Annotated in this window: 53 protein-coding genes (1 of these 53 cut by a window edge); 13 read left to right on the forward strand and 40 right to left on the reverse strand. The window is 72.3% G+C overall.

What is annotated here, in order from left to right; translation table 11 throughout:
• The first annotated feature begins 133 nt into the window (after positions 1-133).
• Positions 134-1459 carry a UDP-glucose dehydrogenase family protein gene (locus ACZ3UD_RS16565; RefSeq protein ID WP_396249445.1) on the forward strand — a complete coding sequence of 442 codons (1326 nt, stop codon included), beginning with the start codon at positions 134-136 and terminating at the stop codon, positions 1457-1459.
• A 20-nt stretch (positions 1460-1479) separates the two neighbouring features.
• Complete coding sequence (locus ACZ3UD_RS16570) at positions 1480-1809, forward strand: MazG-like family protein (protein ID WP_465587201.1); 330 nt, start codon at positions 1480-1482, stop codon at positions 1807-1809.
• 310 nt (positions 1810-2119) lie between these two features.
• On the opposite strand, the gene ACZ3UD_RS16575 is transcribed toward ACZ3UD_RS16570, so the two are convergent.
• On the reverse strand, positions 2120-4975 hold the full coding sequence (locus tag ACZ3UD_RS16575) for a DEAD/DEAH box helicase (RefSeq protein WP_465587514.1): 2856 nt from the start codon (positions 4973-4975) through the stop codon (positions 2120-2122).
• Between the two features lie 242 nt (positions 4976-5217).
• Here ACZ3UD_RS16575 and ACZ3UD_RS16580 point away from each other — a divergent pair, with 242 nt between their 5' ends.
• Positions 5218-5592: a hypothetical protein gene (locus ACZ3UD_RS16580; RefSeq protein ID WP_465587203.1), complete on the forward strand. Its 375-nt coding sequence runs from the start codon at positions 5218-5220 to the stop codon at positions 5590-5592.
• Between the two features lie 29 nt (positions 5593-5621).
• Positions 5622-6035 carry an ArsR/SmtB family transcription factor gene (locus tag ACZ3UD_RS16585; protein ID WP_465587206.1) on the forward strand — a complete coding sequence of 138 codons (414 nt, stop codon included), beginning with the start codon at positions 5622-5624 and terminating at the stop codon, positions 6033-6035.
• Here the strand turns inward: ACZ3UD_RS16585 and ACZ3UD_RS16590 are convergent.
• A complete protein-coding gene (locus ACZ3UD_RS16590; RefSeq protein WP_465587209.1) occupies positions 6025-7197 on the reverse strand; it encodes an aminotransferase class V-fold PLP-dependent enzyme in 1173 nt (390 codons plus the stop codon). The genes ACZ3UD_RS16585 and ACZ3UD_RS16590 overlap by 11 nt on opposite strands.
• An 83-nt stretch (positions 7198-7280) precedes the next feature.
• On the opposite strand from ACZ3UD_RS16590, the gene ACZ3UD_RS16595 reads away from it, so the two are divergent.
• Complete coding sequence (locus tag ACZ3UD_RS16595) at positions 7281-9347, forward strand: S9 family peptidase (protein ID WP_465587212.1); 2067 nt, start codon at positions 7281-7283, stop codon at positions 9345-9347.
• A gap of 85 nt (positions 9348-9432) precedes the next feature.
• Complete coding sequence (locus ACZ3UD_RS16600) at positions 9433-9810, forward strand: YrdB family protein (protein WP_465587214.1); 378 nt, start codon at positions 9433-9435, stop codon at positions 9808-9810.
• 125 nt (positions 9811-9935) lie between these two features.
• On the opposite strand, the gene ACZ3UD_RS16605 is transcribed toward ACZ3UD_RS16600, so the two are convergent.
• The 5 genes from ACZ3UD_RS16605 to ACZ3UD_RS16625 are packed head-to-tail and all read right to left on the reverse strand — an operon-like array spanning position 9936 to position 15625.
• Entirely contained in the window at positions 9936-10958 is a 1023-nt protein-coding gene (locus ACZ3UD_RS16605; protein WP_465587518.1) for an ABC transporter ATP-binding protein, read from the reverse strand.
• A complete protein-coding gene (locus ACZ3UD_RS16610) occupies positions 10922-11917 on the reverse strand; it encodes an ABC transporter ATP-binding protein (RefSeq protein ID WP_465587217.1) in 996 nt (331 codons plus the stop codon). Before ACZ3UD_RS16610 ends, ACZ3UD_RS16605 begins: the two co-directional genes overlap by 37 nt.
• Complete coding sequence (locus tag ACZ3UD_RS16615; RefSeq protein ID WP_465587221.1) at positions 11917-12903, reverse strand: ABC transporter permease; 987 nt, start codon at positions 12901-12903, stop codon at positions 11917-11919. The genes ACZ3UD_RS16610 and ACZ3UD_RS16615 overlap by 1 nt, the downstream gene beginning before the upstream one ends.
• Complete coding sequence (locus ACZ3UD_RS16620; RefSeq protein WP_465587224.1) at positions 12900-13859, reverse strand: ABC transporter permease; 960 nt, start codon at positions 13857-13859, stop codon at positions 12900-12902. Before ACZ3UD_RS16620 ends, ACZ3UD_RS16615 begins: the two co-directional genes overlap by 4 nt.
• Positions 13860-13870: 11 nt before the next feature.
• Positions 13871-15625 carry an ABC transporter substrate-binding protein gene (locus ACZ3UD_RS16625; RefSeq protein ID WP_465587227.1) on the reverse strand — a complete coding sequence of 585 codons (1755 nt, stop codon included), beginning with the start codon at positions 15623-15625 and terminating at the stop codon, positions 13871-13873.
• 154 nt (positions 15626-15779) lie between these two features.
• Between ACZ3UD_RS16625 and ACZ3UD_RS16630 the strand changes: the two genes are divergently transcribed.
• Complete coding sequence (locus ACZ3UD_RS16630) at positions 15780-17231, forward strand: aminopeptidase P family protein (RefSeq protein ID WP_465587229.1); 1452 nt, start codon at positions 15780-15782, stop codon at positions 17229-17231.
• Positions 17232-17332: 101 nt separating this feature from the next.
• On the opposite strand, the gene ACZ3UD_RS16635 is transcribed toward ACZ3UD_RS16630, so the two are convergent.
• From ACZ3UD_RS16635 to ACZ3UD_RS16645, 3 genes are read right to left on the reverse strand one after another with little or no spacing between them, the layout of a single operon-like run.
• Positions 17333-18355, reverse strand: coding sequence for a nitronate monooxygenase (locus ACZ3UD_RS16635; RefSeq protein WP_465587232.1), 1023 nt, complete (start codon positions 18353-18355; stop codon positions 17333-17335).
• A gap of 49 nt (positions 18356-18404) precedes the next feature.
• Positions 18405-19031, reverse strand: coding sequence for a response regulator transcription factor (locus ACZ3UD_RS16640; RefSeq protein WP_465587235.1), 627 nt, complete (start codon positions 19029-19031; stop codon positions 18405-18407).
• Positions 19028-20233, reverse strand: coding sequence for a sensor histidine kinase (locus ACZ3UD_RS16645; protein ID WP_465587237.1), 1206 nt, complete (start codon positions 20231-20233; stop codon positions 19028-19030). The genes ACZ3UD_RS16640 and ACZ3UD_RS16645 overlap by 4 nt, the downstream gene beginning before the upstream one ends.
• 164 nt (positions 20234-20397) lie before the next feature.
• Here ACZ3UD_RS16645 and ACZ3UD_RS16650 point away from each other — a divergent pair, with 164 nt between their 5' ends.
• Both ACZ3UD_RS16650 and ACZ3UD_RS16655 read left to right on the forward strand, forming a co-directional pair.
• Complete coding sequence (locus ACZ3UD_RS16650) at positions 20398-21474, forward strand: ABC transporter permease (RefSeq protein WP_465587240.1); 1077 nt, start codon at positions 20398-20400, stop codon at positions 21472-21474.
• A complete protein-coding gene (locus tag ACZ3UD_RS16655) occupies positions 21471-22151 on the forward strand; it encodes an ABC transporter ATP-binding protein (RefSeq protein ID WP_465587243.1) in 681 nt (226 codons plus the stop codon). Before ACZ3UD_RS16650 ends, ACZ3UD_RS16655 begins: the two co-directional genes overlap by 4 nt.
• Before the next feature lie 208 nt (positions 22152-22359).
• Here the strand turns inward: ACZ3UD_RS16655 and ACZ3UD_RS16660 are convergent, their stop codons facing one another.
• A complete protein-coding gene (locus ACZ3UD_RS16660; RefSeq protein ID WP_465587245.1) occupies positions 22360-23070 on the reverse strand; it encodes a GntR family transcriptional regulator in 711 nt (236 codons plus the stop codon).
• Between the two features lie 162 nt (positions 23071-23232).
• On the reverse strand, positions 23233-24150 hold the full coding sequence (locus ACZ3UD_RS16665) for an NAD(P)-dependent oxidoreductase (protein ID WP_465587248.1): 918 nt from the start codon (positions 24148-24150) through the stop codon (positions 23233-23235).
• Positions 24151-24255: 105 nt separating this feature from the next.
• On the opposite strand from ACZ3UD_RS16665, the gene ACZ3UD_RS16670 reads away from it, so the two are divergent.
• The gene (locus tag ACZ3UD_RS16670; protein WP_465587251.1) at positions 24256-24846 is read left to right on the forward strand and encodes a TetR/AcrR family transcriptional regulator; all 591 of its coding nucleotides are present in this window, start codon (positions 24256-24258) and stop codon (positions 24844-24846) included.
• Between the two features lie 75 nt (positions 24847-24921).
• Here the strand turns inward: ACZ3UD_RS16670 and ACZ3UD_RS16675 are convergent, their stop codons facing one another.
• From ACZ3UD_RS16675 to arc, 23 genes are all read right to left on the reverse strand, one after another.
• Positions 24922-25812: an ornithine cyclodeaminase family protein gene (locus ACZ3UD_RS16675; RefSeq protein ID WP_465587521.1), complete on the reverse strand. Its 891-nt coding sequence runs from the start codon at positions 25810-25812 to the stop codon at positions 24922-24924.
• A gap of 92 nt (positions 25813-25904) precedes the next feature.
• On the reverse strand, positions 25905-26951 hold the full coding sequence (locus tag ACZ3UD_RS16680) for a proline racemase family protein (protein WP_465587254.1): 1047 nt from the start codon (positions 26949-26951) through the stop codon (positions 25905-25907).
• A 35-nt stretch (positions 26952-26986) separates the two neighbouring features.
• Positions 26987-28342, reverse strand: coding sequence for an aldehyde dehydrogenase family protein (locus tag ACZ3UD_RS16685; RefSeq protein ID WP_465587257.1), 1356 nt, complete (start codon positions 28340-28342; stop codon positions 26987-26989).
• Positions 28343-28379: 37 nt separating this feature from the next.
• Complete coding sequence (locus ACZ3UD_RS16690) at positions 28380-29384, reverse strand: proline racemase family protein (protein ID WP_465587260.1); 1005 nt, start codon at positions 29382-29384, stop codon at positions 28380-28382.
• A gap of 71 nt (positions 29385-29455) precedes the next feature.
• Positions 29456-30319 (reverse strand): dihydrodipicolinate synthase family protein, encoded by an 864-nt coding sequence (locus tag ACZ3UD_RS16695; RefSeq protein ID WP_387622910.1) that lies wholly within the window; start codon positions 30317-30319, stop codon positions 29456-29458.
• A gap of 143 nt (positions 30320-30462) precedes the next feature.
• Positions 30463-31947: an FAD/NAD(P)-dependent oxidoreductase gene (locus tag ACZ3UD_RS16700; protein ID WP_465587263.1), complete on the reverse strand. Its 1485-nt coding sequence runs from the start codon at positions 31945-31947 to the stop codon at positions 30463-30465.
• Positions 31928-32251 carry a (2Fe-2S)-binding protein gene (locus ACZ3UD_RS16705; protein WP_465587266.1) on the reverse strand — a complete coding sequence of 108 codons (324 nt, stop codon included), beginning with the start codon at positions 32249-32251 and terminating at the stop codon, positions 31928-31930. Before ACZ3UD_RS16705 ends, ACZ3UD_RS16700 begins: the two co-directional genes overlap by 20 nt.
• Positions 32248-33429: an NAD(P)/FAD-dependent oxidoreductase gene (locus tag ACZ3UD_RS16710; RefSeq protein WP_465587269.1), complete on the reverse strand. Its 1182-nt coding sequence runs from the start codon at positions 33427-33429 to the stop codon at positions 32248-32250. Before ACZ3UD_RS16710 ends, ACZ3UD_RS16705 begins: the two co-directional genes overlap by 4 nt.
• A gap of 119 nt (positions 33430-33548) precedes the next feature.
• Positions 33549-34442: a twin-arginine translocase subunit TatC gene (gene tatC, locus ACZ3UD_RS16715; RefSeq protein ID WP_465587525.1), complete on the reverse strand. Its 894-nt coding sequence runs from the start codon at positions 34440-34442 to the stop codon at positions 33549-33551.
• A gap of 181 nt (positions 34443-34623) precedes the next feature.
• Complete coding sequence (tatA, locus tag ACZ3UD_RS16720) at positions 34624-34929, reverse strand: Sec-independent protein translocase subunit TatA (protein WP_465587272.1); 306 nt, start codon at positions 34927-34929, stop codon at positions 34624-34626.
• 207 nt (positions 34930-35136) lie between these two features.
• Positions 35137-35313, reverse strand: a complete 177-nt coding sequence (locus tag ACZ3UD_RS16725; RefSeq protein ID WP_465587275.1) for a hypothetical protein — start codon at positions 35311-35313, stop codon at positions 35137-35139.
• 27 nt (positions 35314-35340) lie between these two features.
• Positions 35341-35571, reverse strand: a complete 231-nt coding sequence (locus ACZ3UD_RS16730) for a hypothetical protein (RefSeq protein ID WP_465587278.1) — start codon at positions 35569-35571, stop codon at positions 35341-35343.
• Positions 35572-35574: 3 nt separating this feature from the next.
• Complete coding sequence (locus ACZ3UD_RS16735; RefSeq protein ID WP_316520336.1) at positions 35575-36531, reverse strand: helix-turn-helix transcriptional regulator; 957 nt, start codon at positions 36529-36531, stop codon at positions 35575-35577.
• A complete protein-coding gene (locus ACZ3UD_RS16740; RefSeq protein ID WP_465587282.1) occupies positions 36528-37508 on the reverse strand; it encodes a helix-turn-helix transcriptional regulator in 981 nt (326 codons plus the stop codon). Before ACZ3UD_RS16740 ends, ACZ3UD_RS16735 begins: the two co-directional genes overlap by 4 nt.
• A gap of 199 nt (positions 37509-37707) precedes the next feature.
• Positions 37708-38091, reverse strand: a complete 384-nt coding sequence (locus tag ACZ3UD_RS16745; RefSeq protein WP_465587285.1) for an FKBP-type peptidyl-prolyl cis-trans isomerase — start codon at positions 38089-38091, stop codon at positions 37708-37710.
• 174 nt (positions 38092-38265) lie between these two features.
• Positions 38266-39582, reverse strand: a complete 1317-nt coding sequence (locus tag ACZ3UD_RS16750; RefSeq protein ID WP_465587288.1) for an FKBP-type peptidyl-prolyl cis-trans isomerase — start codon at positions 39580-39582, stop codon at positions 38266-38268.
• A 216-nt stretch (positions 39583-39798) separates the two neighbouring features.
• The gene (locus ACZ3UD_RS16755) at positions 39799-40788 is read right to left on the reverse strand and encodes an FKBP-type peptidyl-prolyl cis-trans isomerase (protein ID WP_465587291.1); all 990 of its coding nucleotides are present in this window, start codon (positions 40786-40788) and stop codon (positions 39799-39801) included.
• 138 nt (positions 40789-40926) lie between these two features.
• Positions 40927-42288, reverse strand: coding sequence for a Pup--protein ligase (gene pafA / locus ACZ3UD_RS16760; RefSeq protein WP_465587294.1), 1362 nt, complete (start codon positions 42286-42288; stop codon positions 40927-40929).
• A 303-nt stretch (positions 42289-42591) separates the two neighbouring features.
• On the reverse strand, positions 42592-43353 hold the full coding sequence (gene prcA / locus ACZ3UD_RS16765) for a proteasome subunit alpha (protein ID WP_465587297.1): 762 nt from the start codon (positions 43351-43353) through the stop codon (positions 42592-42594).
• Between the two features lie 31 nt (positions 43354-43384).
• Positions 43385-44227, reverse strand: a complete 843-nt coding sequence (gene prcB / locus ACZ3UD_RS16770; protein ID WP_465587300.1) for a proteasome subunit beta — start codon at positions 44225-44227, stop codon at positions 43385-43387.
• A gap of 161 nt (positions 44228-44388) precedes the next feature.
• The gene (locus ACZ3UD_RS16775; protein ID WP_031069167.1) at positions 44389-44607 is read right to left on the reverse strand and encodes a ubiquitin-like protein Pup; all 219 of its coding nucleotides are present in this window, start codon (positions 44605-44607) and stop codon (positions 44389-44391) included.
• A 183-nt stretch (positions 44608-44790) separates the two neighbouring features.
• The gene (gene dop, locus ACZ3UD_RS16780; RefSeq protein WP_465587304.1) at positions 44791-46302 is read right to left on the reverse strand and encodes a depupylase/deamidase Dop; all 1512 of its coding nucleotides are present in this window, start codon (positions 46300-46302) and stop codon (positions 44791-44793) included.
• Between the two features lie 228 nt (positions 46303-46530).
• Positions 46531-48297 carry a proteasome ATPase gene (arc, locus tag ACZ3UD_RS16785; RefSeq protein WP_465587307.1) on the reverse strand — a complete coding sequence of 589 codons (1767 nt, stop codon included), beginning with the start codon at positions 48295-48297 and terminating at the stop codon, positions 46531-46533.
• Positions 48298-48582: 285 nt separating this feature from the next.
• Between arc and ACZ3UD_RS16790 the strand changes: the two genes are divergently transcribed.
• On the forward strand, positions 48583-48885 hold the full coding sequence (locus ACZ3UD_RS16790) for a ferredoxin (RefSeq protein WP_465587310.1): 303 nt from the start codon (positions 48583-48585) through the stop codon (positions 48883-48885).
• Between the two features lie 65 nt (positions 48886-48950).
• Here the strand turns inward: ACZ3UD_RS16790 and ACZ3UD_RS16795 are convergent, their stop codons facing one another.
• The 3 genes from ACZ3UD_RS16795 to ACZ3UD_RS16805 all read right to left on the reverse strand — a co-directional run bounded on the left by ACZ3UD_RS16795 (position 48951) and on the right by ACZ3UD_RS16805 (position 52181).
• The gene (locus ACZ3UD_RS16795; protein ID WP_465587313.1) at positions 48951-49613 is read right to left on the reverse strand and encodes a hypothetical protein; all 663 of its coding nucleotides are present in this window, start codon (positions 49611-49613) and stop codon (positions 48951-48953) included.
• 335 nt (positions 49614-49948) lie between these two features.
• Positions 49949-50908: a tRNA (adenine-N1)-methyltransferase gene (locus ACZ3UD_RS16800; RefSeq protein WP_465587316.1), complete on the reverse strand. Its 960-nt coding sequence runs from the start codon at positions 50906-50908 to the stop codon at positions 49949-49951.
• A gap of 61 nt (positions 50909-50969) precedes the next feature.
• Positions 50970-52181 (reverse strand): site-2 protease family protein, encoded by a 1212-nt coding sequence (locus ACZ3UD_RS16805; RefSeq protein WP_465587319.1) that lies wholly within the window; start codon positions 52179-52181, stop codon positions 50970-50972.
• 190 nt (positions 52182-52371) lie between these two features.
• Here ACZ3UD_RS16805 and ACZ3UD_RS16810 point away from each other — a divergent pair, with 190 nt between their 5' ends.
• Together ACZ3UD_RS16810 and ACZ3UD_RS16815 are read left to right on the forward strand one after the other, a co-directional pair.
• Positions 52372-53280, forward strand: a complete 909-nt coding sequence (locus ACZ3UD_RS16810; RefSeq protein WP_465587322.1) for a RecB family exonuclease — start codon at positions 52372-52374, stop codon at positions 53278-53280.
• Positions 53280-53951, forward strand: a complete 672-nt coding sequence (locus ACZ3UD_RS16815) for a response regulator (protein WP_465587325.1) — start codon at positions 53280-53282, stop codon at positions 53949-53951. Before ACZ3UD_RS16810 ends, ACZ3UD_RS16815 begins: the two co-directional genes overlap by 1 nt.
• Positions 53952-54058: 107 nt before the next feature.
• Here the strand turns inward: ACZ3UD_RS16815 and ACZ3UD_RS16820 are convergent, their stop codons facing one another.
• Together ACZ3UD_RS16820 and ACZ3UD_RS16825 are read right to left on the reverse strand one after the other, a co-directional pair.
• Positions 54059-55675, reverse strand: coding sequence for an ABC transporter substrate-binding protein (locus ACZ3UD_RS16820; RefSeq protein ID WP_465587329.1), 1617 nt, complete (start codon positions 55673-55675; stop codon positions 54059-54061).
• Between the two features lie 261 nt (positions 55676-55936).
• On the reverse strand, positions 55937-56121 hold the final stretch of the coding sequence (locus ACZ3UD_RS16825; RefSeq protein WP_465587332.1) for an HAD family hydrolase. The gene runs 520 nt beyond the window's last position; 185 of the gene's 705 nt are visible here — the last part of the coding sequence; its start codon lies off the right edge, out of view; the stop codon is at positions 55937-55939.

The raw sequence follows: 56121 nt of genomic DNA on the forward strand, positions 1-56121 counted from the left end.
ACTCGTTCTCCTCACCAGCCTGTGCTCCGCCGGCGTCCTCCCCGGCCACCTCCCCCCGCGGGGGCGGGGTGCGGGCGGGGGGCGCCCCCGGGGGGGCCCCCCCCCCCACCACTCCACCTCGACAAGGACCGTTATGCGCGTCTCCGTGATCGGCTGCGGCCACCTCGGCATCCCCCACGCCGCCGGGATGGCCCACCTCGGCCACGAGGTCTTGGGCGTCGACGTCGACGCCGCCAAGATCGATCAGCTCAACCAGGGCCACGCCCCGATCTTCGAGGCCGGGCTGCCTGAACTGCTCGCCAAGCACACCGCCTCCGGGCAGCTTCGGTTCACGACCAGCATCACGGAGGCCGCCGCGTTCGCCGACGTGCACTTTCTCGCGGTCGGAACCCCGATCGACGCCGACGGCCGATCGTACGACCCCGGGCAGGTCTTCGGAGCCGCCCGCGCCCTCGCGCCGCACCTGACGCGGCCGTGCACGATCATCGGGAAGTCGACCGTCACCGTCGGCACGACCGCCCACCTGACCCGCCTTGTGCAGCGCCTCGCCCCCGCCGGTGAAGCCGTTCAGGTCGTCTGGAACCCGGAGTTCCTGCGCGAAGGGCACGCCGTCGACGACACCCTGCGCCCGGACCGCCTCGTGGCCGGCGTCACCGGCCCCGGTGCCGAAGCCGTCGTGCGCGAGGTGTTCGCCCCGATCCTTGCCGACGGCTGCCCGTTGTTCGTCACCACCCCGGAGACGGCCGAGCTGATCAAGGGCGCCGCGAACACCTTCCTCGGTCTCAAGGTCTCGTTCATCAACGCCGTGGCCAACATGTGCACGGCCGCCGGCGCGGACGTGATCACCCTGGTTCAGGCCCTCGGCATGGACCCCCGCATCGGCGCCGGCGGCATGCAGCCGGGCATCGGCTACGGCGGCGGATGTCTACCGAAGGACGTACGCGCGTTCACCGCCTCCGCTGCCCACCTCGGCGCCGACGATGCCGCCGAGCTGCTGCGCGCGGCCGAGCGCATCAACGAGAACCGGCCGCGCGCCGCCGCCGACCTGATCGAAGCCTGCCTGACAAGGCCCGTGAACGGCTCCCAGATCGCCATGTGGGGCGCTTCCTTCAAGGCCGGCACCAACGACGTCCGGGAGTCCCCGGCCCTCGCTCTGGCGTCGCTGCTGCACACCCGAGGCGCGCAGGTCACGGTGCACGACCCGCACGCGAACGCTACGGCGATCGTTCGGCACCCCGAACTCGATTACGCCGACACCATCGCCGGCGCATGTCGGCAGGCGGACGCTGTCGTGATCGGAACGGAATGGCCGCAGTTCCGCGACGCCGACCCCGCCGAGCTCCGGCCTCTGGTGAACAACCCCCTGGTCATCGACCTGCGAAACGTTCTGGACGCCGCCCTGTGGCGTGCCAGCGGATGGTCCGTCCACCAGCTCGGCCGGCCCCAACCCACCAGGTGAAACCAGAAAGGGACACCACGATGGATGACCTCTTCGACGCGATCGAGAACCTGTCAGCCGTGTGCCGCGCCGCTGGCGCCGGCCTGCCGCCGGAGGAGTTGAAAGCCCTACAGGTCGGCAAGGTCGGCGAGGAAGCGGGTGAGGCCATGCACGCCCTGCATGGCCTCAAGGGACTCGCCACCTGCACCAACGACCACACCTGGGCCGAAGTGCAGAACGACCTCACCGGCGCCGTTATCGCCGCCATGATCGCCATGCACTACATCGACCCCTGCGGCTGGCGCGAGACCTTCGCCGAGGTCTTCCACCACCGGACCCGTCGGGGTCGCGAGGCGGCATCCGCCGCGTGACCCTGTCGCCCAGAGCGTCTGGGACAGGCGACCTGGAGACGAAGCCGTCGCTGCGCCTCTGCCCCCTGCCAACGGCAGGGGGCAGAGGCCCTTCATCTTCTTCTACGCAGGAAGTCACCCTGGCCGACTCCCTGTGCCGCTCCGGTCGCCGCTCCGGCGGGAGCCGAAGCGGCACAGGGAGTGGGGGGTGGGGGGTGGAAGCCGCCCAGACCGCAGGCCCGGGCGGCTTCCACCCGCCTTCATCGCTAGAAAGTCGCCGGGCACGCGGAAAGGCCCGATGTCGAACATGCGGGCCCCATCGCGTATCCGGCTAGCCCACCGAGGAGTAGGCGATGATGCCGCGGCGCAGGCCGTCGACGGCCTTGCGGGCGGTCTTGCGGAGTTCGGCGTCCTCGCCGGCCGCGTCCTGGATCTGGCCGAGGACGTCGATCAGCTGCTTGGTCCAGCGGACGAAGTCGCCGGCCGGCATGTCGGCGTCGCGCAGGACCTGGTCGAGGTTGTGGCCGAGCGCCCAGCGGTAGGCGGCCCAGGCGAAGCCGAGGTCGGGTTCGCGCTGGCCGACGCCCTCGGCGGTGTTGATCCGGTGCTGCTCCTCCAGGGCGTCCAGGTGGCCCCAGATCCGGACCATCTTGCCGAGCGCCTCCTTGGCCGCGCCCTCCGGCACCCGGGGGGCGCCGGCGTCGTCGGACTGGCGCGCCTCGTACACCAACGCCGAGGCGCAGGCGGCGAGTTCGGCGGCGGCCAGGCCGCTCCAGACGCCCTCGCGGATGCACTCGGAGGCGAGCAGGTCGAGTTCGCCGTAGAGCCGGCCGAGCCGCTTGCCGTCGTCGGTGACGGTGTCGCCCCTCAGGTAGCCGAGGTCGGTGAGCAGCCCGCAGACCCGGTCAAAGGTGCGGGCGATGGTGTGGGTGCGGGAGCGCATCCGGCGTTCCAGCAGCTCGGTGTCGCGGTGCAGCCGGTGGTAGCGCTCGGCCCAGCGGGCGTGGTCCTCGCGGTCGGAGCAGCCGTGGCAGGGGTGCTGGCGCAGTTCGGCGCGCAGCCGGGTGATCTCCGGGTCGTCGGCGGCGGCCGCGCGGCCGCGCCGGAACCGCTCGGGCTCCAGGTGGCCGGCCTTGGTGCGCAGCGCGGAGGCGAGATCGCGCCGGGACTGCGGGCTGCGCGGGTTGAAGGACTTGGGGATGCGCAGGCGCTCGATCGCGACGACCGGGTGCGGGAAGTCGATCATCGCGAGCCGCTTGACCTGCCGTTCGGCGGTGAGCACCACCGGGCGCGGGCCGTCCTGGAAGTCGGGGTGGCGCGGGCCGCCCCGGCCGGAGCGGTTGACCGGCGGCAGGCCCGGGTCGAGGACCAGGGCGAGGCCGGCGAACTTGCCGGTGGGCACGTGGATGACGTCGCCCGGCTTGAGCTGCTCGATGGACTCGATGGCGGCCGCGCGGCGCTGGCTGGTGCCCTCGCGGGCCAGCTCGTTCTCGCGGTCCTTGAGTCGGCGGCGCAGCTCCATGTACTCGTCGTAGTCGCCGAGGTGGCAGGTCATCGACTCGCGGTAGCCCTCCAGGCCCTCCTCGTTGCGCTGCACCTGGCGGGCGATGCCGACCACCGAGCGGTCGGCCTGGAACTGGGCGAAGGAGGTCTCCAGCAGTTCACGGGAGCGGTGCCGGCCGAACTGGGAGACCAGGTTGACGGCCATGTTGTAGCTCGGCCGGAACGAGGACTTGAGCGGGTAGGTGCGGGTGCCCGCCAGCCCGGCCAGCGCCTCCGGGTCGAGGCCGCGCTGCCAGAGCACCACGGCGTGGCCCTCGATGTCGATGCCGCGCCGCCCGGCCCGGCCGGTGAGCTGGGTGTACTCGCCGGGGGTGATGTCGGCGTGGGTCTCGCCGTTCCACTTGACGAGCTTCTCCATGACCACCGAGCGGGCGGGCATGTTGATGCCGAGCGCCAGGGTCTCGGTCGCGAAGACGGCCTTGACCAGTCCCTTCACGAAGAGCTCCTCGACGACCTCCTTGAACCGGGGCAGCATCCCGGCGTGGTGGGCCGCGATGCCGCGCTCCAGGCCGTCCAGCCACTCGAAGTAGCCGAGCACGTGCAGGTCCTCGTCGGGGATGTCGGCGCAGCGCTCCTCGACGATGGCGCGGACCTGGGCGCGTTCGGAGTCCTTGTTGAGCCGCAGCCCGGAGCTGAGGCACTGCTGGACGGCGGCCTCGCAGCCTGCCCGGCTGAAGATGAAGGTGATCGCGGGCAGCAAGCCCTCGGCGTCGAGCCGGTCGATGACGTCGACCCGGCCCGGGGTCCAGACCCGGCCGGGACGGCCGTTGGGCATCGAGCGGCCCCGGCCGCGGCCGAAGCGGTCACGCGGGTTGCGGTCCAGTTCGGAGCGGGCGAGCCGGACCAGCTCGGGGTTGACGGCCTTGCCGGGGTTCTTCAGGTTGTTCTTGGGACGGCCGTCCCGGTCCGGGTTGGCGAACAGGTCGTACATCCGGTTGCCGGCCATCACGTGCTGCCACAGCGGCACCGGGCGGGTCTCGGAGACGATCACCTTGGTGCCGCCGCGGACGGTGTCCAGCCAGTCGCCGAACTCCTCGGCGTTGGAGACGGTCGCGGAGAGCGAGACGAGGGTGACCGACTCGGGGAGGTGGATGATGACCTCCTCCCAGACGGCGCCGCGGAAGCGGTCGGCGAGGTAGTGCACCTCGTCCATGACGACGTAGCCGAGGCCGTCGAGGGTGCTGGAGCCCGCGTAGAGCATGTTGCGCAGCACCTCGGTGGTCATGACCACCACGGGGGCGTCGCCGTTGACGCTGTTGTCGCCGGTGAGCAGGCCGACCTTGGCCGCGCCGTAGCGCTTGACCAGGTCGCCGTACTTCTGGTTGGACAGCGCCTTGATCGGCGTGGTGTAGAAGCACTTGCGGCCCGACTGGAGGGCCAGGTGCACGGCGAACTCGCCGACGATGGTCTTCCCGGAGCCGGTGGGGGCGGCGACCAGGACGCCCGACCCGGCCTCCAGCGTCTCGCAGGCCTCCAGCTGGAAGTCGTCCAGCGGGAAGTCGTACAGCTGCTGGAAGCCGTACAGGGCGGTGGCCTGCTCCTGGGCCCGGCGACGGCTGGCCGCGTACGCCTCGGCGGGGCTGAGCTCCTGGACTTCCTGGGGCTCTGGATCGGGGGTGTTCATCGCCGTCCGGGTGTGATTGGTGTGATCTCGCATCTCAGCGAGAGGTTACCCGGGAGGAGTGACATCGATAGCACCGTTTTCCGCGCCAGGAGATCACTCCTCTCTCAGATCCATAGTTGCAAATGTCTTCAAGTGATCCGGATATGGCCAGGTTCGAATGTCTCCGGTCATTCCCGGTGGAGTCCGGCGGTTGCTCCCTACCTTCGTCGTCACAGCCACCAACTCACGGGAGGACAGCCACGATGGCGAACCTGGAGACGTCCCTCAAAGAGGCCATGGGGATCGACGGCGCGATCGGCGTCGCCCTGGTCGACTACGGCAGCGGCATGGCCCTCGGCAGCCTCGGCGACGGCGGCGAGCTGGACCTCAACGTCGCCGCGGCCGGGAACACCGACGTGGTCCGCGCCAAGATGCGGGCCATGGAGATGCTCAACCTCCACGACAACGAGATCGAGGACATCCTGATCACGCTGACCCACCAGTACCACATGGTCCGGCCGATCACGACGCCCAGCGGCCGAGGCCTGTTCCTCTTCCTGGCACTCAACCGCAGCCGCTCCAACCTCGCGATGGCCCGCCACCAGCTCAAGCGGATCGAACTCTCGCTGGAGATCTGAGCCCGCCGACGCCAGGGAAGGGGGGCCTCGTGACGGTAGCGCTCTACCAGGCCAAGGCCGAGTTCTTCCGAATGCTCGGCCATCCCGTCCGAATCCGGGTGCTGGAGCTGCTCCAGGACGGACCGACGCCCGTCCGCGGCCTGCTCGCCGAGCTGGAGGTCGAGCCCTCCAGCCTGTCGCAGCAGCTCGCGGTGCTGCGCCGGTCGGGCATCGTCACCGCCACCCGGGAGGGCGGCACGGTGGTCTACGCGCTGGCCGGCGGCGATGTCGCCGACCTGCTGCGAGCAGCCCGGCGGATCCTCACCGGGCTGCTCGCCGACCGGAACATGCTGCTCGCCGAGCTGAGGGCGGCGGGCGACCAGCCGTTCCCCGGGACGGGCCGGGACAGCCCGCCGTTCCCCGAGGCGGACGGCCGCGCCGCGCCCCGACCGGCTACTCCTTGAGCAGCTCCGCCAGCCCGTCCGCGAGCCGCTCGTACTCCGCCGCCCGGTTGTACAGCTGGGCGCTGATCCGCAGCAGCCCGCCACCGCTCCACGGGCGGACCGCGATCCGGGTGCCGAGCCGCCGCCACACCTCGGCCATCAGCGGCCTCACGTCCTCCTCCGCCTCGACCCAGCCGACCGGCAGCCGGACGGTGCGCATCCACACCCCGGGCGTCGCGGGCAGCGGCCGCAGGCCCGCCCGCTCGACCAGCACCCGCTGCCCGTAGGCGGCGAGCGCGGTGTTGTGCGCGGCCACCGCCCGCGGGCCGAGGTCGCGCAGCAGCTCGAAGCCGGCCGGGGCGGCCAGCCAGGCCGTGTAGTCGCAGGTGCCGCGCCACTCGACGTTCCACGGGAAGCCCCGGTCGTGCTCCCAGGAGAAGGTGAGCGGCCGCACCCGTTCCGTCCACTCGGGGCGGACGGCCAGCACGCCGGTGGCGCGCGGGGCGAAGGCCCACTTGTGCAGGTTGCCGAACCAGAAGTCGGCGTTCGGGTCGACCGGGGCGGGCAGCATGCCGGGCGCGTGGGCGCCGTCCACCACGGTGGTCACGCCGCGGTCGCGCAGTTCGGCGAGCAGGGCCGGACCGGCCGCCAGGCGGGCGGTGGGCGAGGTGATCTGGTCCAGGACGGCGACGGTGGTGCGCTCGTCGACGGCGGCGAGGACCGCCTCCCGTACGGCCCGCTCGTCCGGGGCGTCCAGGGGAAGCTCGACCACCACCACCTCGGCCCCGGTCTCGGCGGCCCGGCGGAGGGCGGCCCGGGTGACCACGCCGTAGCCGTGGTCGGTGACCAGGATCCGGTCGCCGGGGGCGAAGACGATGCTGTCCAGGGCGATCGCGACCGCCTCGGTGACATTGGAGACCAGGGCGAGCCGGTCCGGATCGGTGGCCAGTTCGGCGGCGATCCGGGCCCGGGCCGCGCCGATCCGGGCCGGCAGGTCGGCGAAGAAGCCGTCCGGGTCGAGTTCGTGCTCGGTTCTCAGCTCCTCCTGCACCCGCCGCACCGGGACGGGCACGGTGCCGTACGACCCGTGGTTCAGGTGCGCGGCGCCCGGCGACACGGTGAACAGGCGGTCGGCGGCGGGCAGTGGGGCCGGGGGCTCGGCGGTGCTCAGGTCGTCGACCACGGCGGTCCTCCCATGCGTGATGTGTGACATTTCACATGACAGACTACTGTTCGGGGCACGCACCGCACGACCACCATCGGGCCGTGACCATCACCGACGCCTTCCTTTCCCTCAGCGCCCGTACCGGTCGGTTCACCTACGGCGCCCCGCGCGCGTACACCGTCGCCGAGGACGGCACCCGGCTGCTGCTGCTCCGCTCGACCGGTTCCGAGGACCCGGTCGACCGCCTCCACCTGCTCGACGTCACCACCGGCGAGGAGCGCCTGGTAGCCGACCCGGCCGCGCTGCTGCCAGGGCGCACCGGCCACCGCGACGAACTTCCCGCCGTCGAGCGGCGGTTGCGCGAGCGCACCCGGCTGGTCGCCGCCGGCATCGGCGGCTGCGCGGCCACCGCCGATCTGGCGATCGCCGTCTTCGTCCTCGACGGCCGGCTCTTCCGCACCGACACCGCGGCCGGCACCAGCGATGAACTCCCGGTCGCCGGGCCCGCGTTCGATCCCCGTCCGGACGCCACCGGCCAGCGCGTCGCCTACGTCGCCGACGACGCCCTGTACGTCACACCGGGGTTGACGCCGCTCTCCCCCGCCGACGGTGCCCGCTGGGGCGTGGCCGAGTTCGCCGCCGCCGAGGAGCTCGGCCGCCCCCGGGGCCACTGGTGGCGCCCGGACGGCGGCGCGCTGCTGGCCGCCCGGGTGGACGAATCCGCCCTCCCCCGGCGGTACTTCGCCGACCCGGCCCGCCCCGGCGAGCCCGCCGAGGACTTCGCCTACCCGCAGGCCGGCGGGCCCAACGCGGACGTTCAGCTCTGGGTGCTCGGCCTGGACGGCAGCCGGGTACAACTACGTTGGGAGGAGGCCGAGTTCCCGTACCTCCGCGACGCCTCCTGGGCCTCGACCGGCGAGGTGCTGTTCACCGTGGCCGACCGGCCGCAGCAGCGCGTCCTGCTGCTCAGCGCCGACCCGGCCACCGGCGAGACCCGCGAACTCTCCCGCACCACCGACGAGTTCTGGGTAGACGACCTGCCCGGCACCCCCGCCCGGCTGCCCGACGGCCGGTTGCTCACCGCCCACGACACCCCGCAGGCCCGCGGCCTCGCCCTGGACAGCAAGCCACTGGACACCGCCGGGCTGCAGATCCGCCGGGTGGTCGGGCCGTACGGTGGCCGGCTGCTCTGCGAGACCGGCCAGGGCGACCCGGCCGACCAGTACGTCCACCTGGTCGACCCGGACGGCGGCGCGCCCGAACTCCTCAGCCCCGGACCGGGCGTGCACTCCGCGCTCGCCGCCGCCGACACCCTGCTGCTCACCTCCGCCACCGCCGAGGCAGTCACCCGCCGAGTGCTGTACCGAGGCCGCGAGGTCCAGCTCACCGATCTGAGCGCCGCCCTCCCGTACACCGTCCGCCCACAACTCGCCCGGGTCACCGAACGCGCCCTGCCCACCGCCGTGGTGTTCCCGCGCGGGCACGTCCCCGGCCGCCGGCTGCCCGTCCTGCTGGACGTGTACGGCGGGCCCGGCTTCCAGGCCGTGGCCGCCGAGCCGCGCCGCTGGCAGCTCCGCCAGTGGTGGGCCGACCAGGGCTTCGCCGTGGTCACCACCGACAACCGCGGCACCCCGTTCGTCTCCCCCGACTTCACCCGGGCGATCTTCCGCCGCTTCTCCCGAGTCTGCTTGGACGACCAGGTCGACGCCCTGCACGCGCTCGCCGCGCACCACCCCGACCTCGACCTCGGTCGGGTCGGTGTGCGCGGCTGGTCGTACGGCGGCTACCTCGCCGCGCTCGCCGTGCTGCGCCGCCCGGACGTCTTCCACGCCGCCTGCGCGGGCGCCCCGCCCACCGACTTCCGGCTGTACGACACCGCGTACACCGAGCGCTACCTCGGCCTGCCGCAGGACAACCCCGCAGGCTACGCCGACGACTGCCTGCTCACCGACGCACCCGGCCTGACCAGGCCGCTGCTGCTGATCCACGGGCTGGCCGACGACAACGTCCACCCCGCGCACACCCTGCTGCTCTCCCAGGCGCTCACCCGGGCCGGGCGCCCGCACAGCGTGCTGCCGCTGCCGGGCGTCACCCACATGACCCCGGGCGGGTTGAACGAGCAGCTCGCGACGGCCGAACTCGCCTTCCTGCGAGCGTCTTTGGCGTGATCCATTGAGTCCGATCCGGCCGGACTGGGACACTCCGCACAACCGCCACCCGCCCGGGCGGCTCGGCGAGACGGGGAGAGCTCGGATGAGGATCGAAAGACCCGGCCCGGTCGGCCGGCGACAGTGGACCCCGCTGACGGCCACCAACGCGGGACTCGCCTTCGGACTGGAGCTCGCCATGCTGGCAGCGCTCTGCTACTGGGGCTTCAAGACCGGCTCCAACCTGGCCACCCGGCTGCTGCTGGGACTCGGTGCGCCGGCTCTGGCGGCCACCGTCTGGGGGCTGTTCCTGGCGGCGGGCGGGCCGAAGTTCCGCCCCCCGCTGGGCATGGCGATCGTGCTCAAGGTGCTGGTCCTGGAAACGGCGGCGCTGGCGCTGCACACCTCCGGCCGGAGCACCCTGGCGGTGGTCTACGCGGTGCTGGTGGTGGTCAGCGTGGCCTTGGAGTACACCGCGAACTGACGTCATCGGCGTACGGAACGGCCCCGGCCCCCCGACGAAAAGGGATCCGCAGAGCGGTGGAACCCGGTCGGACGCGGCCCTCGTGAGGTTCCCCGCCGCGCCCGACCGGGGGTCTGTGGCGGCCCTCAGGCCTCCGGGAAGTGGCAGGCCGCCTCGCGCAGGCCCGTTCCGACCACCCGCAGCAGCGGCCGCTCCGTCCGGCACACTTCCTGCGCCTTCGGGCAGCGCGGGTGGAAACCGCACCCGGCCGGCGGGTTGGCCGGGCTCGGCGGGTCGCCCAGCAGCACGATCCGCTCCCGGGCCCGCTCGGCGGCCGGGTCCGGCAGCGGTACGGCGGACAGCAGCGCCCGGGTGTACGGGTGCGCCGGGTTGCCGTACACCTCGGCCTTGTCGCCGATCTCGACGATCCGGCCCAGGTACATCACCGCGACCCGGTCACAGACCCGCTTGACCACCGAGAGGTCGTGCGCGATGAACACGTACGCCAGGCCCAGCTCGCGCTGCAACTGCTCCATCAGGTTGACCACTTGGGCCTGGATGGAGACGTCCAGCGCGGACACCGGCTCGTCGGCGATCACCAGCTTCGGCGAGGTGGCCAGCGAGCGGGCGATGCCGATGCGCTGCGCCTGGCCGCCGGAGAACTCGTGCGGGTAGCGGTCCAGGTGCTCGGGGATCAGCCCGACCAGCTCGATCAGCTCGGCTGCCCGCTTGCGCGCCTCGGCCGCGCCCGTGCCCTGGACCAGGAGCGGTTCGGAGATGATCCGGGCGACCGTCTGGCGGGGGTTGAGCGAGGAGTACGGGTCCTGGAAGACCATCTGCAAGTGCCGTCGGTGCGGCCGCAGTTGGGCCTGAGAGAGGCCGCCGATCCCGATGCCGTCGAGGGTGACGGTGCCCGAGGTCGGGTCGAGCAGCCGGACGATCATCCGCCCGGTGGTGGACTTTCCGCAGCCGGACTCGCCGACCAGGCCGAGCGTCTCACCCGCGCCGAGGTCGAAGCTGACCCCGTCCACGGCCCGGATCGGTGCCCCGGCCCGCCCGGTTCGGCCGCGCCGCCCGGGGAAGGTCTTCACCAAGTCCCGTACGGACAGCAGTGGTTGGTCGGTCACAACGGTCACAGCGCTCCCTCCGGCACCAGCGGCAGGTGGCAGGCGGCCTGGTGGCTGGGGGCGAGCGGGCCGAGTATCGGGCGCTCGGCCAGGCAGCGGGCGTGCTCCTCGACGGACGCGGCGGTGGTGCGGGCGCAGCGCGGGGCGAAGGAGCAGCCGGGGGCGGGGGCGATCAGCGACGGCGGGCTGCCGGGGATGGCCCGCAGCGGGGCGTCGTCGGTGTCGTCCAGGCGAGGCAGCGAGTCCAGCAGACCGCGGGTGTACGGGTGCGCGGGCTGCGCGAACAGCCGTTCCACCGGAGCCTGTTCGGCCGCCCGGCCGCCGTACATGACCAGCACCTCATGGGCGACCCGGGCGACCACGCCGAGATCGTGGGTGATCATCACGACGCCGAGGCCGCGTTCCTGCTGGATCCGGGCGATCAGGTCGAGGATCTGCGCCTGGACGGTGACGTCCAGGGCGGTGGTGGGCTCGTCGGCGATCAGCAGCTCGGGTTCGCAGGCGAGCGCCATGGCGATCATGACGCGCTGGCGCATGCCGCCGGAGAACTGGTGCGGGTACTCGTCCACCCGGCGGGCCGGCTCCGGGATGCCGACCTCGGCCAGCATCTCGACGGCCCTGGCCCGTCCGGCCTTTCGGCTCGCCTTGAAGTGCACCCGGTAGTGCTCGGCGATCTGCTCGCCGACGGTGTAGAAGGGGTGCAGGCTGGACAGCGGGTCCTGGAAGATCATCGCGATCCGCCGGCCCCGGACGGCGCCCAACTCCCGCTCCCCCAGCCCGTTCAGCTCCTGCCCGCCGAGCCGGATCGAGCCGGTGACGGCGGCGCCGCGGTGCAGGCCCATGACGGCGAGCGATGTGACGGACTTGCCGCTGCCGGACTCGCCGACCAGGCCGAGGGTGCGCCCGGCCTCGACGGTGAAGGAGATGCCGTCGACGGCCCGGACGGTGCCGCGCGGGGTGTCGAAACGGACCCCGAGGTCCTCGACTTCCAGGAGAGTCATCAGTACCTCACTCTTGGGTCGACGTACGCGTAGAGCAGGTCGACCAGCAGGTTCGCGGCGACGATGAAGGCGGCCGCGAGCAGGGTGACGCCGAGGATCACGGGCTGGTCGGAGCGGACCAGCGCGTCGTAGAAGAGCCGTCCCACCCCGGGCAGTCCGAAGATCGACTCGGTGATGACGGCCCCGGCCAGCAGCCCGCCGAGGTCCATCCCGAGGATGGTCAGGATCGGTGTCATCCCGGAGCGCAGCCCGTGCTTGACGGCGACGGTCGTGGCGGGCAGGCCCTTGGCCCGGGCGGTGCGGATGTACGGCTCGGCCATCGCCTCGATCATCGAGTTGCGGCTCTGCCGGGCGTACATGGCCGCGTACAGCAGGGCCAGGGCGATCCACGGCAGCAGCAGGTTGGAGGCCCACTCGACGGGGTTGTCGGTGAACGCGTGGTAGGCCGGGTAGGGCAGCAGCCCGGCCGTCCTGACGACGCCCCAGATCAGCATGATCGAGGTGAAGTAGACCGGCAGCGAGGCGGCGCCGACCGAGAGCACCATCAGCGCCTTGTCGGTCGCCGAGCCCTTGCGCAGCGCCGAGGTGACGCCCGCGCCCAGGCCGAGGACCAGCCAGAGCACGGCCGCGCCGACGGCCAATGAGACGGAGACCGGCAGCCGGTCGGTGAGCAGGTTCCAGACCGGCAGCGAGTACTCGTAGGAGTAGCCGAGGCAGGGGAAGCCGCAGTGGGTGGCGCTGGGCCCGCTGCCGTAGTCGCGCCCGGCGAAGATGCCGCCCACGTACGTGGCGAACTGCTCCCAGACCGGTTTGTCGAGCCCCATCGCGGCCTTGACCTCGGCGATCCGCTCGGGACTGCAGGTCTTGCCGCAGGCGGCCACCGCCGGGTCGGAGGGCAGCAGGTAGAAGATGGTGAAGGTGATCGCGCAGATCGCCAGCAGGATGCCGAGCGCGCCCAGCAGCCGGCGGCCGAGGTAGAGGATCACGACCGGCCTCCCCGCGGGTCGAGGATGTCGCGCAGCGCGTCGCCGAGCAGGGTGAAGGCGAGCACGGCGAGGAACAGGAAGGCCGTCGGGATCAGGAAGTACGTCGGGTCGGTCTCGTAGAAGCTGATGCTCTCGGCGATCATCTGGCCCCAGGAGGGGGTCGGCGGGCGCACGCCCACACCGAGGTAGCTGAGCGCGGCCTCGGTGGCGATCATGCCGGGGACCAGCAGCGTGGTGTAGGCGATGATCGGGCCGGAGACGTTGGGCAGGATCTCGCGGGTGAGGATGCGCCAGGAGCGGGCACCGCCGACCTTGGCGGCCTCCACGTACTCGCGGTGCTTGAGCGAGAGGGTCTGCCCCCGCACCACCCGGGCGATGCCGGGCCAGGTGAACATCCCGATCACCAGGGTGATCAGCAGGACCCGGTTGACGTCCTTGGCCACCGACATCATCGAGATCATGAAGATCAGCGACGGGAAGGACATGGTGAGGTCCATCAGCCGGGACAGCACGGTGTCGGTCCGCCCGCCGAAGTAGCCGGCCGCGATGCCGACCAGGGTGCCGGTCACCACGACCACGGCGGTGGCGGTGAAGGCGATCAGCAGCGAGACCTGCCCGCCGTGCAGCACCCGGGCGAACAGGTCGCGCCCGGTGGCGGGTTCGACGCCCAGCCAGTGCCGGGTGCCGATCCCGCCGAAGTCACCGATCGGCAGTCCGCCCAGGTACGGGTCCACGGCACGCTTGTCGAACTCCTCGGGGCTCCAGCCGCCGAGCGCGCTCAGCGGCCCGGCCAGCGCGACGAGCAGGACCAGCAGGGCGACGACGACCAGGCCGAAGCGGGCCGATCCCTTGGCCCAGAGCTGGTCCCAGACCAGCCGCCAGGGCCCGCGGCCGGAACGTTTCATCGGGCCCGGCCCGACCGTGTCGGCCGCGGCCGTTTCGATGGTGGTACTCATCGGACGGTCCCTCAGCCCTGGCTCTTGGCGGGGTCCTTGAGGCCGATCGTGGCGAAGTCCCACTGACCGGTCCACACCGGGTGGCCGAAGGCCCCGGCCACGTTCGTCCCGGCCAGCAGCGGGCGGCGCTGCCACAGCATCGGCACGGTGGGCGCCTTCTTCATCAGGTCCTCGTTGAGCTGCACCCAGGCCTTGTTGGCCTCGGTGACGTCGGTCATCGCGTTGATCTGGTCCATCCGGTCCTCGGTGGCCTGGTCGCGGAACTGCTCGACGTTGCCCTGGTTGCCCTTCTCCTTGATGGTGCGGCCGTCGAAGACCAGCGGCAGGAAGGTGGCACCGGAGGGGTAGTCCGGACACCAGCCGAGGATGGCGAGGTCGGGGGCGTTCTTGGTGTCACCGATGGTGTCGTAGTAGACGGACGGGTCGGCGGTGGTGATGGTGACCTGGATGCCGACCTTCGCCAGCGACTGCTGCAGGGCCTCGGCCCGGGTCTTGTCACCGGAGGAGACGGTCAGCGAGACCTTGAGGTCGGTCTTGCCGGCGTCCTTGAGCAGCTGCTTGGCCTTCTCCGGGTCACCGGTGGCCGGGATCTTCAGCGGGTCCAGCCTGGTTCCGCCGGACAGCGCGGGCGGCAGGTAGGAGGTGGCCACGTCCCCCATCGCCGGACCGCCGTTCGCGGTCACCTGGGCGTCCCGGTCCACCGCGTACATCAGCGCCTCGCGGACCTTGGGGTCGTCGAACGGCGCCTTGGAGGTGTTGGGGTACAGCATGTCGGTGCAGCCCTGCTGCTCGGCGATCAGCCGGGACTTCACATCCGCCTTGGGCAGCACCTTGGCGACCGACTCGGGCCGCAGGTTCATCCATTCGACCGCGGAGGCGTCCGCGCCCTCGCTGGCGATGATCCGGTCGTCCACCTGGCCGCCCTTGAGGCCCTCGGTGACCACGATCCGGTCCGGGTAGGCCTTGCGGACCGGGTCGGTGGACTGGTCCCAGTTGGTGTTGCGGACCAGGACCAGCTGCTTGCCGCGGTCGTAGGTCTCGATCTTGTACGGGCCGGAGGAGAACGGCCGCAGGTCGTACTGGGTGCCCTTGTCCTGGGACTGCGGGACGGGGGCGAAGGTCGGCAGGGTCGCGGTGTACGAGAACTCGGCGACCGGGCGCTTGAGGTGGAAGACGATCGTCCTGTCGTCGGGGGTCTCGATGCTGGCCAGGTGCTCGCCGTTCAGCGGGCCCTTGTAGTTCTCGCCGCCGGCCAGGTACTGCTGGGCGTAGTCGGGGCCGCCGGTGAGGTCCGGCGCGAAGGAGCGCTCGACGTTGTACTTGACGTCGGCGGACTTGATCGGCGTGCCGTCCTCGTACTTGACGCCGTCCTTGAGGGTGAACGTCCAGGTCTTGCCGCCGTCCGAGGACTTGCCGAGGTCGGTGGCGAGGTCGGGGACGATCTCGCTGCCCGCCGCGCCGGGCTCGGCCTTGAAGGTGACCAGGGTGCGGTAGAGCAGCCGGATGCCGAAGTCCATGTTCGGCATGGTCCAGTTGCGGGCCGGGTCGAGGTGGGCGAAGTCCTGGTTGGACAGCACGGTCAGGGTGCCGCCCTTGACCGGGGTGCCGCCGACGATCGTCCCGGACGAGGCTCCGGGGGCTCTGGTGCTGCCGGCCGCGGCACCGTCGCCGCCGCTGTCGCTCTTGTCGTTCTTGCAGGCCCCGAGGCCGAGGGTGAGGGTCGCCGCGAGGGCCGCCGCGAGGAGGGCATGGGTGCGCCTGGTCATGTGCAACTCCGCTGTGGGGGGCCTGCTCTGGCCGCTCCGCTGTGTGACCCGTAACATAGTAATGTGAAATTGCACTCCACAAGAGGTGGCGCCGGCCGTTACCCAGCTGTGTCCGTGCGCTCTCACCTCCCCAGCCCCGCCTAGGAGTTCACCGGTGACCAACCCTCAGACCGGCCTCAACACCGGTAGCCACGACCTCCCGGTCTCCCCCGACCTGGACGCCTTCATGGGCGTTCGCTGGACCCCCACCCCGCTCCCCGCCGACCAGCGCGTCCCCGGCTACGACCGCTTTCCCGGCCGCCGGGCCCGGCTCTCCGCCGCCTTCCCCGGCGAGCGGCTGATCGTCCCCGCCGGACGCCTCAAGGTCCGCTGCAACGACCTGGATCACCGCTTCCGCCCACACAGCGCGTACGTCTGGCTCACCGGACTCACCGGCGAGGACCAGGCCGACCACGTCCTCGTTCTCGAACCGGCCGGCCCCGAGGGCCACGAACCGGTGCTCTACCTACGCCCGCGCTCCCCGCGCAGCGGCGGCGAGTTCTACCGCGACCGCCGCTACGGCGAGTTCTGGGTCGGCCGCCGGCCGGACCTCGCCGAAGCCGCCCGACTCACCGGGCTGCGCACCGAACACCTCGACGACCTCGGCAAGTTGCTCACCGGACCACAGCCGCCCACCCGGGTACTGGCCGGCACCGACGCCCTCGTCGACTCCGCCACCGGGCGCCCCCGCGCGGACCTGCGCGACGGCGAACTCGCCGCCGTCCTCGCCGAGTTGCGACTGATCAAGGACAGGTGGGAAATCGGACAGCTGCAACTCGCCGTCGACCACACCGTCACCGGCTTCGAGGACGTCGTCCGCGCCCTGCCCACCGCGCTGCGCCACCACCGCGGCGAACGCTGGATCGAGGGCGTCTTCGACCTGCGCGCCCGCGCCGAGGGCAACGGCACCAGCTACACCACCATCGCCGCCTCCGGCGCCCACGCCTGCGTTCTGCACTGGATCCGCAACGACGGCGCCCTCGACCCGAACTCCCTGCTCCTGCTGGACGCCGGCGTCGAGACCGACACCCTCTACGCCGCCGACATCACCCGCACCGTCCCCCTCAGCGGCGCCTTCACCCCGATCCAGCGCCAGGCCTACGACCTCGTCCTCGCCGCCCAGAGCGCCGGCATCGCCGCCCTGCGCCCCGGCGCCCGCTTCCGCGACTTCCACCAGGCCGCCATGCGCGTCATCGCCGAAGGCCTCGCCGACTGGGGCGTCCTCCGCGTCCCCGCCGACCAGGCCCTCGCCGAGGACAACGGCCTCCACCGCCGCTACACCCTCTGCGGCAGCGGCCACATGCTCGGCCTCGACTACCACGACTGCTCCCAGGCCCGCGCCGACCGCTACCTCGACGCCACCCTGGAGGAGGGCATGGTCCTCACCGTCGAACCCGGCCTCTACCTCCAGCCGGACGACGAAACCCTCCCCCTGGAACTGCGCGGCATGGGCATCCGCATCGAGGACGACCTGGTCATCACCGCCGACGGCGCCCACCTGATGTCCGCCGCCCTGCCTCGGACGGCCGGCGACATCGAATCCTGGATGGCGGATCTGTTGAATTGACCGTGAGGGCAGGGGGATCAGGCAACCTTGATCGTTCGCTCCCCCTGCCGAACGGTGACCTCGACCACTCCTCAACCGGCGCCAGAAGTGTGCCGGGCGCACTACCCCCGCGCGTCCCGCCACAGCTCCGCGACGATCCGCTCCGCCGGGCCCGTGCGCGCCAGCCGGTGGGCGGTGCCCGCCCAGAGGTGCATGGCGTCCGTGTCCCCGCGGCGGGTGGCGGCCGCACGCAGCGGGGCGGTGAGGTGGTGGACCTCAGGGTAGGCGGGCGGGGCGTACGGGCCGTGGCGGTCGATGAAGGCGTTGCGCAGGCCGCGGGCCGGGCGGCCGGTGAAGGCGCGGGTGACGACGGTCTCCGGCAGTTCGGCGAGAGCGGCCCGGTGGGCGGCCGAGGCGCCGGACTCGTCGGAACGCAGCAGCGCCGTCCCCAACTGCACCGCGACCGCCCCGGCCCGCAGCGCCGCCGCGATCGCCGGGCCGTCGCCCAGCCCGCCGGCGGCGATCAGCGGCATGGCGGTCACCGCCCGTACGGCGGGCAGCAGTTGCAGCAGCGGCGCCTCCCCCGGCAGGTCCGCGACCCGGTGGGTGGCGCGGTGCCCGCCGGCCTCCGGGCCCTGCACGCACAGCGCGTCCATCCCGACCGCCTCCGCCGCCCGCGCCTCCTCCGGCGTGGTGACGGTGCCGACCTGCAGCGTCCCCGCCGCCCGCAGCGCCGCCGCCTCCGCGGCCGTCGGCAGCCCGAAGGTGTACGAGACCACCGGCACCGGGTCCGCGAGCAGCGCCGCGAGCTTGGCCTCCCAGTCGTCCCGGTCCGGCCCGATCTCCTCCGGCAGCGCCACCCCCCACCGCTCGGCCTCCGGACGCAGCCTCTCCCGGTAGGCGGCGACCGCCGCCGGATCCCCGGGCGGGGCCGGGACGAAGAGGTTCACCCCGTACGGCCGGTCGGTCGACTTCCGTACGGCGGCGATCTGTTCGGCCATTACCTCGGCGCTCTGGTAGCCCGCGGCCAGGAACCCGAGCCCACCGGCCCGGTTCACCGCCGCCACCAGCTCGGGCGTCGAGGCCCCGCCCGCCATCGGGGAGCCGATCACCGGCACGGCAAGCTCGTCGAGACGGACGGTCATCGGGGCGCTCCTCACACTGCTACGGGCACGGACTGTTCCCACGCTACGCTCAGCGGATCAGCCCCCGCCCCCGTGCCTCCCGCACCGCCGCCGTGCGCGAGTCGACCCCCAACTTGGTGTAGATGTGCACCAGATGCGACTTCACGGTGGCCTGGCTCAGGTGCAGGTGCTGGCTGATCCGCTGGTTGGTCAGTCCGTCCGCGACCAGCCCCAGCACCTCGGTCTCCCGTGCGCTGAGCGCCGCCGCGGGCGCCCGCATCCGCTCCAGCAGCCGGTCCGCCACGCTCGGCGCCAGCGCGCTGCGCCCGGCCGCGGCGGCCCGTACCGCCCGGGCGAGTTCCTCGGGCGGCGCGTCCTTCAGCAGGTACCCGGTCGCACCGGCCTCCAGCGCCGGCAGGGTGTCCGCGTCGCTGTCGTAGGTGGTGACGACCAGCACCCGCGGCGCGCCCGCCCGGGCGGTGATCGCCGCCGTGGCCTGGGCCCCGTTCATCGCCGAGCCGGGCCCGAACTGCAGGTCCATCAGCACCACGTCGACCCCCGGCTCGGCCGCCAGCTCGACGGCCCGCTCGGCGGTGGCGGCCTCCGCCACGATGGCGAAGTCCGGTTCGCTCTCCAGCACCGCCCGCAGCCCGGCCCGCACCACCGGGTGGTCGTCGGCGATCAGCAGCCGGATCACGGGCCGACCTCCGCGGTGACCGGCAGCAGCACCGCCAGCGCCGTGCCCTCCCCGGGCGCCGACTCGACGGTGAAGCTGCCGCCGAGCGCCCGCGCCCGGGCCCGCATCGAGGGCAGCCCGAAGCCGCCGTCCCCACCCGTACGGCCGGCGACCGCTGCCGGATCGAACCCGGCCCCGTCGTCGAACACGTCCAACGCCACCTCGCCCTCCATGTAGCTGAGTGTCACCTCGGCCCGCGAGGCCTTCGCGTGCCGCACGGTGTTACCGAGCGCCGACTGCGCGATCCGCAGCAGCGCCACCTCCTGCGCGGCCGGCAGCCGGACCGGATCCCCGGAGACGTGCAGGTGGACGGGCAGACCGCTGTGCGCCGTGGTGGTCGCGCACAGCCGCTCCAGCGCGACCGGCAGCGGATCGCCGTCCAGGGCGGGCGGGGAGAGCGCCCGGACGAAGCGCCGGGCCTCGTCCAGGTTGTCCTGGGCGGCCTGCCGCGCCTGCTCGACGTACCCGGCGGCGGCCTCGGTGCGCTCGGGCAGCGCCCGCTGGGCGGCCCGCAGCAGCAGCTGGATGGAGCTGAGGCCCTGCGCGAGGGTGTCGTGGATCTCCCGGGCGAGGCGCTCGCGCTCGGCCATCACCCCGGCGGTGTGGTGGGCGGCGGCGAGGTCGGCGCGGGCGGCGGTCAGTTCGTCGATCAGCCGGCGCCGCTCCTCGCTCTCCCGGTACAGCGCCTGGTAGCCGAGCACGGTGGCGGTGGCGACGGCCGCGCCGAGCGCGGGCCCGATCGAGGCGGCGAGGCTGAAGCTGTGCTGGTGCCAGGACCAGGCGGCGATCGCCGCGGCCGCGGTCAGTCCGACGGCCACCGGCCCGCCGCGCCGCCCGAGCAGGTGCAGCTCCAGGAAGTACAGCGGGAACGCCAGCCACACCCCGTCCTGGGTGGCGACCAGCAGGCCCGTCCAGGTGACGCCGAGCAGCGCCAGCCAGAGCCCGGCGGCCCGCCGGGAGGTACGGACCGCGGCCAGCCTCGGCCCGACGGCGTACCCGGCGGCCATCGCGGAGGCCGCGGCGGCGACGGCGGCCGGATCGCCGCCCCGGTCGACGAAGACGGAGCGGGCGACGGCGAGCAGCAGCAGGCCCGCCACGAGCAGGTGCAGGCAGACCTGGAGGACGCGGGCGACGGGGGTGGTTCTGGATCGTTCGGTCGCCATCCCCCCAGCCTAAGTTCCGAGCCCGAGGCCCGGCATCAATCAAAAGGTTGAACTCCGCTTCTGCCCTTTGATGCCCAGGAAACCATCCCCGGCGCGATGCCCGCGCGGCCCCTTCTCGCAGACCGTGGTGGAGGAAGCACCGTCACTCGTCGGAAAGGCCCACCGTGTTCGTCGCCTGGAGGGATCTGAGGTTCGCCAAGGGGCGGTTCGCCCTGATGGGAACCGTCATCGTGCTGATCACCGTCCTGGTCGGCCTGCTGTCCGGGCTGACCGCCGGACTGGGCCGGCAGAACATCTCCGCGATCACCGGCCTGCGCGCCGACCACCTGGTCTTCGGCAAGCCCGCCGACGGGCAGAAACTCTCGTTCACCGACTCCCAGGTCAGCCCCGAGCAGTGGCAGGCCTGGTCCCGCGAGCCCGGCGTCACCTCCGCCCAGCCGCTCGGCATCACCACCACCAAGGCCGCCGCCGGGCAGCGCACCGCCGCGATCTCCGCCTTCGGCGTCCCGGACGGCTCCGACCTGGCCCCGCAGGGCGGCCGGATCGCCCCCGGCCAGGCCGTGCTGTCCAGGACCGCCGCCGAGAACCTGGGCCACCTCGCCCCCGGCGCCGGCTTCACCCTCGCCGGACACCGGCTACAGGTCGCCGTCGTCGACGGCGACGCCGCGTACAGCCACACCCCGGTGATCTGGACCAGCCTCACCGACTGGCAGCAGTTCGCCCCCGGCGGCGCCGGCCACGCCACCGTCATCGCCCTCCACACCGCGAAGGGCGCCGACCTCCCCGCCGCCGACGCCCGCCACGCCACCGTGACCCGCACCCGCGACGACGCCCTGGCCGCGATCGGCTCCTACACCTCCGAGAACGGCTCCCTCCAGCTGATGCGCGGCTTCCTGTTCGCCATCTCCGCGCTGGTCATCGGCGCCTTCTTCACCGTCTGGACGATCCAGCGCAGCGGCGACATCGCGGTGTTGAAGGCCCTCGGTGCCTCCACCCGCTACCTGCTGCGCGACGCCCTCGGCCAGGCCGTCCTGCTGCTCGTCCTCGGTACGGTCGTCGGCACCGCGATCGCCCTCGGCGCCGGCTCGCTGATCGGCTCCGCCGTCCCCTTCGTCCTGGACGCCCCGACCCTGCTGCTGCCCGCCGTCGTCATGATCGCCCTCGGCGCGATCGGCGCGGCCCTGTCCATCCGCCGGATCACCTCCGTCGACCCGCTGACCGCCCTGGGGAGCGCCCGATGAGTCTTGAACTCGACCGCATCACGTTGACCTACCCGGACGGCGACGGCCGGCTCACCGCCCTGGACGACGTGTCGCTGGCCGTCCCCAAGGGCTCGATCACGGCCGTGGTCGGCCCGTCGGGCTCCGGCAAGTCCAGCTTGCTGGCGGTGGCGGCCACCCTGATCACCCCGGACTCCGGCCGGGTCGTCGTCGACGGCACCGACACAGCAGGCCTCGGCCGCGCCGAGCTGACCTCCCTGCGCCGCACCAAGATCGGCATCGTCTTCCAGCAAGCCAACCTCCTGCCCGCGCTCACCGCCGTCGAGCAACTGCAGGTGATGGCCCACCTCGACGGCCGCTCCCCCCACAGCGCTCTCCCCCGCGCCCTCGAACTGCTGGACGCCGTGGGCCTGCGCGACCAGGCCACCCGCCGCCCCCACCAGCTCTCCGGCGGCCAGCGCCAACGCGTCAACATCGCCCGCGCCCTGATGAACGACCCCACGGTGCTGCTGGTCGACGAGCCCACCAGCGCCCTCGACCACGAACGCGGCGCCGCCGTCCTGGACTTGATCAGCGACCTCACCCACCGCCGGGCCACCGCCACGGTCCTGGTCACCCACGACCGCACCCACCTGACGGCCGTCGACCAGATCGCCGAAGTCCACGACGGCCGCCTGACGCTGCCGGCGGCGGTCTGAACCACTTCTTCGCGGTGAGCACGTCGTCCACCGAGAGCGCCACTGACACGCCAATCGACTCCGGCAGCGGGAACGACTGTCCAGGATGGTGGACGGCGTGCACCCAGTACTCGCCGTCCTGCGGGTCCGTGAGCACCATGACCCGCTGGGACGCGAGCGCCCTCCGACGCCCGATCTTCCACCTTCACCCGAACGAGTGGTTCAGCCCCTACCGAGCCCGCAGGCGCAGCGCCGGCCGCTCCGCCTCCGCCGCCTCGTCCTGGCCCGCCCAGAGCGACCGCACATGGCTGAGGTGCCGCGTCATGCACGCCTCCGCCGCGTCCGCGTCACCGGCCAGCATCAGGTCCAGCAGCTCCAGGTGCTCCTCCGCCGAGGACACCAGCTCGCCCTTCTCGTCGAGCCGCGTCAGCCCGTACAGCCGCGAGCGCTTGCGCAGGTCGCCGACCACGTCCACCAGTCGCGCGTTGCCCGCGAGCCCCAGCAGGTCGAGGTGGAACTGCCGGTCCGCCTCCAGGTAGCCGATCAGGTCGTGCTTGCGCGCGGCCGCGACGATCGCCTCGGCCTGGGGGCGCAGCCGCTCCAGCTGCTCCTTGGTCGCCGTGCGCGTCACCCGGCCGACCGTCGGGACCTCGATCAGGGCGCGGATCTCGGTGTAGTCGTCCAGGTCGCGCTCGGTGAGTTCGGTGACCCGGAAGCCCTTGTTGCGGACGGCCTCGACCAGCCCCTCCCGGGCGAGGTCGAGCATGGCCTCGCGGACCGGGGTGGCGGAGACGCCGAAGTCGGCGGCGAGCGCGGGGGCGGAGTAGACGACGCCGGGGCGCAGTTCGCCGGAGATCAGGGCCGCCCGGAGTGCGTGGGCGACCTGGTCGCGGAGCCGCTCCTGCACGGAGATCAGGGTGCGGGATTTGAGCTCGGCCATGGTGTTCCTCCGGGTGGGTGCAGAACACCAGCGTACAATGTCACGTTACGTTGAGCGCGCAACAGTCCGGGATCGAACACCCCGTCAACCCGCCGAGGCTCATGGTGGCAGCGGCCGCCGGCCGTGGCAACGGCCGACGGCACACGATCTGCTGCCGCACCGCTACCGCGCCCGCGACCCCGCCCGGAACCGCCCGACCAGCGAGGTCACGCTCGCCGCCCCGTCCCCCGCCTCGACGCCCCGCCGGAACGCCTCCGCGAGCAGCGCGGGCAGCGCGCCGTCGACCCCGGAGGCCTCCGCGGTGTGCCGGACGTGTTCGATGCTGGCGAGCCCCATCGCCAGCCGGTCGACGTCGCCGCGGTGGTCATCGGCCGCGATCCGCGGCGCGTAGAAGGCCTGGAAGCCCGGCAGCGAGGCGGCCGTCGAGCTCAGGTACGGCAGGAACTCCTCGGCCGAGATGCCGTTGGCCTCGGCGATCGCGGTGGCGTGCAGGTAGCCGACCAGCGAGGTCCAGAACAGGTCCATCTGGATCTGGTAGTACAGCTGCGCCAGCCCGGGGTCGTCGCCCCGGTAGTCGGCCCCGGTCAGCACCTCCAGCGCGGCCCGGTGCCGCTGGAACAGCTCGACCGGCCCGCTGTAGAAGGTGGACGACTCCGGGCTGCCGATGCCCGAGGGCGGCACCTGCACCCCGCCCGTCAGATGCCCGGCCCCGCGCTCGGCGAGCCACCCCGCCGCCTCCCGGGCCCGCTCCGGGGTGTCCGAGCTGAGGTTCGCGATCACCTTCCCGGCCACTACCCGCTCCGCCGACTCCAGTACGGCGAACACCGCGTCGTAGTCGGTGAGGCTGAGCACCACCAGCTCGCTGGCCGCCACCGCCGCCTCCACACTGGGCGCCAACTCGACTCCCCGGGCCACCAGTTGATCCGCTCGCTCCGCCGTTCGGTTCCACACCGTGACGGCGTAGCCGGCGTCCAGGTACGCCCCGGCCATGGCCTGCCCCATCGGGCCGAGCCCGATCACCGTCACGGACGCCTTCGGCTGCGGCTCAGCGGAAAGCCCGGCGGAAAGCTCAACAGACATACGGATACCCCTCCTCTAGAACGAACGCTCTATCCAGCGCCGGGAGCGACGCTAGCACAGCTCTGGAACGAACGCTCTATTCAGAAGGTCGGCTAGGATGCCCCCGTGAAGACCGCCGAGAAGACCAGCAGCGTCGGCACCCGCGAGCGAATCGTCCGGGCCACCTCCCGGCTACTGCAGCGCCAGGGCTACGAGGGCACCGGGATCAAGCAGATCTCCCGCGAGGCCGAGGCCACGCTCGGCTCCGTCTACCACTTCTTCCCGGGCGGGAAGCAGGAGTTGGCCGCCGAGGCGATCCGGCACGGGGACCAGGAGTTCGCCGTGATCCTGCGCGCCGGTCTCGGCTCGTCCGAGGACCTGACCGAGGCGATCACCGCCTGCACCACGCTGCTCGCGACCGAACTGCGCACCTCCGACTGGCAGGACGGCTGCCCGATCACCACCACCGCCCTGGAGACGGTCGGCCGCGCCCCGGTGATCGAGCAGTCGGTCGCCGAGGCCTTCGCCAACTGGCGGGCCATCGTGGAGGAACGCCTCCGCGCCGCCGGCATCGGTACCGAGGACGCCCGCGAACTGGCCGGTACCGTCATCAACACCTTGGAGGGCGCCGAACTCTCCGCCCAGGTCGCCCGCAGCGAGGAACCGCTGCACGTCGCCGGCAAGCACCTGGCACGCCTGCTCTCGACCTACCGCTGAAACACGAGGAAGAAGCCGGCCCGACGGGGGATCCCTTCCCGTCGGGCCGACTCCAGCTTCCTCGGCGACTGAACCTCAGGCTCGGCGGTAGTCCCGGTACACCTCCGCCGCCACCGCCAGGTCCTCCCAGGCCATCCCGACGCTCTTGAAGAACCGCGGCCGCCCGCTCGGCACCAGCGCGTCCCCGCGCACCAGCTCGGCCAGGTTCCACACCTGCCGTCCGCCCACGCCCGCCAGCATCAGGTCCCCGGCCTCCCGCGCCGCCGCCGTCCGCGCCTCGACGTACAGCTCGGCCCGCCCGACCAGCCCCTCGTCCACCTCCCGGGCATCCGGCTCGTGCGAGCCGACCGCCGCGACGGCCGCGTGCGCGGGCACCAGCGCGCCGTCGAACAGCGGCGTCCGCGCGGTGGTGCAGCAGACCACCACGTCCGCCCGCCCGACCGCCTCCGGCCCACCCATGCCGGCCGTAAGCCCTAGCCCCCGCCCGTACGCCACCACAGCGGAAGCCCGCCCGGGATCCCGCGCGACCACGGTGAGCCGGCGCAGCGGCCGGACGGCCAGCAGGGCGTCCAGGTGTCCGTACGCCTGCGGCCCGGAGCCGAACACCACCAAGTGCTCGGCCTCCGGCACCGCAAGCCGCGCCAGCGCCGCCGCCGTCACGGCGGGCGTGCGCAGGGCTGTGAGGGCCGCACCGTCCAGCACGGCCAACGGCTGCAGGGTGGGCCCGTCGAGCAGCAGGTAGCTGCCGGTGATCCGGGGCAGCCCGAGCGCCGGGTTGCCGGGCGCGACCCCGGCGATCTTGACGCCCGCGTACGGCCCGACGGCGGCCGGCATCAGCAGCAGTTCCCCCGCCGGCACCGGTACGGCCGACCGGGCGGGCGCCGCCTCCGGGTCGAACCCGTCCAGCAGCACCCGCTCGATCGCCCCCACCGCCCCGGCGGGCCCGACCCCGCCGGTGCCCGGCACGGCGTACTGGAGCGGCTCAGCCGCCGCACCGGGCAGCTCAGCACCGGGCAGCACGGCACCGGGCAGCACGGCACCGGGCAGCTCGGCACCGCTCAAAGCAGGAACCCCGTCCCCAGCGAGTCCCCCGGCTCCAGGACGAACCGGTGCTCCCCCGTGCGGAACGCCGTCCCGCCGACCTCGGTGACCACGCCATCCCCCAGCGGGTCGCCCCCGGCGAGGACCCGCCCGGTGAAGACCGTGCCGATGATCGACTCGTGCCGCAGTTCCTCCCCCGGCGCGAGCCGCCCCTCGGCGGCGAGTACGGCGAGCCGGGCGGAGGTGCCGGAGCCGCAGGGCGAGCGGTCGATCTGCCCGTCCGCGAACACGACGACGTTCCGCTGGCTCAACACACCATCAGCAGCAGGCAGTTCGTCGTACAGCACCACCCCGTACACGCCCGACAGCCGCGCGTCCGTCGGATGCGCGACCGCCTCCGAGCCGGCCAGCAGCGCCCTGATCTCCCGCCCCGCGGCGGTAAGTTCGGGCAGCAGCCCCGGCTCCACCGCGAGCCCGAGCGCCGCCGCCGGGACGGACGCGTAGCACGCCCCGGAGTGCGCCACCGCGACCTCGACCACCCCGCGCGAGGTGGTCACCAAAAGCTTCAACGCGCTGACCCGGCTGGGCACATTGCGGAAGGTGACCCCGGTGGTGCGCCCGCCGGCCCGCTGCACCAGGGCGGTGACCCGCCCGGAGGGCACGTCGATCCGCACCCGGGCCACGCCGTCGGCGGGGGCCGGGACCAGCCCGGAGTCCACCGCCCAGGCGCCGAGCGCGATGGTGCCGTGCCCGCAGGCCGTCGAGTAGCCGTCCTTGTGCCAGAACAGCACGCCCAGGTGCGCCTCGTCGTCGTCCGGCGGCACCAGGAACCCGCCGTACATCCCGGCGTGCCCGCGCGGCTCCCGGACGAGCAGCTGCCGTACGGTGTCCAGCGCGCTGGGCCGGGGCGCGGTGGCGCTGCCGCCCGCGCCGAGCGCGATGGCCCGGCGCTCGGCGACGCTGTCGCCGGGGATCGTCGGCGCGCCGTCCAGCACGATCCGGAACGGCTCACCGGCCGCGTGGTAGTCGACGGCCCGGACATCCATCAGGTGACGAACGTCCATCAGGCCACGGACATCCGTCAGGCCACCGACGTCCATCAGGCGCCACCGCCCGGCAGCACGCTGACCGTCCGGCTCACGGTGTAGAAGTCCAGTGCGGCCCGGCCCTGTTCGCGGTCGCCGTGGCTCGCGCCCTTGGTCCCGCCGAAGGGCAGGTGGAAGTCGACGCCGCTGGAGGGGGCGTTGACCCGGATCATGCCCGCGTCCAGCCGGTCGGCGGCGGCCAGCGCCACGTCCAGGCTGCGGGTGTGCACCGAGGTGGCGAGGCTGTGCGGGGTGTCGTTGGCGAGCGCGATCGCCTCGTCCAGGTCGGCCGCCGCGTGCAGCACCGCAATCGGACCGAAGAACTCCTCGCGCGCCAAGGGGTGTTCGCCGGGCACGTCGGTGAGCAGGGTCGGCTCGACGTACCAGCCGGCCCGCTCGGGGATCCGTCCGCCGGTGAGCACGCTCGCCCCGGCCGCGACGGCCGACGAGACCGCCCCCATCACCCGCTCCCGCGCGGCGGCGTTGATCACCGGCCCGCACACCGCGTCGTCCACCGCCGCCAGCGCCTTGACCAGGGCCTCGCGCAGCGGCTCGTGGGCCGCGCCGACCGCGATCACCCGGCTGGTGGCGGTGCACTTCTGCCCGGCGTACCCGGCGACGGCGGCCGCGATGTGGGCGGCGGCCAGCTCCACGTCCGCATCCGGTAGCACCAACGCGGCGTTCAGCCCGCCGAGTTCGGCCTGCACCGGCACCCCGCGCCCGGTCGCCGCCCGCACCACCGCCCGCCCGACCCCGGTGGAGCCGGTGAACGACACCACGTCCGCCGCGTCGACCAGCGCCGCGCCCTCCTCGGCCCCGCCCGGCAGCACCGTCAACACGTCGGCGGGCAACCCGGCCAGTTCCGCTAGCCGCAGCGCGCACGCCGTCGCCTCCGGCGCGGGCTTGAGCACCGCCGTGTTCCCGACCGCCAGCGCCGGCGCGGCCTTCCAACTGGGGATCGCCAGCGGGAAGTTCCACGGCGCGATCAGCCCGGCCACCCCGTACGGGCGCCGCCGGGTGAGCAACAGCCCGGGCCCGGCGGCGGTCTCGTGCACCGCCCCGGACGGCGCGTACGGCGCCTGCGCGTAGTACCGCCAGATCGCCGCCGTCCGGGCGACCTCGCCGCGCGCCTCGGCGAGCGGCTTGCCGACCTCGCGCACGATCAGCGCGGCCAGCTCCTGTGCGTGCGCCTCGACGGTCTCGGCGATCCGCCCCAGCGCTGCCGACCGGACGCCCGCCCCGGCCCCGAGCCAGCCGCCCTGCGCGGCCCGGGCCCGTCCGACGGCAGCCCGCACGGCCTCGGCGCCGGGCGCCTCGACGGCGACCACGAGGTCGCTCGGATCGGCCGGATTGTACGAGGTGATGGTCACAACTAGCAGCCCTTCGGAGCGAGTTCAAAACGGAGCGTCAGAGCAGGAAACCCGCCGGGAACGGGTCGTCCGGGTCGAGGAAGTACTGGGCGGTGCCGGTGATCCAGGCCCGCCCGGTGACGGTGGGCACCACGGCGGGCCGCCCGGCCACCTCGGTCTCCTCGACCAGCCGCCCGGTGAAGGTCGTCCCGATGAAGGAGTCGTTGCGGAAGTCCCGCTCCAGTGGCAGTTCGCCGCGCGCGTGCAGCTGTGCCATCCGCGCCGAGGTGCCGGTGCCGCAGGGCGAGCGGTCGAACCAGCCGGGGTGGATGGCCATCGCGTGCCGGGAGTGCTCGGCGGTGGAGCCGGGGGCGAGCAGCTGGACGTGGTGGCAGCTGTGGATGGACGGGTTCTCCGGGTGCACCGGCCGGTCCGGGCCCGCGTTGACGGCGGCCATCAGCGCGAGGCCGGCGTCCAGGATCTCCTGCTTGCGCTCACGCTCGAACGGCAGCCCGAACTCGGCGAGCGGCAGGATGGCGTAGAAGTTGCCGCCGTACGCGAGGTCGTAGCCGACCGTGCCGTACCCGGGCACCTCGATCTTGCGGTCCAGCGCCACGGAGTACGAGGCGACGTTGCGGATGGTCACCGCCTTGGCGGCGCCGTCCTCGACCAGCACCTCGGCGACCACCAGCCCGGCGGGCGTGTCCAGCCGCACCGTGGTGACCGGCTCGACCACCGGCACCATCCCGGTCTCGACCAGCACGGTGGCCACCCCGATGGTGCCGTGCCCGCACATCGGCAGCAGTCCGGAGACCTCGATGTAGAGCACCCCGAAGTCGGCGTCCGGCCGGGTCGGCGGCTGCAGGACGGCACCGCTCATCGCGGCGTGCCCGCGCGGCTCGTACATCAGCAGGGTACGGAAGTGGTCCAGGTGCTGCTGGAAGTGCACCCGGCGCTCGGCCATGGTGGCTCCGGGGATGACGCCGAAGCCACCGGTGATCACCCGGGTCGGCATGCCCTCGGTGTGCGAGTCGACGGCGTGGAACACGTGACGGCTGCGCATGGCTCACAACTCCCATGTGGTAGCGGTTGGTTGAGGCCGGCTGCCCCCGCAGCCGGCCGGGCGGTCACGGACTACGCGAGCCCCTCGGCCAGCGCCTTCTCGGTGGCCGCGCGCACGGCCGCCTCGACCTCCGGCGCCAGCGGCTGCCGCGGCGCCCGGACCGGACCGCCGGGGCGCCCGGCGATGTCCATGGAGAGCTTGATGGCCTGGACGAACTCAGTCTTGGAGTCCCAGCGCAGCAGCGAGTGCAGCGACTTGTACAGCGGCAGCGCGATCTCCAGGTTGTGCTCGACGGCCGCGCGGTAGAGCGCCACCGAGGCCTCCGGCAGCGCGTTCGGGTATCCGGCGATCCAGCCGACCGCACCGGCCAGCGCCAGCTCCAGCAGCACGTCGTCGGCCCCGATCAGCAGGTCCAACCCGGGGGCCAGCTCGGCGAGTTCGTACGCCCGGCGGACGTCCCCGCTGAACTCCTTGACCGCCACGATCGAGCCCTCGCCGTGCAGTCGGGCGAGCAGCGCGGGCACCAGGTCGACCTTGGTGTCGATCGGGTTGTTGTACGCGACGACGGGCAGGCCCGCCTTGGCGACCTCCGCGTAGTGCGCGCGCACCGAGTCGTGGTCGGCCCGGTAGGCGTTCGGCGGCAGCAGCAGGACGGAGCCCGCCCCCGCCTCGGCGGCCTGCTCGGCCCAGCGGCGGGACTCGGCGCTGCCGTACGCGGCGACCCCGGGCATGACCCGGGAGCCGTCGCCGGCCGCCTCGATCGCCACCTCGACGACCCGGGCGCGCTCCTCGGCGGTGAGCGTCTGGTACTCGCCCAGCGAGCCGTTGGGGACGACGCCGTCACAGCCGGACTCGATCAGCCAGCGGACGTGCTCGGCGTAGGCGTCGTAGTCGACGGAGAGGTCCGGGCGCAGCGGGATCGCGGTGGCGACCATGACGCCACGCCAGGGACGAGTGGTGTCGTGCGGGGTGATGGACACGTTGAGCTCCTTGGTGAGGTGTGACATTTTATAAAACGGAACAGGCCGGAGACAAGAGTCCCCGCCCCGCGCGTTCGACGGACTGCCGGATTGCCGGACTAGCCGTCACCCGACGCCGAACCTGGGGTCGAACCCGGGGTCGACCCCGAACCGGACGCCGGACCCGGGCCCGAATCCGACACCGGTCCCCCCGCCGCCAGCTGCGCCAGCGGCACCGGGCAGGCCAGCGGCCGCCGATCAGCCCCGGACTCCACGGCACCCGACAGACAGGCCACCGCCGGACCGCACATCCGCCCCTGGCACCAGCCCATCCCCGCCCGGGTGAGCAGCTTGACGGTCCGGGGATCGCCCGCGCCCAGCTCCTCCACCGCCTCCCGGATCCGCGCGGCCGGCACCTCCTCGCACCGGCACACATCGGTCTCCGGCCGCAGCCACCCGGGCCAGCCGGCCCCCGGCCGGTGGGCGGTCGCCATCAGCTCGGCGAAGGCCCGCAGCCGTGCCCGCCGGCGCCGCAGCGCGGGCTCCGGCAGCGCCCCGGCGATCGCGTGCGCGGCCAACTCCCCCTCGACCAGCGCGAGGTCCGCGCCGCCGACGCCGTTGGTCTCCCCCGCCGACCACAGCCCCGGCACCGAGGTGCGCAGCCTGGCGTCGACCCGCAGCGCGACCGCCCCGTCCGGCCCGGTCAGGGTGTCGGCGCCCAGCTCGGTGGCGAGGTCGATCTGCGGCAGCAGCCCGTGCCCGACGGCCAGCGCGTCGCAGTCGATCCGCCGCTCGGTGCCGGGGCGCGGCCGCCAGTCGGCGTCCAGCCGGGCCACCGTGACCGCGGTGACCCGGTCCGTCCCGTGTGCTTCCACGACGGCGCTGCGCCGCCGCAGCCGGACCCGGTGCCGCAGCAGCGCACTGCCGTGCCCGGCGCCCTCGACCAGCTTGGCGGGGACGGCCGCCAGCACGCCGGGGCGCCGGGCGTACCCGAGGTAGTCGCCCGCCTCGACCACCGCCGGGACCTCCGCCCCGGCACTGACCAGCGAGGAGGCCGCCGCGAGCAGCAGCGGCCCGCTGCCGGCCACCACGATCCGCCGCCCGGGCAGCACCAGCCCGGCCTTGAGCATCGCCTGCGCGCCGCCCGCGGTGACCACCCCGGGCAGGGTCCAGCCGGGGAAGGGCAGCTGCCGCTCGTACGACCCGGTGGCGAGCAGCACCGTCCGGGCCAGGACGGTGTCCCGGTCGGTGGCCTGCGGCCCACGGGTGACGTGCACCGCGAAGCCGTCCCCGGTCCGCTCCAGCGCCCAGACCTGATGGCCGCCCCGGAACTCGGCCCGCTCGGCGGAGTCGAGCCGCGAGGCCAGCCCGGTGTAGGTCGACCAGCCGTGGTGCAGCCGGTCCGGACGGGCCGCGCCCAGTCCGGGCGCGGGGTGCCGGTAGTACTGCCCGCCGGTGCTCTGCCCGCCGTCCAGCAGGACGCAGCTCAGCCCGAGCTCGGCGGCGGTGACGGCGGCGGCCAGCCCGGCGGGCCCGGCTCCGACCACCGCGAGGTCGTAGCGGGAGTCACGGGGGTCACGGGGGTCAGACGGCGAGGTCGGCACGGCCGTGGCCCTCCTGGGTGGTGACGACGGTGCCCGGCTCGGCGGGCAGCAGACAGGTGCGCTGGTTGGGGCGGCCGTCCACGGTGGCCAGGCAGTCGAAGCAGGCACCGATCCCGCAGAACGCCCCGCGCGGGCGCCCGCCGATCCGGGTGGTGCGCCAGGCGAGCACGCCGTCGGCCCAGAGCGCGGCGGCGATCGACTGCCCGGGCAGGGCGGGGACGGGCCGCCCGTCGAACTCGATGCGGTGGGCGGGCCCGGGCCGGGCCTCGACCAGCCCGGCGGGGGTGCGGGGACGACGGGTCACGGCTTCTCCAAGGAGTCTGACGCGGCCGGGAACCGGTCCGCACGGAACGGCGCGAGGTCCAGCTCCGGCTGCTTCCCGGTCAGCTGCTCGCTGATCAGCAGCCCGGTGGCCGGCGCCAGCCCGATCCCGGCGCCCTCGTGGCCGCAGGCGTGGTGGAGCCCGGGCACCCGGGGGTCGGCCCCGACGGCGGGCAGGTGGTCCGGCAGGTACGGGCGGAAGCCCCGGTAGACGCGCATCACGGCGACGTCCGCGAGCACCGGGAACAGCGCCGCGGCCTGGCCGGCCAGTCGGCGCAGCACCTCCTGGGAGAGGGTGCGGTCGAAGCCGACCCGCTCCCGGCTGGCCCCGATCAGCACCGGCCCGCCGGGGGTGCCCTCGACCACGGCGGAGGTCTGCAGCCCGGCCGAGCCGCTGGCGACGTCGGCCACGTAGTCGGCGGCGTAGACCTTGTGCCGGACGATCCTCGGCAGCGGCTCGGTGACCAGCACGAAGCCGCGCCGGGGCAGCACCGGCAGGTGCACTCCGGCGAGGGCGGCCAGCTCGCCGCCCCAGGTGCCGGCCGCGTTGACCACGGCGGGCGCGGCCAGCCGGCGCCGGTCGGTCCGAACGCCGCGCACCGCGCCGTCCGGTCCCCGGTCCACGGCCGTCACGCTCTCCCCGGTGATCAGCTCGGCGCCCATCCGGCGGGCCTCGCGCAGCAGGTGGGCGGCGGCCAGGGCGGGCTGGACCTGGGCGTCCTGGGGGTAGTGGAAGCCGCCGGCCAGCCCGGGGGCGAGGTGTGGCTCCAGCTCGCGCAGCCGCTCGGCCGGGACCTCCTCGGCGGCCACCCCGGCTGCGGCCTGCCCGGCGGCGAAGGCCCGCAGCGCCTGCTGCCCGGCCGCCGTCGAGGCGACCACCACGCCGCCCTTGGGCTCGTACTCCACGACCGGACCGAGGTCCTCGGCGAGTTCGCGCCAGAGCCGGGTGCTGAGCAGGGCGAGGTCGAGCTCGGGCCCGGGTTCCTTGTCGGAGACCAGCAGGTTGCCCTCGCCCGCCCCGGTGGTGCCCCCGGCCACCGGCCCGCGGTCGACGACGGCGACGGCGAGCCCGGCACGGGCGGCGTAGTAGGCGCAGGCGGCGCCGACGACTCCGGCGCCGACCACGACGACGTCCAGGGGAGGTCTCTGGGTCTTCAGCACGCGCAGTAATATGTCACATTCCATCGGCGCTGCCAAGACCGCCCGGAGCGGCAGGGCCGCAAAAAGCCCCGGCCCGCCGCGGGAGGCGGCGGGCCGGGGCTTCACGAGGCACTACCGGCTCAGGTGATGTCGTCCATCTGCTCGTGCCGCGCGGCCGCCACCGGCGCGGCACTGGCCGTCGGCGCCGCCGAGGCGCTCACCGACTCCGCACCGTCGACCTCCTGCACCGTGAGGTCCAGGTGCGAGGCCTCCTCGTCGTCCAGGTCGGCGTCCGGGTTGTTGCGCCGCTTGCGCCGGTCGTTGAGCAGCGCGACGGCCACCGCGGCGAAGTACAGCGCCCAGATCGGCATGGCCAGCAGCAGCATGCTGACCGGGTCGGCGCCCGGAGTGGCGAACGCGGTGAACACGGTGATGCCCATGACCATCCCGCGCCACCAGCTGAGCAGCCGCTTGCCGGTCACGATGCCGACCATGTTGAGCATCACCAGCAGCAGCGGGAACTCGAAGCCCAGACCGAAGACCAGCACCATCCGGGTGGCGACGTCGAAGTAGTCCTCGGGCGGCAGGATCGGCGTCGTGTCGCTCGGGGTGAACGAGATCAGCATCTCGACCATGGTCGGCATCACCCAGATGGCGCAGGCCACGCCCGTCAGGAACAGCGGGGCGCCGCAGGCCATGAAGATGACCGCGTACTTCTTCTCGTGCTTGTGCAGACCGGGCGCCACGAAGGCCCACACCTGGTACAGCCAGACCGGGACGGCCGCCACCACGCCCGCGGTCAGCGCGACCTTCAGCATCCAGTTGAAACCGGCGGTGAGGCCGATGTTGGACACCTGGGCGCAACGACCGTGGTAGTCGCCCGAGTTCTGCTTGTCGCACTGCGGCAGCGGCTCGAGCAGGAAGTGCTCGATCTGCTTGTGGTAGATCGCCGCGATGATCGCGAACAACACGATCGCCAGGACCGACTTGACCACGCGGTTGCGCAGTTCCCGCAGGTGGTCGGCGAGGGCCATCCGCCCCTCAGGATCCTTGGGCGCCTTCGACGCCTTGGAGAGCTTGCTCAACCCCGGTCCTCAACTCGTGCGTCGAGGCCCGCCGGTCGACGGGCCTCCATGGTCGCGTGCGTCGCGTGCGCGGCCTGCGTCGCGTACACCACGTTCGTCACGTACGTCGTGTACATCACGTACGCCGCGCTCAGCGCGGGCGGTCGTCGGGCGCGGACGGCCCGGCGCTCGGCTCGGCCACCGGCCGGGCCGTGGCCGACGCGCCCGGAGCCGTCTGGATGGTCTTGGCCGACGACCGCGCCGCACCCTCGACCCGCGGCGCGGCCGGCGCCGCGCTCCCGGCCGAATCGCCGTCCGAGCGCATCGCCTTGGTCTCGCTCCTCAGGATCCGCAGCGCCTGCCCCAGCGAACGCGCCAGATCGGGCAGCCGCTTGGATCCGAACAGCACGATGGCGAACACCGCGATCACCACGATCGCGGTCACCGACAAGCGCATGCGCCGACCACCTTCAGCCTCCGCGGCCCGACAGGCCGCCCGCCGCGGATGGTAACCGCTGCGGATGACGCCCCGACGACGGCCGCCCGAACAGGACAGCGGCCCCCGGTTCGCAGTTCAGGAGCCACCTGAGAGCGTAACCCGCCCCTACGTCCGAACAGCAGCCCCGTACCGCCGATGCCCCGGGTGTGCTACCCGAAATTCCACCTAACGGTTCGGAACCGCCGAGGCAAGGTCCTGCGCCGCCTCGGTCAGCGCCCGCGAGGCCGCGTCCACGCCCTTGGCCAGCGCCCGTACGTCCGCCCAGAGCCGGATCGCGAGGACCCCGAGAACCAGCAGGCCCGCGGTGGCGAGCAGGACGGCGGCGACGAGCATCCAGGACATGCGCCCCACCCTATCGCCAGGTGCGCGCTACCCCTCGGCCGGGACGAGCCGCATGGTGCGGACCCCCGCCCCGGTGAGCGCCTCGACGATCTTCTCCCCGGCCGACTTGCGCACCGCCGCCCCGCAGAGCGGGCAGCCGAAGCTGTAGTGCGCCTGCGCCGGGGTCCGACCGAGGGTCAGCCGGAACTCCTCGGCCGGGAGCTCCACCTTCTCCCGGCACTCCGAGCAGTACACCTTGAATCTGGTCCCGGGCTCCACCGGTCAGACCTGCCCCTCCCCGTAGGCGGCCAGCGCCTCCCGCGCTGCCGAGCGCGCCTGCTCGGCCAGCTCGGGCGGCGAGACGATCCGGCCGTCCCGGCCCAGCCGCAGCGCCAGCGGGCGCAGCTGGGAGGGGTCGGCGCTGCGCAGGGTGATCCGCAGCCCGCCGTCGGGCAGTTCCTCGGCGCGGTCGTGGGTGTAGTACTCGGCCACCCAGCGCCCGCCGGAGGAGACCTCCACCACCACCTCGGGGTCGTCCGCCGCCGGGTTGACCAGCCCGCCGCTCAGGTCGCGCGGCTCTCGCCGGGGCGGGTCGGCCGGGACGTCCAGGACGCGGATCTCGGCGACCCGGTCCAGCCGGAACATCCGGTGGTCCTCGGAGGTGCGGCACCAGGCCTCGAGGTAGGTGTGGCCCTCGGTGAGCAGCCGGATCGGGTCGACCTCGCGCTCGGTCATCCCGCCGCGCCCGTGCGAGTAGTAGCGCAGCCAGAGCCGGCGGCCCTCGCTCAGCGCGCGGTCGATGTCGGCGAAGACGTGGCTCTCGGCCTCGAAGGTCACGCCGACCCGGGCGCTGCCCTCGGCGCTCTCCCCGGCCGCGTTCTCGATCTTGGCGACGGCCCGGGTGAGTGCCTCCCGGTCCCCGGCCCGCAGGCCCGGCAGCCCGGCCACCGCGCGGGCGGCCACCAGCAGCGCGGTGGCTTCGTCGGCGGCCAGCCGCAGCGGCTGGGCCACGTCGTCGACGTTGTGCCACCAGATCCGCTCGCCGTCGGTGTCGATGTCGAGCAGGTCGCCGCCGCGGAAACTGGTGCCGCACATCGGCAGCACGTTGAGGTCCCCGATCAGCTCGCGCTCGGAGATCCCGAAGGCGCGGGCCACCTCGGCGACCTCGGCCCCGGGCCGCTCGCGCAGGTAGGTGACCAGCGACAGCATCCGTCGCGTCTGGTCGATCGCATTGCTCATGCCCGTACGTCCTCCGAGTCCAGCCCCGCGACCGCCCGCAGCCGGTCGATCACATCCGCCCGCAGCTCCTCCGGCCCGAGCACCAGCACGTCCGGCCCGAACTCCGCGAGGTCGGCGCCCAGCCCGTTGCCGTACGGGATCTCCAGCTCGTCCCAGCCCTCGTCCACCCGGCTGCTGTTCAGCGCCTTGGTGCGCAGCGGGAAGCCTGCGCCCCGGCGGACCCGGACGGTCGCGGTGGCGGTGGCGCCCTCCCCGGCGAACTTGGCCACCGTGGCCCGCACGTCCACGTGCTCGGGCACCGTCCCGAGGAAGGCCCCGTTCTTCGCCTTCACCTTGCCGGTGATCCGGCTGAGCCGGAACACCCGGGCGTCGCCCCGGTCGCGGTCGTACCCGGCCAGGTACCAGTGCCCGCGCCAGCACTCCAGCGCCCACGGCTCGACGCTGCGCTGCTCGACGGCGGCGGCCCCGGCCTTGCGGTACTCGAAGGTCACCGGACGGCGGTCCCGGGCGGCGGTGAGCAACGGCTCGAACGCGGCCTCCCGGGCGGGGATGCGCGGCTCCAGGGCGGTCCGGCCCTCGGCCTCGCCGAACGGCACCCCGGCCGCGCGCAGCTTCTGCAGCGCGCCGCTGGCCGCACCGGACATCTTGGCCTGCTGCCAGACCCGGGCGGCCAGGGTGAGCGCGGCGGCCTCCTCGGCGTCCAGCGCGATCTCGGGCAGCCGGTTGCGGTCGGCGCGGGCGAGGTAGCCGAGCTCGCCGTCCAGGGCGCTCTCGTCGACGTCGATCACCAGGCCGAGCTCGCGCAGGTCGTCCTTGTCCCGCTCGAACATCCGGTTGAAGGCGTCCTCGCTGCTGTTCTGCCAGGCTTCGCGGTACGCCTCGATGGATTCCCGCAGCTCCTTCTTGGAGAGCGGACGTCTGGTGTTCATCAGGCACAGGGCGAGATTCATCAGCCGCTCTGCCTTGGCGATCGCCATCGCTGACCCTTCCGGTGTGCCGCGCCGCGCGCGGGGTGCGCCAACCGGGCGATCCTCACCCGGCGGGACCGACCGTACCGGTAGCGGTACGCACTGCAAAAGCCGCGTCCCACGCCTGATCCCCACGACGTGCCGTTCGGGCCCGAACACGGCCTCGGGCCGGGCCCCCGGAGGGGTCCGGCCCGAGGTCATGGCAGGCTCAGACGGCCAGCAGGTCGACCACGAAGATCAGGGTCGAGTGCGGCGGGATGAGCGGCGACGGCGACTGGGCGCCGTAGGCCAGGTGCGAGGGGATGGTCAGCTCGCGGCGGCCACCGACGCGCATGCCGGCCACACCCTGGTCCCAGCCCTTGATGACCCGGCCGCCGCCGAGCGGGAAGCGGAACTCGTTGGGGCTCCGGTTCCAGCTCGCGTCGAACTCCTCGCCGGTCTCGAAGGTCACGCCGACGTAGCGGACGCTGACGTTCTGACCCTTCTTGGCCTCCGCGCCGTCGCCCACGACGATGTCACGGATCTGCAGCTCCGTCGGGGCGTCGCCGATCGGGAAGTCGATCTCAGGCTTCTCGTTGAGGTTGACGCTCACAGTCCCTCTTCTCACGTTCGCGTTGCTTACACGACCAAGCGGCGGGCACCCGCACCCGGTCCGCCCTGACGTCAGTCCTGGCGGACCACAGTACGGGCGCCCGCCGCCCGTAGGGCTCCGGCCACGCGGCCGGACCCGAAGGTCACACGTCCTCTATTGTCACCCGAAAGTGGATCAGCCCTGACCGGCGTCCAGAATGTCCACCACGAAGACCAGGGTCGCACCGGGCGGGATGTCGCCCTGGCCCTTGTCCCCGTAGCCCAGCGAGGCCGGGATCACCAGCTCGACCCGGCTGCCGACGGTCTGGCCCACCAGCCCCTGGTCCCAGCCCTGGATGACCTGGCCGCCACCGACCGGGAAGGAGAACGCCTGGCCCTTGCTGAGCGAGGAGTCGAAGACCTTGCCGTCCTTGGCCAGCGCGCCGGTGTACTGGACGACGACCTTCTCGCCCTTCTCCACCGCCGGCCCGGTGCCCTTGATCAGGACGTGGGTCTTCAGCTCGGTCGGGTCCTTGGCGCCCGCCACCGGGGTGATGTCGGCCGGCTTCTTGCCGTTGTCCTTGACCTGCGGGAAGTCCGCCGGCGGCGGGGTGACGGTACCGCTCACCACGGCGTCGGGCGCGTTGCTGTTGCGGATGTCGATCACGAAGATCAGGTCGTCCTTGGCGCCGATCGACATGTCCGGCTTGCCCTGCGAGCCGAAGGCGGCGGCCGGCGGGGCCACCACCAGCAGCCGGCTGCCGGCCTTCTTCCCGACCACGGCCTGGTCCAGCGCCGGGATCAGCGCGTCGGTGCCGGCCTGGAAGATCTGCGGCTTGCCGTTGTTGTCGTACGAGCTCGGGATGTCCTTGCCGGTGTTCCAGTCCTTGGCGGTGTAGTCCACCGAGGTCCAGGAGTTCTTGTCCACCTTGGGGCCGTTGCCCTCGGACAGCACCTTCACCACGAAGGAGCCGTCGGACTTGTCGCCCGGCACCTGGATGTCGGCCTTCTTGCCGAAGTCACCGGTGACCGTCGGCAGCACCTTGGCGCTGTCCTTGATCGGCGGCACCGGCTCGGCGCTCGGCGTGGGCGGCGCGGTCGTGGCCGCGTCCGGCTTGGCGGCCGAGGCGCTGTCCTTGGAGTCGTCCTTGTTCACCAGGTAGAGCGTGATGCCGCTGCCGACCAGCAGCACGGCCAGCACCGTGCCGAGGATCACGCCCAGCTTGCCCACGCTCGGCGGGTTCTCGTCGTACCCGGCCTCCGAGCTGTCGGCCTTGCGCACGTTGCTGGCGAAGATCTGCGGGGCGTCGTCCGTCGTGGTGCCACCCGCGGCGCGCGGCTTCTCGCCGGGCTGCGCCCAGCCGGCCTGCTGCGCCAGGATCGCCGGGGGAACGACGATCGACTCGCGATCCCCGGCAACCGGGCCGCCGGGACGAGAGGCGGCCGGGTCACCCGCGGAGCTGTCGTTCGCCGCGGTGCCGGCCCCGCCCGGGCTCGGCGTCTTCTCAGTCATGACTCCCCATCCATCTCGCCACGAGGTCTTCCAGGTCTGCGCCCGGCGTGCTGACCGCCGGCCTGCCGCCGCACCGCCCGCCCCGGACCTCGGCACCGGGCGGCGCCTGCCACAGTGCGAGGGCAGTATGACAGCTCAGGATGAGGGCGGACGCTTCGTTGTACGAGCGTCCGCCCAAGCGTACGGAATCCTGCGGGTGACTTCCTAGAGCGCCCGCTAGACGGCTTCCAGGATGTCGACCACGAAGACCAGCGTGGAGTTCGCCGGCACCGCGCCCTGCGCCTGGTCCTTGTACCCGAGCGCCGGCGGCACCACCAGCTGGATCCGGCTGCCCACGTTCTGCCCGACCAGGCCCTTGTCCCAGCCCTCGATCACGCTGCCGGTGCCGATCTGCACCGCCTGCGCGCCACCGTGCGTCCAGGAGGCGTCGAACTGCTGCCCGTTGCTCCACAGCACCCCGGTGTACTGCACCACCAGGGTCTGCCCGGTCTTGACCTGCTTGCCCTCGCCCTTGATCAGCACCGACTGCTGCAGGTCGGTGGGCGCGGCCTGCCCGGCCGGGATGGTGATCGTCACCGGCGCCTTGCCGTTGTCCTTGACCTGCGGCAGTGTCGCGGCGGGCTCGGTCATGTTCCCGGACAGGGTCGCGTCCTGCGGCAGGCTCTCGACGATGTCCAGCACGAACACCACGGTGTCCCCCGCGCCCACGCCCAGCTGGCCGGAGCCCTTGTCCGCGAAGGCCGCCGCCGGCGGGGCCACCACCAGCAGCCGGGTGCCCACCTTCTTGCCGATCACGCTCTGGTCCAGCGCCGGCACCAGCTGCCCGCTGCCGGCCTGGTAGAGCTGCGGCTTGCCGTTGTCGTCGTACGAACTGGGCAGGTCCTTGCCGGTGGTCCAGTCCTTCGCCGAGTAGTTGACGGTCACCCAGTCGCCCTTGTTGACCGTCGACCGATCGCCCTCGACCACCGTGTTCACCACGAACTGGCCGCTCGGCTGCTGGCCCTCGGGGATGGTGATGGCGGCCTTGCTGCCGAAGCCGCCACCCGAAAGAGTGGGCATCGGTGAGGCCTCGGAGACCGGCGTGGGCACCGTCGGCGCGGCCGTCGCGGTGGACGGCGTCGCCGGGCCGGCCGCCTTGGTCGAGCTGCTGCAGGCGACCGCGAGCAGCAGCGGCAGGGTGAGAAGCAAACCGGCGGTGCGGCGCACGGTGGTCCTAACTGTCGATCGAAGTCGGCTCTCGTGACTCGACGGACAGCGTATGCCCGGCACGCGTCCGGCCCCGGTAGACACCACCGGGGCCGGACACGCCATCGTGGTCATGGCGCCTTGATCACGTTCGGGGCTCTACATCCCCGCGATCAGCTTCTCCACCCGCTCGTCCACCGAACGGAACGGGTCCTTGCACAGCACCGTGCGCTGCGCCTGGTCGTTCAGCTTCAGGTGCACCCAGTCCACCGTGAAGTCCCGGCGCTGCTCCTGCGCCCGGCGGATGAAGTCCCCGCGCAGCCGGGCCCGGGTGGTCTGCGGCGGGATCGACTTGGCCTCGAAGGTCTTGAGGTCGGTGGTCACCCGCTGCGCCTGGCCCTTGCCCTGGAGCAGGTAGAACAGGCCGCGGCGGCGGTGGATGTCGTGGTACGCGAGGTCGATCTGAGCCACCCGCGGGTTGGACATGCTCATCTGGTGCTTCTCGCGGTAGCGCTCGATGAGCTTGTACTTGATGATCCAGTCGATCTCGGTGGCCACCCCGTCGAGCCGCTCGGTGCGCACGGCCTCCAGGGTGCGGCCCCACAGGTCGAGCACCCGGGCGATGGTGCCGGTGTTGATCCCCTTGCGGTCGGCGAACTCCAGGGCCTTGGAGTAGTACTCCTCCTGGATGTCCAGCGCGCTGGCCTCGCGGCCGTTGGCCAGGCGCACCTGGTGGGTGCCGGTGAGGTCGTGGCTGACCTCGCGGATCGCCCGGATCGGGTTCTCCAGGGTGAGGTCGCGCATCACCACGCCGGCCTCGATCAGCCGCAGGACCAGGTCGGTGGCGCCGACCTTGAGCAGCGTGGTGGTCTCGGACATGTTGGAGTCGCCGACGATCACGTGCAGCCGGCGGTAGCGCTCGGCGTCCGCATGTGGCTCGTCCCGGGTGTTGATGATCGGACGGGAGCGGGTGGTCGCCGAGCTGACGCCCTCCCAGATGTGCTCGGCCCGCTGGCTGACGCAGTACACCGCGCCGCGCGGGGTCTGCAGCACCTTGCCCGCGCCGCAGATCAGCTGGCGGGTCACCAGGAACGGGATCAGCACGTCGGCCAGCCGGGAGAACTCGCCGTGCCGGGCCACCAGGTAGTTCTCGTGGCAGCCGTAGGAGTTGCCGGCCGAGTCGGTGTTGTTCTTGAAGAGGTAGACGTCCCCCGCGATGCCCTCCTCGTGCAGCCGCCGCTCGGCGTCCACCAGGAGTCCTTCGAGGATGCGCTCGCCCGCCTTGTCGTGCGTCACCAGCTCGACCACGTCGTCGCACTCGGGGGTGGCGTACTCGGGGTGGGAGCCGACGTCGAGGTAGAGCCGGGCGCCGTTGCGCAGGAAGACGTTGCTGCTGCGGCCCCAGGAGACGACCCGGCGGAACAGGTACCGCGCCACCTCGTCCGGCGACAGCCGTCGCTGCCCGCGGAACGTGCAGGTCACACCGTACTCGTTCTCCAGCCCGAAAATCCGGCGGTCCATGAGCACCTTCTTTCGAGGAATCCACCGACCTCAGCCAGTGGTCGAATCGAATCCTGAAACTGGCATCGCGGAGCGACACAGCGTCGTGGCCTGATCACCTGCCGCCAGGCAGCGGGCAGGGCTTGTCCGGGGCCAGCTGTCAGGCCGGCTTGAAGCTCCACGGCTCTAGCCGTTGGGGAGGAGTCACGAGCACTCCTATCTGGTCCGGCGTTCTCTCGACCTCCGCGAGGTCGCGCAGGCCACCGCAGGGGATCGGGGCCCTGTAGGACGGCGGGCAGCGCTGTCCTACAGGACCCCGCCGTACTACTCGTCAGACGGCGGGGTGGCCGCCGGGTGCTCCTCGTCGTCCGCCTCGGCGGACTGGTCCCCGTCGAGCAGCCGGCCGAGCTGGTTGCCCAGGATCCGCTTGAACTTGCGCTGCTGGAACCGCTGGCGGTCGAGGACCGCGACCTCCAGCTGCTCCGGGGTGAGGGTGCGCGGGCTGCCGCCGTTGGGGTCGCGGGCGAGCGAGTCCACGGCCACCTTCACCGCCTCGGTCAGGCTCAGGCCGACGCGGTGGCGCTGGCCCAGGTAGTTGCCGATCGAGTCGGCGTTGCCGCCGACCACGACGTAGTTCTTCTCGTCGACGACCGAGCCGTCCGGGGTGAGTCGGTAGATCTGGTCGTTGTCGGCGGTGCGGCCGACCTCGGCCACGATCAGCTCGACCTCGTACGGCTTCTCGCCGACCGAGGAGAAGATGGTGCCCAGGGTCTGGGCGTACACGTTGGCGAGGCCCCGGGCGGTGACGTCGGCCCGGTCGTAGGAATAGCCGCGCAGGTCGGCGTAGCGGACGCCGCCGATGCGCAGGTTCTCGAACTCGTTGTAGCGGCCGACCGCCGCGAAGGCGATCTTGTCGTAGATCTCGGAGACCTTGTGGAGGGCCCTGGAGGTGTTCTCCGCGACGAAGACGATGCCGTCGGCGTAGGTGAGCACGACCACGCTGCGGCCGCGCGCGATGCCCTTGCGGGCGTACTCCGCGCGGTCCGCCATGGCCTGCTGGGGCGAGACGTAGAACGGTGTCGACACCGGCGGTCGTCCCTTTCCTGTGAGGTGATGGCTAGATCAGCGGGGCCTGCGGGCCGTTGGGGCGGGTCAGGCGCTCATCGGTGATGGCGACGACGATCTGCGCGACCTCCGCGTCGGTGAGCCGGCGGAAGCCGTCCTCGGTGATCAGCGAGACGATCGGGAAGATCTTCCGCGCCAGGTCCGGGCCGCCGGTGGCGGAGTCGTCGTCCGCCGCGTCGTAGAGCGCCTGGACGACCAGGGTGACGGCCTGGTCGGCCGTCAGGTCGTCGCGGTAGAGCTTCTTCATCGAGCCGCGGGCGAAGACCGAACCCGAGCCGGTGGCGGCGAAGCCGCGCTCCTCGGAACGCCCGCCGGTGACGTCGTAGTTGAAGATCCGGCCGCGGCCGCGGTCCAGGTCGTAGCCCGCGAACAGCGGCACGACCGCGAGGCCCTGCATCGCCATGCCCAGGTTGCCCCGGATCATGGTGGTGAGCCGGTTGGCCTTGCCCTCCAGGGAGAGCGTGGCGCCCTCGATCTTCTCGTAGTGCTCCAGCTCCAGCTGGAACAGCCGGACCATCTCGACCGCGAGGCCGGCGGTGCCCGCGATGCCGACCGCGCTGTACTCGTCGGCCGGGAACACCTTCTCGATGTCGCGCTGGGCGATGACGTTGCCCATGGTCGCCCGGCGGTCACCGGCGATCACCACACCGCCGTCGAAGATCGCGGCCACGATCGTGGTCCCGTGCGGCGCCTCGACCACGGCGCCCTCGGGGAGCCCGGCCCGGCCGGGGAGCAGCTCCGGCTTGTGCTCGGCGAGGAAGTCGAGGAACGAGGATGACCCCGGGGTCAGGAAGGCAGCCGGTAGACGCCCGGTGCCACGAGTGTTGGCTTCCACACGATTCCTTCCAGGTAGCTTGAAGCGCGCATTGCCCGCACCCTACCCGCCGACGATCACTGTCCACGCCTGGAGGGGCCGGTGCCGGGCGGCCGGGCGGCCGGTGCCGCCCGGCCGCCCAGGACGGTCGCGACCGTGAATTCCCGAATACCGGGGACGGGCTATTGCCCACCCTTCTGGACAAAACCCCTCACGAAATCTTCCGCGTTCGACTCCAAGACTTCGTCGATTTCGTCCAGCACCGCGTCGACGTCGTCGCTCAGCTTTTCCTGGCGCTCCTTGAGGTCGTCGGAATTCTGGGTTTCCGCGGCCTGCTCCTCGACCTCCTCGGAGGAGCGGTTTGCCCGCTGCTGGCCGCCGCCGGTGTCCTTGCTCGCCATTTCCCTCACCCCGCTCGAATCGTCTGGCACGGTTTGGCCGGTCGGTCGTTGCCGGTTGACACCGACCTTATACACAAGGTGCGGCTGCCGCTCCCGGTTTGCCGGTGACGCTTCCTGTCCAACACCCGCTGCCACCCCGGATGATTCCCATTCGGCGGACGTTCACCCGTGGTGATCGAAAAGTTACCCGCCGGACAGGACGCGGAGCAGGTCCTCCGCCGTGCGGCAGCGGTCCAGCAGCTCCTTGACGTGGTTCCGGGTGCCGCGCAGCGGCTCCAGCGTGGGCACGCGCTGCAGCGAGTCCCGGCCCGGCAGGTCGAAGATCACCGAGTCCCAGGAGGCCGCCGCGACGTGGTCCGCGTACTGCTCCAGGCAGCGCCCGCGGAAGTACGCCCTGGTGTCCTCCGGGGGCTTGGAGACGGCCCGCTCGACCTCCTCCTCGGACACCAGCCGCTCGAACCGGCCGCGGGCCACCAGACGGTTGTAGAGGCCCTTCTCGGGCCGTACGTCGCTGTACTGGAGGTCGACCAGGTGCAGCCGCGGGTTGTCCCACTCCAGGGCGTCCCGGCTGCGGTAGCCCTCCAGGATCTCCCGCTTGGCGATCCAGTCCAGTTGCCGGGAGAGCGACATCGGGTCGCGCTCCAGCCGCCCGAGGACGTCCTCCCAGCGCGTCAGCACGTCCACGGTCTGCTCGTCGGCGTCGGTGCCGAAGCGGTCCTCGACGTACTTGCGGGCCAGTTCGAAGTACTCGAGCTGGAGCTGGACCGCGGTGAGCTTGCGCCCGTTGCGCAGGGTGATCAGGTGCTTGAGCGTCGGGTCGTGGGAGACCCGGTGCAGGGTGCGCACCGGCTGGTCGACGGCGAGGTCGGAGGCGATGAAGGAGTCCTCGATCATCGACAGGACCAGCGAGGTGGTGCCCAGCTTGAGGTAGGTGGAGATCTCGGAGAGGTTGGCGTCCCCGATGATCACGTGCAGCCGGCGGTACTTCTCGGCGTCGGCGTGCGGCTCGTCCCGGGTGTTGATGATCGGCCGCTTGAGGGTGGTCTCCAGGCCGACCTCGACCTCGAAGTAGTCCGCCCGCTGGCTGATCTGGAAGCCGTTCGCCGAGCCGTCCTGGCCGATGCCGACCCGGCCGGCGCCGGTGACCACCTGGCGGGAGACGAAGAACGGGGTGAGGTGGCGGACGATGTCGGCGAACGGCGTCGCCCGCTTCATCAGGTAGTTCTCGTGGGTGCCGTAGGAGGCGCCCTTGTTGTCGGTGTTGTTCTTGTACAGGTGGATGGTCTGCCCGTTGGGCAGTTCCAGCGCGCGCTGCGCGGCGGCCGCCATGATCCGCTCGCCGGCCTTGTCCCACAGCACGGCGTCGCGCGGGTTGGTCACCTCGGGCGAGCTGTACTCGGGGTGCGCGTGGTCCACGTAGAACCGGGCCCCGTTGGTGAGGATCACGTTGGCGAGGCCGATGTCCTCGTCGGTCAGCTGGCTGGCGTCCGCCACCTCGCGCGCGAGGTCGAAGCCCCGCGCGTCGCGCAGCGGGTTCTCCTCCTCGAAGTCCCAGCGGGCCCGCCGTGCCCGGTGCATCGCCGCCGCGTAGGCGTTGACGATCTGGGACGAGGTGAGCATGGCGTTGGCGTTGGGGTGCCCCGGCACGGAGATCCCGTACTCGGTCTCGATGCCCATCACGCGCCGTACGGTCATGCGGCCCTCCTTGCCCGGTGCGCCGCCCCCGACGGACGGAACACGCTGACGTACCGCTGAACAACACCGACGCCGGCGATCTGCCCGCGGACGGTGGGTCGAGCCTAGAACCCGGCGCCGACCGGCGGGCCCCGAGACGCGCCGTCCGGCTGCGGGGCCGCGAGGCGCCACAGCCGGACGGTGTGCGTACAGCTCCGGGGACCGCAGTCGGCCCGGGTAACCGCGTGCTTACAGGTACTGCCCCGTGTTGGCGACAGTGTCGATGGAGCGGCCGGACTCGGCGCCCTGCTTGCCGGTGACCAGCGTGCGGATGAAGACGATCCGCTCGCCCTTCTTGCCGGAGATCCGGGCCCAGTCGTCCGGGTTGGTGGTGTTGGGCAGGTCCTCGTTCTCCTTGAACTCGTCCACGCAGGCGGCGAGCAGGTGGGAGACGCGCAGACCGCGCTGACCGTGGTCGAGGAAGTCCTTGATGGCCATCTTCTTCGCGCGGTCGACGATGTTCTGGATCATCGCGCCGGAGTTGAAGTCCTTGAAGTACAGGACCTCCTTGTCACCGTTGGCGTAGGTGACCTCCAGGAAGCGGTTCTCCTCGGTCTCGGAGTACATCCGCTCCACGACCGACTGGATCATCGCGGCCACCGTGGCCTCGACGGAGCCGTCGTGCTCCTTGAGGTCGTCCGGGTGGAACGGCAGCGAGTCCTTGAGGTACTTGGAGAAGATGTCCTTCGCCGCCTCGGCGTCCGGGCGCTCGATCTTGATCTTGACGTCCAGGCGGCCGGGCCGCAGGATCGCCGGGTCGATCATGTCCTCGCGGTTCGAGGCGCCGATGACGATGACGTTCTCCAGGCCCTCCACGCCGTCGATCTCGGCGAGCAGCTGCGGGACGATGGTGTTCTCCACGTCCGAGCTGACGCCGGAACCGCGGGTGCGGAACAGCGACTCCATCTCGTCGAAGAAGACGATGACGGGCGTGCCCTCGCCCGCCTTCTCCCGGGCCCGCTGGAAGACCAGGCGGATCTGCCGCTCGGTCTCGCCCACGTACTTGTTGAGCAGCTCGGGGCCCTTGATGTTGAGGAAGTAGCTCTTCCCCTGGGGGCGGCCGGTGACCTCGGCGACCTTCTTGGCCAGCGAGTTGGCGACCGCCTTGGCGATCAGCGTCTTGCCGCAGCCGGGCGGGCCGTAGAGCAGCACGCCCTTGGGCGGGCGCAGCTCGTACTCCTTGAAGAGGTCGGCGTGCAGGTAGGGCAGCTCGACCGCGTCGCGGATCAGCTCGATCTGGTTGCTCAGGCCGCCGATCTGGCGGTAGTCGATGTCCGGGACCTCTTCGAGGACCAGCTCCTCGACCTCGGCCTTCGGCACGACCTCGTACACGTAGCCGGAGCGGGGCTCCAGCAGCAGGGCGTCCCCCGCCCGGACGGTGGTCCCCCGCAGCGGTTCCGCGAGGCGCACCACGCGCTCCTCGTCGGTGTGGCCGAGGACCAGGGCCCGCTCGCCGTCCTCGAGGACCTCCTTGAGGGTGACGATCTCGCCGATGCGCTCGAAGGCCATCGCGTCCACGATGTTGAGGGCCTCGTTGAGCATCACTTCCTGGCCGCGCCGCAGCTCGTCCAGGGCGACGTTCGGGCTGACGTTGACACGGAGCTTGCGCCCGCCGGTGAAGATGTCGGCGGTGCCGTCCTCGTTCGCTTCGAGGAAGGTGCCGAAGCCGGCCGGGGGCTGTGCCAGCCGGTCCACTTCCTCCTTGAGGGCCACGATCTGGTCGCGGGCCTCGCGCAGGGTGGAGGCGAGCCGTTCGTTCTGGGCGGTCACGCCGGCCAGGTTGGTCTGGAGCTCGACGATCCGCTCTTCGAGGATTCTCGAATTGCGCGGCGAGTCGGCGAGCTTGCGGCGCAGCACGGCGATTTCCTGCTCAAGGTACGAGACCTGAGCGGCCTCGTCGGAACCACGAGCGGGCCTGCCGGTGTTGCGGTTGTAGTCGTCATCGTGGGCTGCCACGGTCCTCACCTCCTCCGGGGAGCTGGACGCTTCCAGACCCTACCTGGGACCAGGGGTCCGTAAACCCCTAGATCAAGAAAGATGGAACGGGCGTGTCCGATCTTCGCCCCAGCGTGCTTCCCCTCTGCTAAGGGGATACCCACCGCGCACCTCTCAAAGCAGGCCAGATGTATCGTCGAGCGAAGTGATATCCGATCGCGACCACAGTGCTGGGTCCGATCGTTGTACGAATGGCGGGATTGCTCCAGGAATAGGGGCGACCCGGGACAGAAACGGCAGGGGACCATGTCGGTGACCGAGCAGACGGCGGCGGCCGAGGAGCTGGAGGTGTGGATCGACCAGGATCTGTGCACCGGCGACGGCATCTGCGCCCAGTACGCACCCGAGGTCTTCGAGCTGGACATCGACGGACTGGCGTACGTGAAGGGCCCGGAGGACGAGTTGCGCCAGCAGCCCGGGGAGACCGCCCCGGTGCCGCTGACGCTCCTTCAGGACGTGGTGGACTCGGCGAAGGAGTGCCCCGGCGACTGCATCCACGTGCGCCGGGTCGCCGACCGGGTCGAGGTGTACGGCCCGGACGCGGAGTGAGTCGCTGGGCCGTGTCCGACGATTAGCGGCCGGCGGGAATTGTCAGACAGGCCTCGGGCCGGGCCTCAGGTCCGGCTGACCGGGGCGGCGGACTGGGTGCGTTCCCATCCGCCGCCCTTGCGCGTCCAGGTGAGGTCGAGTGAGATGTCGGGCCGGAAGCGCGGCACGTCCTCGCTCGAATACCCCTGCGCGTGGCCGGTGATGGCGCCGTCGGAGCGCACCGCGAGCCGGCTCAGGGTGAGGTTCTCTCGCTCGGTCAGCAGGGTGGCGACCACCGTCGGGCGCTCGTCGGCGCCGAAGCCGAGCAGGTAGACGGAGTCCGGCGGGGTGCCGGTGTCGGTGGCGCAGTGCGCGGCGACGACCGTGTCCGGCCGTCCGTCACCGATCTCGGCGGGCACGCTGAGCACCGTCTCGACCGGGAACGGGCCGCAGTCCATCGGCAGTTGGGCCTTGGCCGGGTCGGGGGCGGCGCTCGCGGCGAGGGCCTCGGGGGCGCCGCCGCGCGCGGGCACCGGGGTGCCGGTCGCCGTGGAGGCGGCGAGGGCGGCGGCCACCACCGCGCCGCAGCCGGCCAGGGCGAGGGCCCAGTGCCAGGGGGCGGTGCGCGCGTGCCCGGGCCGGGTGCCGCCCTTCGGTGTCTGCTGTCCAGCCGTCGCCGTCGTCCCGACCGCGGTCTCCACCAGGCGTCCCCTCCAGAGCTCCAGGAGCTGGTCTGCGTGCGCGAGCATCGTCCCACACGGTGCTCACGGACTCCCGGCCGGGGAGCCGAAAGGCGCGCCGGTGCCGAAAGCGATGAGCGACAAGCGAGGAACGAGCGCCGGAGCGAAGAGCGTCGGCGCCGGGTCAGGAGCGCCCGGAGGCGAGCCGACCGCAGCGGGAAGGGGTGGCGCGGTCGGGGAGCCGAAGGCGCGCCGGTGCCGAAAGCGATGAGCGACAAGCGAGGAACGAGCGCCGGAGCGAAGAGCGTCGGCGCCGGGTCAGGAGCGCCCGGAGGCGAGCCGACCGCAGCGGGAAGGGGTGGCGCGGGCTTTACGCTCGCACCACCCCTTCTTCAGGTACGGACTCAGCCCAGGTCGGGCTGCTCGGACTCGACGTCGCGGGCGGCCTTGCGGGCCGCGGCGCGCTCTTGCAGGGTCGGCTCGGGCGCCCCGCTGTCGTAGTCCTCGCCGTAGGCGCCCTTGGCCGGGCGGCGGCGGCGCAGCGGCGGCTCGACGCCGTCCGCCAGGCGGCGGGCGGTGAGCAGGAAGCCGGTGTGGCCGATCATCCGGTGGTCCGGGCGGACGGCCAGGCCCTCCAGGTGCCAGGTGCGGACCATGGTCTCCCAGGCCTGCGGCTCGGTGAAGGTGCCGTGCTCGCGCAGCGCCTCGACGGTCCGGGACATCTGCGTGGTGGTGGCCACGTAGCAGCAGATGAGGCCGCCGGGGACGAGCGCCTTGGAGGCGACGTCGAGGCACTCCCAAGGGGCCAGCATGTCCAGGATGATGCGGTCGACGTCGGTCTCGACCAGGTTGTCCTGGAGGTCGCCGACGGTGAGCTTCCACGCCGGGTGCGGGCCGCCGAAGTAGCGCTCGACATTGCCCTGGGCGATGTCCGCGAAGTCCTGGCGGCGCTCGTAGGAGGCCAGCATGCCCTGCTCGCCGACGGCGCGCAGCAGGTACATGCTGAGCGCGCCGGAGCCGACGCCGGCCTCGACGACGCGGGCGCCGGCGAAGATGTCGGCCATCGCCAGGATCTGCCCCGCGTCCTTGGGGTAGATCACGGCGGCGCCGCGCGGCATGGACAGGACGTAGTCGGGGAGCAGGGGGCGCAGCGCGAGGTACGGGACGTTACCCGTGGTGCGCACGACCGTGCCCTCGGAGGCGCCGATCAGCTCGTCGTGGGGGAACGCACCCTTGTGGGTGTGGAACTGGTTCCCGGCCTGGAGCGTGAACGTGTAGTGGCGACCCTTGGGGTCGGTCAGCTGGACCTGGTCCCCGACCTGGAAGGGCCCGCGTCGGCGGGCGGCACCGGTCGGTTCGGACATGCGGACAATCCTAAGGGAAACGCGCCGTCCTGCCTTACCAGGCCCCGAGCAGGGGTACGGGTCAGCGGCCGGTGACGGCGGCGGTCAGACGCTGCTCGATGTCGGTGAGCGCGGCGACGCCGTACACCCGGCCGTCCGGCTCGACCACCAGGTACTCCCCCGCCGGGGTGGCCCGGATGGCCCGCAGCAGGGCCTCGCCGCGCAGGTCGGCGTCGAGTCGCAGCCCGGGTTCGAGGTCGCGGGCGAGCGGTCCGACGGCCACCCAGGGGCGGCGGTGCTCGGGTACGGCCCGTACCGCGGACTCGCGGACGATGGCGATCGGCTCGCCCCGGCCGTCCACCACGACCACCGCGCCGGCCTGGGCCTCGCGGGCTCGGCGCATCGCCTCACCGAGCGGGGTGTCGGCGGTGACCTCGACGGTCCGGCGGGCGAAGTCGCGCAGCCACAGCTCGGGCAGCACCTCCTTGAGCCGGGCGTTGCGCAGGCTGCCGGTGGCGCCGTTCCAGATGATCGCGGCGAGCACGGCGGCCAGCACCGCGTCCACCAGGGTGTCGGTGGTGGTGCGCTCGGCCCCGCGGGAGGCGCTGACCAGCGGCAGGCCGAACAGCACGGCGATCGCCAGCACCCGGCCGACCCAGGCGGCGGCCACGGTGCCCGTCATCGCCTTCCCGCTGATCGCCCAGACCACGGCACGCAGCATCCGGCCGCCGTCCAGCGGCAGACCGGGCAGCAGGTTGAAGGCGGCGACGACCAGGTTGGAGATCATCAGGCCGGTGAGCAGCACCCCGGGCACGGTGGACAGCTCGACGGCGCGCAGCGCGAGGTAGAAGATCCCGCCGAGGACCAGCGAGAGCAGCGGGCCGACGAAGGCGAGCCAGAACTCGCGCCAGGGGGTCTCGGCCTCGTTCTCGATCTCGGAGACGCCGCCGAAGAACTGCAGCTGGATCCGCCGCACCCCGAGCTTGTAGCGCAGCGCCACCAGGGTGTGGGCCAGCTCGTGCACCAGCACGGAGGCGTAGAAGGCGACCGCGAAGAAGAAGGCCAGCAGGTAGCGGACGCCGCTGCCGAGCTCGGGCAGGACGTCGCCGAGCTGTCCGCCGAACACCCAGGTGATCAGGGCGGCGATGACGAACCAGGAGGGGGTGACGTAGACGGGCACGCCGAAGGGGCGCCCCATCAGGAGGCCGCCGCCGCGCTCCGGTGACCGCCCGCCCGGACGGCCACCGTCCTGCGGTGGCTGGTCGGAGGTCTGCTGCCCCCTGGTGTCGCTCACCGTGTTCCCTTCGGTCGTCCCACCGTCGTGCCCCCGGTGCGCCCACGCTACGTGATCGCGGCCCTCCGGCGCCGCGCGCCCCTCTGTCAGCCTTCATACCCCACTGGACCGGTCCCGGATCGGCCCCGGATCGTCGGTCTGGCAGCACGGTGGCAGCGGGATGACAGCAAAGGGCAATAGGGTCGTAGCCATGCAGCAGACCGACACCAGCAGTGCCGCCGAAGCGCCGGTGCGCCCGGCGGCGCCCCCGACCGGGCTGTCCCCGTCGCGTGCGGGGGACTTCCTCACCTGTCCCCTGCTGTACCGGCTGCGGGTGATCGACCGGCTGCCCGAGCCGCCGAGTGCGGCGGCGACCAGGGGCACGCTGGTGCACGCGGTGCTGGAGCGGCTGTTCGACAGCCCGGCGACCGAGCGGACGCCGGAGCGGGCGATGGGCCTGCTGCGCCCGCAGTGGGAGCGGCTGCTGGGCGAGCGCCCGGAGCTGGGCTCGCTGTTCCCGGACGATCCGGACGGCGCGGCGCTCACCCGCTGGCTGGCGGACGCCGAGAAGCTGGTCGGCCAGTGGTTCCGGCTGGAGGACCCGACCCGGCTGCACCCCGTGGAGCGCGAGCTCTACGTGGAGACGGCCCTGGAGTCGGGGCTGCTGCTGCGCGGCTACATCGACCGGGTGGACGTCGCCCCGACCGGTGAGGTCCGGCTGGTGGACTACAAGACCGGCCGGGCGCCCTCGCGGGACTTCGAGGGCAAGGCGATGTTCCAGATGAAGTTCTACGCGCTGGTGGTGTGGCGCTGGAAGGGTGTGATCCCCAAGCGCCTCCAGCTGGTCTACCTCGGCGGGGGCGGGGACGTGGTCAGCTACGACCCGGACCAGGCCGACCTGCTCGCGGTGGAGCGCAAGCTGCAGGCGTTGTGGGAGCGGATCAGCCACGCGGTGGCCACCGGGGAGTTCCCGGCCACCCGCAACCGCCTCTGCGACTGGTGCGACCACCAGGCCAGCTGCCCGGAGTTCGGCGGCACCCCGCCGCCGTACCCGCTGCCGCTGGCGCGTACATCGGATGAGAGCGATCCCACGGGGGATCCGATGAGCAAGGAGTCCTAGTGACGATCCGAGTGCTGCTGGTCGACGACCAGCCGCTGCTGCGCACCGGTTTCCGGATGATCCTGGAGGCCGAGTCCGACCTGGTGGTGGTCGGGGAGGCCGGCGACGGTCAGCAGGCGCTGGACCAGGTCCGGGCGTTGCAGCCCGACGTGGTGCTGATGGACATCCGGATGCCGCGGATGGACGGCGTCGAGGCGACCCGCCGGATCGCCGGTCCGGGACGGGACGGCCCGGCCAAGGTGCTGGTGCTGACCACCTTCGACCTGGACGAGTACGTGGTGGAGGCGCTGCGCGCGGGCGCCAGCGGCTTCCTGCTGAAGGACGTCCCGGCGGAGGAGCTGGTGCAGGCGATCCGGGTGGTCGCGGACGGCGCGGCGATGCTGGCGCCGAGCATCACCCGCCGGCTGCTGGACATGTACGCCACCAAGCTGCCCTCGGGCGACGATGCGCCGCCGCAGGCGCTGAGCGCGCTGACCGAGCGGGAGTTGGAGGTGCTGAAGCTGGTGGCGCGCGGGCTGTCGAACGCGGAGATCGCGGCCGAGCTGTTCGTCAGCGAGACGACCGTGAAGACCCACGTCGGCCATGTGCTGACCAAGCTGCAGCTGCGCGACCGGGTGCAGGCGGCGGTGTATGCCTACGAGAGCGGGCTGGTGCGGCCCGGCACCCTGTAGCCCTCGGTCGAAGCCGAGGAGAAACGTGACGGCGGCCCGCCCGCTACCCGTCGGTCCGAGGGGTAGCGGGCGGGCCGCCGTCACGTTGTGCGCCGGTCGTCGCAGCGCTACTTGGTGTTGCGGCCGATCTCCCAGAAGCGGAAGACGCCGGTGGTGTCGACGGTGGTCTCGACACCGGTGACGTACGAACGGGCCGCATAGAAGGCCTTGTTCTGGTACAGCGGGATGAGCGGCACGCTTTCGGCGACGGTCTGCTGGATCTGCGCGTAGCCGGCCGAGGCGGCGCTGCGGTCGGCCTGCTTGAGGCCGTCCGGGATCAGCTTCTGGCTGACCCTCGGGTCGTCCCAGCCGGTGTGGAAGACGCCGCCGTCGACCAGCAGCGGGGCGATGTAGTTGTCCGGGTCCGGGTAGTCGGCGAACCAACCGGAGATGTACGCCTGGTACTTGCCCTCGGCCCAGCCCTTCTTGAAGGCGTCCCAGTCCGACTCCTGCTGGACCGTCACCTGGAACAGGCCGCCGGTCTCCAGCTGCTTCTTGAGCGTGTCGGCCTCGGCGCTGCCGGCCCGCGAGCGGGACCAGGTGAGGGTGAGCTTGACCGGGATCTGGACCTTGTTGTCGGTCAGGGCCTTCTTGGCCTTGGCCACGTCCTGGTCGCCCCAGCGGTCGAAGAAGGCGGTGGTGTGGCCGGTGACGCCGGCCGGGACCATCGCGTACAGCGGCTGGACGGTACGGGCGAAGACGTCGCGGGCGAGCGCCTTGCGGTCGAGCAGCGCGGCGGCGGCCTGGCGGACGCCGACGTTGCCCGTCACCGGATCCTTGGTGTTGAACAGCAGCGAGCGGGTGTCGTTGCTGTCGCCCTCGACCACCTGCAGGTCGGTCTTGCCGGACTGCTGGTCCGACTGGATCTGGGCGGCGGTGTTCGGCTCCAGGCTGTTGTCGGTGAGGTCGACGTCGCCCTTGTCCAGCGCGGCCTTGAGGTCGGCGGGCTTGTCGAAGTACCGGACGGTGAACTTGTCGTTCCGCAGCTTGGCGTCGCCGCCGTACTTGTCGTTGGGCACCAGTACGACCTTGCCCAGCTGCTTGCCGCCGTTGTCGCCGGCCATGTTCTCGATCGAGTCGAAGCGGTACGGGCCGGAGCCGATCAGCTTGTCGTTGGCGAGCGCCTTGTCGGCCGGGAAGACCTGGTGGTCGACGATGGCGCCGGCCGGGCCGGCCAGCTTGGCCGGCAGGGTGGCGTCGGGGGTCGACAGGTGGAAGACCACCTCGGTGTCGCCCTTCGTCTCGACGCTCTTGATCGAGGAGAGCAGACCGACCGGGCCGGTCGGGTCGTTGATCTTCTTGGTGCGGTCGATCGAGAACTTCACGTCCTCGGCGGTCAGCGGGTGGCCGTTGGAGAACTTCAGGCCGGACCGCAGGGTGCAGTGGTACTCGCTGGCCTCGCCGCCGGTGAACTCGCAGGACTGCGCGGCGTCCGGGGAGGGCGTGCTGGCGGCCGCCGGGAAGGTCAGCAGCGACTGGAAGGTGTTGCGCAGCAGCAGCCAGGCGCCGGAGTCGTAGGCGGCAGCCGGGTCCAGCACGCCGGTCAGCTGGGAGGTTCCCATGGTGATCGACTTGCTGCCGCTGTCCCCCTTGACGGCGTCGGTGACCGATCCGCAGCCGGCCACCGTCACGGCGACCAGACCGGCGCAGCCGAGTGCTGCCAGGCGTTCAGCTGAAGTCTTCACGGGAGCGTCCTTCTGGGGTGTCGCGAACCCGAGTAGCGTGCCATATCGAACACGCACGACCGATACCCGTGCAGATGACGTTTGGGACACGGTGGTTCGGGGCATCACGGCGCGCCCGACAAGTTGTCAGCCAATGCCCGTTTTCTCCCCGGGCGACCGTGGATGGCGGCCCCGCCGGGACGCCTACCCGCGAGTAAGCGCGGGGCGCAATGAGATGACAATCACACTCAAGTGACGCTCAGTCGAGCCCGCCCGCGCCCGTCACACCCGCGAGACGACCAGCGAGCGCAGCAGTTCGAGGTCGACCTGCTCCAGCGAGGGCAGCACCAGCCGCCCGGGAGCCGGCTCGATCGGCGCCACCGAGGGCACCGCGATCACCGGGCAGCCGGCCGCCTCGCCCGCGCGCACCCCGGTCGGGGTGTCCTCGATCACCACGCAGCGGGCCG

This window comes from Kitasatospora sp. NPDC023118 (genome assembly GCF_055560875.1).

Bases quoted from the DNA above. Each gene is read 5' to 3' on its own strand.
- ACZ3UD_RS16565 (WP_396249445.1), top strand. From the start codon at position 134: ATGCGCGTCTCCGTGATCGGCTGCGGCCACCTCGGCATCCCCCACGCC.
- ACZ3UD_RS16570 (WP_465587201.1), top strand. From the start codon at position 1,480: ATGGATGACCTCTTCGACGCGATCGAGAACCTGTCAGCCGTGTGCCGC.
- ACZ3UD_RS16575 (WP_465587514.1), bottom strand. From the start codon at position 4,975: ATGAACACCCCCGATCCAGAGCCCCAGGAAGTCCAGGAGCTCAGCCCC.
- ACZ3UD_RS16580 (WP_465587203.1), top strand. From the start codon at position 5,218: ATGGCGAACCTGGAGACGTCCCTCAAAGAGGCCATGGGGATCGACGGC.
- ACZ3UD_RS16600 (WP_465587214.1), top strand. From the start codon at position 9,433: ATGAGGATCGAAAGACCCGGCCCGGTCGGCCGGCGACAGTGGACCCCG.
- ACZ3UD_RS16610 (WP_465587217.1), bottom strand. From the start codon at position 11,917: ATGACTCTCCTGGAAGTCGAGGACCTCGGGGTCCGTTTCGACACCCCG.
- ACZ3UD_RS16620 (WP_465587224.1), bottom strand. From the start codon at position 13,859: ATGAGTACCACCATCGAAACGGCCGCGGCCGACACGGTCGGGCCGGGC.
- ACZ3UD_RS16625 (WP_465587227.1), bottom strand. From the start codon at position 15,625: ATGACCAGGCGCACCCATGCCCTCCTCGCGGCGGCCCTCGCGGCGACC.
- ACZ3UD_RS16635 (WP_465587232.1), bottom strand. From the start codon at position 18,355: ATGACCGTCCGTCTCGACGAGCTTGCCGTGCCGGTGATCGGCTCCCCG.
- ACZ3UD_RS16645 (WP_465587237.1), bottom strand. From the start codon at position 20,233: ATGGCGACCGAACGATCCAGAACCACCCCCGTCGCCCGCGTCCTCCAG.
- ACZ3UD_RS16655 (WP_465587243.1), top strand. From the start codon at position 21,471: ATGAGTCTTGAACTCGACCGCATCACGTTGACCTACCCGGACGGCGAC.
- ACZ3UD_RS16660 (WP_465587245.1), bottom strand. From the start codon at position 23,070: ATGGCCGAGCTCAAATCCCGCACCCTGATCTCCGTGCAGGAGCGGCTC.
- ACZ3UD_RS16665 (WP_465587248.1), bottom strand. From the start codon at position 24,150: ATGTCTGTTGAGCTTTCCGCCGGGCTTTCCGCTGAGCCGCAGCCGAAG.
- ACZ3UD_RS16680 (WP_465587254.1), bottom strand. From the start codon at position 26,951: ATGGACGTTCGTCACCTGATGGATGTCCGGGCCGTCGACTACCACGCG.
- ACZ3UD_RS16690 (WP_465587260.1), bottom strand. From the start codon at position 29,384: ATGCGCAGCCGTCACGTGTTCCACGCCGTCGACTCGCACACCGAGGGC.
- ACZ3UD_RS16695 (WP_387622910.1), bottom strand. From the start codon at position 30,319: ATGGTCGCCACCGCGATCCCGCTGCGCCCGGACCTCTCCGTCGACTAC.
- tatC (WP_465587525.1), bottom strand. From the start codon at position 34,442: ATGGCCCTCGCCGACCACCTGCGGGAACTGCGCAACCGCGTGGTCAAG.
- tatA (WP_465587272.1), bottom strand. From the start codon at position 34,929: ATGCGCTTGTCGGTGACCGCGATCGTGGTGATCGCGGTGTTCGCCATC.
- ACZ3UD_RS16725 (WP_465587275.1), bottom strand. From the start codon at position 35,313: ATGTCCTGGATGCTCGTCGCCGCCGTCCTGCTCGCCACCGCGGGCCTG.
- ACZ3UD_RS16735 (WP_316520336.1), bottom strand. From the start codon at position 36,531: ATGAGCAATGCGATCGACCAGACGCGACGGATGCTGTCGCTGGTCACC.
- ACZ3UD_RS16740 (WP_465587282.1), bottom strand. From the start codon at position 37,508: ATGGCGATCGCCAAGGCAGAGCGGCTGATGAATCTCGCCCTGTGCCTG.
- ACZ3UD_RS16750 (WP_465587288.1), bottom strand. From the start codon at position 39,582: ATGACTGAGAAGACGCCGAGCCCGGGCGGGGCCGGCACCGCGGCGAAC.
- pafA (WP_465587294.1), bottom strand. From the start codon at position 42,288: ATGGACCGCCGGATTTTCGGGCTGGAGAACGAGTACGGTGTGACCTGC.
- ACZ3UD_RS16775 (WP_031069167.1), bottom strand. From the start codon at position 44,607: ATGGCGAGCAAGGACACCGGCGGCGGCCAGCAGCGGGCAAACCGCTCC.
- dop (WP_465587304.1), bottom strand. From the start codon at position 46,302: ATGACCGTACGGCGCGTGATGGGCATCGAGACCGAGTACGGGATCTCC.
- ACZ3UD_RS16790 (WP_465587310.1), top strand. From the start codon at position 48,583: ATGTCGGTGACCGAGCAGACGGCGGCGGCCGAGGAGCTGGAGGTGTGG.
- ACZ3UD_RS16795 (WP_465587313.1), bottom strand. From the start codon at position 49,613: ATGCTCGCGCACGCAGACCAGCTCCTGGAGCTCTGGAGGGGACGCCTG.
- ACZ3UD_RS16800 (WP_465587316.1), bottom strand. From the start codon at position 50,908: ATGTCCGAACCGACCGGTGCCGCCCGCCGACGCGGGCCCTTCCAGGTC.
- ACZ3UD_RS16810 (WP_465587322.1), top strand. From the start codon at position 52,372: ATGCAGCAGACCGACACCAGCAGTGCCGCCGAAGCGCCGGTGCGCCCG.